Source organism: Desulfosporosinus sp. OT (assembly GCF_000224515.1).
GTDB lineage: Bacteria > Bacillota > Desulfitobacteriia > Desulfitobacteriales > Desulfitobacteriaceae > Desulfosporosinus.
Genome location: NZ_AGAF01000161.1, coordinates 1 through 46,772, shown reverse-complemented (window position 1 = coordinate 46,772; position 46,772 = coordinate 1). Strand labels below are relative to the sequence as shown.

The following is a 46,772-nucleotide window of genomic DNA, read 5'->3' as shown; positions in this document are numbered from 1 at the left end:
TCGGTTTGCTAGCTTTCTGGCATCTTTTATCAACTTCAGCCGTGCCTATACGCGTTATATGAGCGTACTTATATCCTACATAAAACTTTAAATTATTTTATCTGAAATGATTCTTGACAAAGCTAAAATAGAGTGGTAATGTGAAGACATCAGCTGTTAGCACTCATCGAGGGAGAGTGCTAACAAGAAAAATCAACAAGCGAGTTTGAGTGTGAGATACTTAGGCTAGAGTGCAATCTTAGGAAGGATGGGGAGGCATGTATGCAAATGGATGAACGGAAACGCAAGATACTTCGGGCGATTGTTCTGGATTATATTGCTACTGCTGAACCGATTGGTTCGCGAACGATTGCACGTAAATTTGATCTGGGTGTATCTCCTGCGACGATTCGTAATGAGATGGCTGATTTAGAAGATTTAGGCTTCATCGAACAGCCGTATACTTCTGCGGGGCGAATTCCTTCGGATGCGGGGTATCGATATTTTGTGGATTGTTTGATGGATCCGCAAGTGCTTAGTGAAGAGGAGAAGGAGACGATTGAGCGGGAAAGTACGAAAAGAATCCATGAGATTCAAGAGGTTATTTCCCATACCAGCAGATTGTTGTCTGAACTTACCAACTTAACGAGCCTTGTGCTCGGGCCGCAAAAAGGAAAAAGCACGTTTGGCAAGATGCATTTTCTGCCTTATCAGCCGGGTCAGGTTATTATGGTAATTGTTAAGGAAAACGGTGCTATTGAAAACCATATTATCGATGTTGGAGAAAATATTACGGTTGAGGATCTCCAACATGTCGCTGGGGTTTTCAACCAAAAGATGCGTGGGTATTCTTTAGGTCAAGTCAAACGTAGTTTGCTGCATGAGATCTATGGTGAATTGTCCAGGCAGAGGCAATTGATTGACAATACTATGGATATGTTAAGGGAAATTTTGAGCGATAACGAGGAAGAGGAACGCATTTATCTGGGCGGAACTCTCAATATGCTAAATCAGCCTGAATTTCGAGATTTAGGTAAAGTTAAGACCTTATTCAAAGTGTTTGAAGAAAATGAGCCTTTGAAAAAACTGCTGCATCCTCATCATGAGGGATTAAACGTTACCATTGGTGGAGAAAATACATTGAAAGAATTCCGAGATTGTAGCGTAATATCTGCAACTTATAAAGTGAATGGACTAACCATTGGGGCAGTGGGGGTACTGGGACCGACTCGTATGGACTACGCCAAAGTAATTGCGATTGTAGACTTTATGACACGTAGCTTAGCGGAAGTTTTGGCAAGGGGAAAACCCCGGGGATATTAACGCGTTGATTGGGCTTTATAGCTCATTCTAATATAGATATTTCTATTTAAGTACGAGAGGTGATTGTGGATGGCACAACGGAGAGAAGAAGCTCTCAAAGACCAGGAACCGAGGATTAACAAGGATCAGAGGGAGGATACAGAGGGTGATCCCGAAAGATCCATCCTAGAAGAAAGCATGGATGACAATGATATGACTCTCCCAGAGAAAATTCTGACGCTAGAAGCGGAGCTTGCTCAGGCCAAAGCTAAAGCAGAAGAGCATTATGACCATTTGCTGCGCTTGCAGGCAGATTTCGATAATTATCGAAAACGGACCCAAAAGGAAAAAGTCGATCTTATTAATTATGCATCCGAACGCATTGTGGGGGATCTACTTCCTATTCTGGACAATTTTGAACGGGCAGCCAATGCGGCCAAAGTCAATCCAGACATTACAGCTTTTTCGCAGGGAGTGGATATGATCTTCCGCCAATTGCAAACTGCGCTCAGCAAGGAGGGCCTAAAAGCGATGGAAGCCGTGGGCCAACCTTTTGATCCAAACCTTCATGAAGCGGTGCTCAGGGTGGCTTCCGAAGAACATCCTGAAAATACTGTCGTAGAAGAACTACAAAAAGGGTATTACCTTAAAGAAAAAGTTTTGCGTCCTTGTATGGTTAAAGTTTCTAACTAGTTAATTTAAGGAGGAAGATTATAATGGGAAAAATTATTGGTATTGACTTAGGTACAACAAACTCTTGCGTATCCGTTATGGAAGGCGGGGAAGCGGTTGTCATCCCAAATGCGGAAGGAAACCGAACAACTCCATCGGTAGTAGGTTTTTCAAAAACTGGTGAGCGGTTAGTCGGTCAGGTTGCCAAACGTCAATCTGTTTCTAATCCTGATAAAACAGTCATTTCTATTAAACGTCATATGGGTAGTGACTATAAAGTTAAAATTGACGATAAGTCCTATAGCCCCCAAGAAATTTCAGCGATGGTTCTCCAAAAACTTAAAACAGATGCCGAGGCCTACATTGGTCAACCGGTTACCCAAGCAGTTATTACGGTTCCAGCCTATTTCACGGACGCTCAGCGTCAAGCCACTAAGGACGCCGGAGCAATTTCCGGACTTGAAGTACTTCGTATTATTAATGAGCCCACGGCTGCAGCCCTTGCCTATGGTCTCGACAAAAAAGATGATTCAACAGTTTTGGTCTTTGACTTAGGGGGCGGTACCTTTGATGTTTCGATCCTTGAATTAAGCCAAGGCATGGTTGAAGTGAAAGCTACGAGTGGTAATAACCATTTGGGCGGCGACGATTTCGATCAACGTCTGATTGACTATATGGTGGCTGAATACAAGAAAAGTAATGGTGCGGACCTCTCGAAGGACCGCGTTGCCCTGCAACGTTTAAAAGAAGCAGCGGAAAAAGCTAAGATTGAACTTTCCGGTGTTACGAACTCAAATGTAAATCTTCCATTTATTACCATGACAGAGCAAGGACCACAACATTTGGATATGAATATTTCTCGGGCCAAATTTGAAGACATTACCTCAGATTTGGTAGAATCAACCATTGGACCTACACGCCAAGCAATTGAAGATGCCAAACTTTCTTGGGATAAAATTGACCAAATCATTCTAGTCGGCGGATCGACCCGTATTCCTGCCGTCGTTGAAGCTATCCGGAAATTAAGCGGAAAAGACCCTCACAAAGGAGTTAACCCGGATGAAGTAGTTGCCATGGGTGCAGCGATTCAAGGTGGCGTACTCAGTGGTGAAGTAAAGGATATGATCTTGCTGGATGTTACCCCGCTTTCCTTGGGTATTGAAACCCTTGGTGGAGTATTTACCCGGATCATCGATCGCAACTCTACTATCCCTACCACTAAATCTCAGACGTTCTCAACGGCTGCAGATAATCAAACATCCGTCGACATTCATGTTCTCCAAGGTGAGCGTGAAATGGCGAGTTATAATAAGACGCTTGGACGTTTCCAACTCACAGGAATTCCTCCCGCACCACGCGGCATTCCCCAAATTGAGGTAAAATTCGATATTGATGCCAATGGTATTGTCCATGTTTCCGCAAAAGATGTGGCCACAGGAAATGAACAAAAAGTGACAATTACCTCTTCTACAGGTCTATCCAAAGACGATATTGAAAAAATGAAACAAGATGCTGAAGCTCATGCTGAAGAAGACAAGAAACTAAGAGAGCTGATTGATGCTAGGAATCAAGCGGATTCGATTGTTTATCAAACAGAGAAAACTTTGAAAGACTTCGAAGGCAAGGGTGATGCAGCTGAAGTTGACAGTATCAAAAAAGCATTAGAAGATGTAAAGACAGCATCTACCGCTGAAAACATTGAAGAGATTAATGCGAAAATGGAGGCGCTGAACAAGGTGCTCCATCCTTACATCGAAAAAATGTACCAACAACAAGCTGCTCAAGACCCGAACGCTGGAGGCCAAGCCGGAGCGGAAGAGGTTAAGAAAGACGACGATGTCGTGGATGCTGAATTCACTGAGGTAGAAAAGGATAAGTAAAGGTATATCTCGAATCCTGTTCCGTCGCAGCTGAACCGCTGACGAGCGGGTACCTCGAAATTTAAGCACGATGGACACGATTTTGCTTGATGGATTGGTTTTAAGTTTCATTCTCCTGTCTAGGTGCGGCGAGGATGTGTATTAGAGATAAGTTTTGAGGGTGCAAAGGTTTAAAGCCTTTGTGCCCCGCTTTATTTGAGTTTTTTGACAGATACATAAAATTCCTTAATATTGGAGATTTCCTTGAACTTGGAGTCGAAGGATCATATAATACTAGAGGACTTTAAAATGTTAGAGTGGTTGGACAAGTAGGAGTGATGGAGGAAAACATGAAACGCGATAATTATGAGGTGCTGGGTGTCGAGCGATCAGCCAGTGAACAAGAAATTAAAAAAGCTTATAGGACGTTAGCTCGTCAATATCATCCAGATGTGAATCCAGGAGATAAGGCGGCGGAAGAAAAGTTTAAAGAAGCTGCTGATGCGTATGATGTTTTAAGTGATCCGGAGAAAAGAGCGCGTTATGACCAATTTGGTCATGCAGGAACAGATCCTAATCAAGGATTTGGAGATGCTGGAGGCTTCGGTGACATTTTTGATATGTTTTTTGGCGGCGGCGGTGGACAACGGCGCGGTGGCCCTCAACGGGGCGCTGATCTGCGGTATGCCATGCCCTTGACCTTTGAAGAAGCGGTGTTTGGCGTCGAAAAAGAAATCCAGATTCCACGGGACGAAACTTGTACAGATTGTCAAGGTTCTGGGGCAGCACCTGGAACTCATCCGACGACGTGTTCTCAGTGTCATGGCAGCGGGCAAGTTAAAGTGACTCAACGCACGCCTTTTGGTCAGATTCAAACGGCTCGCACGTGTCCAACGTGTCATGGGGAAGGGCGTACTGTTAGTAGTCCGTGTTCGACGTGCAGTGGACAAGGGAAAGTCCGCAAGGTTCGAACAATTAAGATTAGTGTTCCGCAAGGTTCAGAGGATGGTTTAAACCTAAGGCTCAGTGGAGACGGTGAATCTGGTGCTAAGGGAGGGCCTCCGGGAGACCTTTATATTGTTTTACAGGTTAAACGGCATAAATTCTTTGAACGTGATGGAAATGACATTTACTGTGAAGTACCTATCACCTTTATCCAAGCGGCCTTGGGCGCGGAAGTCGATGTTCCGACCTTAGATGGTGTGGTTAAGATGAAAGTTCCCGAAGGGACGCAAACATCCACCGTTTTTCGGCTTAAAGGGCATGGCGTGCCGCATCGCCGAGGCAGTGGTCGTGGTGACCAGCATGTTCGGGTTATATTAACAACACCGACCAAGCTAAACGATAAACAAAAACAACTCTTACGTGAATTCGGGGAAGCAACTCCGGATCATCAACAAATGGGTAAGAAATCCTTGTTTGAGAAGTTCAAAGAAAACCTCCGCGATGCGATGGGGTAAAAAGGAGCATAATGTATGGATTGGCGTGAAGTGGCGGTAACAGTTTCAACTGAGGGAGAAGAAACTGTTGCCGATCTTTTTTATCAGTTAGGGTGTCCCGGTGTCAGTGTGGAAGACCCAGAACTTTTACGGAGTTATGTGGAATCTGGGAAGTGGGATTACCATGATTTTGGAGAAGTAGAATTCACCGGAACGTCTGTGGTTAAAGGTTACTTTCCGGAAGATGCAGAACTAACGGACAAGCTTGAGTCGATAGATTTAGGAATTCGTGAACTGATACAACGCTTTCCGCACTGGGTTGTTCAAGCCAAAGGCATCTCGTTAAAAGAGGAAGATTGGGCAACAGCTTGGAAGGCCTATTTCAAGCCAATCCGTATTGGGAAAAAAATTCTGATTAAGCCAACGTGGGAGCAGGTAGAGCCGCTGGCAGGAGACATTGTTTTGGAACTTGATCCTGGCATGGCTTTTGGTACAGGGACTCATGCTACAACGACGCTGTGTTTAGAAGAATTGGAAAAGATAGTAAAGCCTGGCCAAATTGTCTTCGACCTAGGGACTGGGTCTGGAATTCTCGCGATTGCGGCAGCTAAACTTGGCGCTAAAGTGGATGCCGTGGATCTTGATGCTGTGGCGGTAAAGGTGGCTCAGGAAAATGTCGACCTAAATCGTGTGAGTGACCAGGTTAAAGTTTTGCGTGGAGATTTAGGGACTGTACTCAAGGGGCAGGCTGATATAGTGATTGCCAATATTATTGCTGATGTTATTTTAATGCTACTCCCGGATTTAAAACGTATATTGCACCCAAAGGGTGAATTTTTGGCTTCGGGCATTATTGAACATCGCGCCATTGACGTGGAAGATGGATTAAAGGAAGCTGGATTCGAAATACTAGAACGTGTTGAAGATTCCGGTTGGATTTTATTTCGGGCGAGGTGGGCAAATAATGAATCGGTTTAAGATTACAGAACTTGGAAAAGAAGCCTTTTGGTTGCGTGATTCGGAACGCGATCACCTTGTTAAGGTGCTGCGGCTTTCTCCAGGAGATGTGATTGTCGGATTTGATAATACCGGGATGGAGTATACCGCTGTCATTCTTAAGATTGAGGACAAAAGTGTAACTTGTGGAATTCTCAGTACGGATCATCCCGATGTAGAGGCTCATACCTCCGTTTATATTGTAGCAGGACTGTCTAAAGGTGAAAAAATGGAATGGGTGATTCAAAAAGGGACTGAGCTAGGCATGGTAGGGCTCGTTCCCTTGCGAGCCAAACGGTCTGTCATGCATTTGGAGGGAAGTAAAGCACACGAGCGGGTCGTTCGTTGGCAAAAGATTGCTTCAGAAGCAGCGAAACAGTCGCATAGGGTTCAAGAACCACAAATATTAGAAGTCAGCGATTGGAAGGATCTGAAGGAGAATTTACCACTGGACACCCAGTGGCTTATTCCTTATGAAGAAGAGAAGACTCAGCGTTTAGCTTCTGTGCTTGATACGCTAGACAGTGAACGTCCTATTGCCATACTTATTGGCCCTGAGGGTGGTTTTGATGAGGCTGAGGTGGCTTTGGCCCAAGAAAAGCTTGGGGCCCAGAGCGTTTCGTTGGGACCTCGAATTTTGCGGACAGAGACTGCTGCTCTGGCTGCCCTGACGATGGTTTTAGCTCATTATGGGGATCTCGGCTAGAGGACTTGTATGCACAGCGCTCGGTGCCTACGACGCAGAGCAAACTAACCGTTCAGGCTCCTGGCTCTGGGGAGCGGCAGCGCACGTCCTTGTGCGCTGCCCCGTGTCTCGGGTCGGTCGCTTGAGCGGAAGTTTGCTGGGCTGCTTACGTAGAGACGTCGCGCTTGTGTCATACTGCGTCCCGGGCTAGGGACGGGGAGAGACGTTTGTCTTGCTTTGGAGATGGTCGAGTATTCGTTTTTGGTAAAGTTAAGGGTTATCCATTTGAGGTAAAATTACCGGTAGGGCTCCCAGTTGAGGGTGTTATTTTAGCAGATCAAATTAAAAATCTGGATTGGTTAAGTCAATCAGCACAATTGGTTTATAAAGTACCTGAGATTATAATGCAGGAAGTTTTGTTGAAGGTGGAAACGCTTTTAAAGGACTGACCTGTTAGTTGTTTTGAAAAAGGGTGGATTATATATGCCTTTAAAGGGTGAGCAGGTTAGAACGCACCCGGCTACATCGGATATGCAAAGTCCGATATTCGAACCACGAACTACTAACATCAAACCACGAGTATGTTTCGTTACCCTGGGCTGTAAAGTAAATCAAACTGAGAGCGAAGCGATGGCCCAACTTTTTCGGGAGGCGAAGTATCAGGTGGTTGAGTCCTCGGAAGAGGCGGATGTTGTCGTTGTAAATACTTGTACAGTGACGAATACAGGAGATAGTAAATCCCGTCAGGTTATTCGTCGTATGATTAAGGCGCATCCTGGGAGCGTTGTTGTGGTTATGGGCTGTTACGCGCAAACGGAGCCGGGAGAGGTTCTGAATATTGAAGGCGTTGATCTGGTGCTGGGAACGCAGGATCGGATGCAGGTCTTAGATTGGATTGAACGAGTTAAAGCTGAGCGTAAACCTTTGAATGCTGTGCGCGGGATTTGGGAAGCGGAGGAATTTGAAGAGCTTCCTCAACTTAGCGAGGAGCATCGGACCCGAGTGTTTCTCAAGATTCAAGAAGGATGTAATCAGTTCTGTACTTACTGTATTATTCCTTATGCACGTGGCCCATTACGCAGTCGTTTGCCAGAAAATGCAATAGCTGAGGCTCGACGGTTGGTTGAGGCGGGTTATCCGGAGATTGTCTTGACTGGTATTCATACTGGGTATTATGGACAGGATTTAGGGGCAGAATGGAATTTAGCTCGTTTGGTACGGGAGTTGGTCAAAATTCCTGGACTGCATCGTTTGCGCTTAAGTTCGATTGAACCGATGGAATATACGCCTGAGCTGATTGAAAGCATTGCTTCGTCACATAAGGTTTGTCCTCATGTACATATGCCTCTTCAGAGCGGAAGTGATCAGGTGTTAGCCCGTATGCGGCGTCCCTATTCGTTGCATGAATATCGAGATTTGCTTGAAAAACTACATCATCAGATACCGGATCTGGCTGTCACAACGGATATCATTGTCGGCTTTCCAGGGGAAACAGAGGAGGATCATGCTTCTACTTTAGAGTTTGTGAAATCTTGTGGTTTTTCCGCAATTCATGTGTTTCCCTATTCGAAACGAAAAGGAACGCCTGCGGCAGACTATCCGGATCAAGTTTCGAAGAAGCTAAAAGAACAACGGGTTAAGGATCTCATGGCGGTTGCTCGCGTTAGTCAAGAAGCATTTGTTCGTGGTTTTGTTGGAAAGCCTGTGGAAGTGTTGATTGAATGGATTGATCCAAAAGGTTGTGCCCTAGGGCATACGCCACATTATATTCAGGTTAAAATACCTCCTCGTGACGATGGACAGGTTTGGGTTGCGCGGCAGCTTGTTACGGTTATTTTAGAAGAGGGTCATCTCTTGATTTGATGGTAAAAGTGTAAAAAATTGACTAAAATGCTTGGTAATAAAAAGCGTTGTGTCGAATAAGATAAGGGAGGAAATAAAAATGCCTATGTCTGATTGTATTTTTTGTAAAATTGCCCGACGGGAAATTCCCAGTGAAATCGTCTATGAAGATGATGAGATAATCGCTTTTAAAGATATTCAGCCGCTGGCTCCCGTGCACTTGGTCGTTATTCCAAAGAGCCATTTGCGTAGTCTTAATGATGTCACGTCTGAATATGAAGCATTAATGGGTCATCTGTTAGGTGTGATCCGTCGCTTGGCAAGTGAGTTTGGGGTTGCAGAGTCTGGTTATAGGGTAGTAACGAATACGGGAACTGACGGAGGCCAAGTTGTCGGACACCTTCATTTTCATTTGCTTGGGGGTCAGGCTCTTAACGCAAAGATTGGGTGATTGGGACGAAAGTCAAACGGGCAGTCTGTTATGGCTTTAAAGTCAACTTGACTCAACCAACTTCATCCAGTATAATAGTAAAGGTATAATTGTGATGATCCAGTGGAGGGAGGGATAAGACAATGAGTGAAGTCAAAGTTGGTAAAAACGAATCCCTTGATGCCGCACTCCGCCGGTTCAAGCGTACTTGTCAAAAGGCAGGGGTTAGTGCAGAGGCTCGTAAACATGAGGCATATGAGAAACCAAGTGTGAAGAGAAAGAAAAAATCTGAAGCTGCACGTAAACGCAAGTTCAAGTAAGGAGTGTCTCGAATTGACCCTGAAAGATCGCCTCGTTGAGGATATGAAGGTTGCCATGAAGGCCAAAGAGGAGGGGAAGGTTAGACTTTCCGTCATCCGAATGGCCAGGGCTGCCATAAAGAATGCTGAGATTGACAAGAAAATTGAATTTAACGATGATCAAGTCATCGAAGTATTAGCACGTGAAATGAAACAGCGTCGAGATTCGCTTGAAGAGTTCAAAAAAGCGGATCGCCCCGAAATGGTTAAGGCTCTGGAAGAGGAAATGGTCGTTCTAATGGATTACCTTCCTCAACAGCTTTCCGAAGGGGAAATTCGTCAGCTTGTTCAAGAAACAATCGGCATAGTAGGGGCTCAAGGCCCCAAAGACCTCGGGAAAGTTATGGGTGCACTATCACCTAAGACGAAAGGCCGTGCAGATGGCAAACTTGTTAATCAAGTTGTACGGGAGATTCTCGGGGCATAACCCATTAGTTTTAAAGAAAAACCCAGTTGAGGAATACAACTGGGTTTTTTGCTGTAAAAAAACAATTTAATTAAAGGCTTGGACTATTCTGGCTCTTCCCCTCATAAAATTGCATACAGAGGGGAGGAGTCAATTTTTATGTTCAAAAAGTTAAAAAGGAACGTCGGAGACGTTTTGGATTTTCCAGCGGATGTGGTGGGCGAAGGTCCGAAAATTACGATAACTGGGCGACAACAGGTTTTGGTTGAAAATTATATTAGCATTATTACCTTCACTGAGGAAGAAATTCGTTTGGAAACAACGGAGGGGGATGTGTGTTTTCAGGGAAAGGGGTTAGTGCTGAAGGTTTTATTATCCACAGAACTACGGATTGAAGGGGAGATCTTTTCTTTATCATTTATCAGTCAGAAAGTATAGGCTGACCGGGTTCTAACGATGAGCATCCTTGTTCGAGTATTGGCCAGCGTTATCAGTGCAACTAGGACAATTGGCGCCTGAAGGTCAGGAGCAAGGCGATGATATGAACACTCATGCTGCTGATGCGGCACAATTGGAAGGATGATAATAGCTATATTCAGGATAGAGGAGAGGAGATACAGTAATGTTTGAATGGTTACGGATATTTTGGCAGGGACGGATTTTTTTCCTCGCGAGGGGAGACCAGCTTTCACGTTTCCTGAATCAAGTGTTAAAAGACGGTGTGATTCTTCACCATATTCAAAAATCAGAGCGAGGGATGCGGGCACAAATTAAGTTAGCGGATTTTCGGCGCTTGCGAAAGGCTGCTCACAGAACTCATACGAGGGTTCATATCATAGCAAAATATGGTTGGCCTTTTATTGCCAAACGTTGGTGGCACAGAAAGGGCCTGTTGACAGGGATCGTCGTGATTGCCATGGTATTAACAGTCTTATCGCAACTTGTGTTGTCCATTTCTGTGTCGGGCAACAAGAATGTTAAGTCTTCAGAGGTTTTAGAGAGGGCAGAAAAATTAGGGCTTAGAACTTGGACTTACTCAAAAAATTTAGATTTGAATCAGATTGCCAAAGTGCTTCAAGAACAATTGCCGGATGCGGCTTGGATTGGTGTGGAACGCAGTGGAACAAGCGTTAAGATTAAAATATCAGAGAAAATACGTCCATCCATTCCTAAAGAAGCGGGTAATCTGGTTGCTAGCCATGCAGGGCTTGTCAAAGAAATAATGGTAATTCAAGGAACTCCTATGGTTCATGAAGGAGAAATCGTCAGGGCTGGTCAAGTTCTAATTACGCAGGCGCCAAATCCGGGCCTGCCAAGTACGCCGATTGCTCAGAATTCTGAAGCGAACAAGTCGAATAGTTCTAAGCCAGTTCCCCAAGCCTCTGCAGCCAGAGGGTTTGTACGGGCACGAGTGTGGTATAGTGCCGAAGCACAAATTCCTTTAGTAGAGGATAAAATCGAGGAAAGCGGAAGAGTTGCTGCAGGATGGGGTATAAAATTTGGCTCTCGCGTCATAATGGTAACAACACCGGATTCTCCGTTTGAGCAAACTGAAAAAGAAGTGCTCGTTCAATACGTACAGCCCTGGAGGAATTGGCGTTTCCCTGTCGAAGGTATAAGAGTAAACTATAAAGAACTCCATAATGTGCACCTTGAACGGTCTGTTGCCGAAGCACGTCAATTGGCTGAAGAAAAGGCTCGGATTGAAGTCCAGAAGGAGATCGCGCCTGGAGTTGTGATTGTGGAAGAAAATGTGAAGGTTCTTTCGAGTAATTCTAAGACAGAACGGGTTAGAGTTGAGGTGGAAACCTACGAAGATTTGGCGGTATATGCCAATCCTTGAGAAAATAGACCGGTTATGCAGTTTATAGAGCGTGCTGAAAAGGTAAGGCACTGATGAAGTAAGGATGATGGTATTGAAGTTTAGAAGGGTTAGAAAGATTTGGGAGGGGTTATCCAGCCGTTTGGATTTGCTTAGACATCACACCAACTGGCTACGTGCTATCGTTGGGGTGATGTATTTTCTGTTGTTTGCGGTTCTTTTATCTTTAGGCTTATTTGTTTCTAAACTCCATTTGGAAGTAGGGGAACCTAGTCCTCAGCTCATCACTGCGCCGTGGAGCAAGGACATTGAAGATACAGAGAAATATTCTAAAGACCTGGAAGCTGCTGCGAAAGCTATTCAACCAGTGTATAAGCCTGATGATGAATATTTGACCGAGCTAACCAATGATCTGGGGAAAGCGTTCAATACCTTGAGTACTACGGCGACGACCGCAGGGGACACGAATGAACTTGTCAGCAAATTAAAGCAAACGAAGCCGTTTGCTGTCTTATCAGATGAGGTGTTGGCTTCGCTGCTAAAGGCCTCTCCAGAGGTTTTAAGTGCAGTTAAACAGATTGGTGGAGACATTATCTTAAGCGATGCGCGCAATGTCAATTCCGGGGCGCGGACCGAGGTGGATGTGGGGTCACTGCGCGAAAAAATTGTTTTGGACGTTCATCAATCAGCACTCCAGGATGATGCCAAAGCGTTTTTTGAGGCCTTTGTGGAACAAGAAGTTACACAGCCGACCTTGATTGTAGATGAGCAAACTACGGAAAAATTGCGTGCTGCGGCACGAGCTCTTGTGAAACGGGATGTCCTCTACTTCAAGACAAACCAAAAGATTATTGGTCCGGGAGAGATTGTTGATGAAAAGGTTTTCCACGTCTTGGTTGAATATGGGCTGATCAATAGTCTTAATACCTGGAAGATGGCGTCGGGGATTGCGTTGATGGTCCTCATTGGAATGGGAATCATTGTAGCCTATTTGTACCAATATAAACGGGATATACTGCGTTTAACCAACCGCAGTGTTCTAATTGGGCTGACGATGATCTTGGTGCTCGCAATGGGGCGCGGAGTAATTTCCTTGAATTTAGGGGGACCTGAATACAATGCCTTGGCGGGTGTGCTCATTCCAGTGGCTTGGGCAACCATGACGGTTGCGATTTTAGTTGATGTCGATGTCGCTTTACTTGTCTCAGTGGTCTTAGCATTTTTTGTGGCTGTTTTAGTGGACCCTACTCTTTCAACCTCAACTGGCCTGCAAACAGGTTTAGTGGCCCTTTTTGGCGGGTTTGTCGGGGTGTATAGTGTCTCTCATTTGAGCCAACGTTCTGATTTGGCGCGAGCTGGGTTATTTGTGTCTGCGATGAATGTTTTGGTGGTCAGTGGGATTGCCTTAACCACCGGAATGCGCTTAATGGTTTGGGTTGTTGGTCTGATCTTGGGAATTGTCAACGGGGTAGCGTCTTCGTTCTTGACGGTGGGAGCGTTGCATTGGTTTGAGTCGGGGTTCCGTATTACTTCCTCTGTTCGGCTTTTGGAATTATCCAATCCCAATCGTCCGTTGCTGAAGCGTTTATTGATGGAGGCGCCAGGGACATACCATCATAGCATTTTAGTGGGCAATTTGGCTGAAGCCGCGGCAGAGGCCGTTCATGCGGATGCCACCTTGGTAAGGGTGGGTTCGATGTACCATGATATCGGAAAATTAAAACGCCCTTACTTTTTTATTGAGAATCAATTTACTCAAGATAACCCGCATGATAAGATTGCCCCGACTTTGAGCTCGTTGATTATTACCTCCCATGTCAAGGATGGGTTGGAGATGGCTAAGGATAATAAACTCCCACAGCAGATCCAAGATATTATCGCTCAGCATCATGGGGACGGTTTAGTCAGCTTCTTTTATCATAAAGCTCTTGAAGAAAATGATGAGATTCCTGAGGAGGCTTTTCATTATGAAGGGCCTAAACCTCAGACCAAGGAGGCAGCTCTTGTGGCCTTGGCTGACAATGTAGAAGCGGCGGTGCGGTCTATGAAACAACCCACGCCAGGACGTGTCGAAGGGTTTGTTCGGAAAATTGTTAAAGATAAGCTGAATGATGGACAGTTGGATCAATGTGATTTAACGTTTCAAGACTTAGATCGCATTGCGATGGCCTTTGTGCGTGTTCTGACCGGTATTTTCCATTCCCGCGTCGAATATCCGGACTTGCCGGCAAACGGAAATGGAATGCTCTCTAAGAAGTCTGTGAGCGAGACCAGCGAAGAAAATGATGAAGGTGTTCCCCAGGATGATCAAAATCCCCCAGTGAGTGATAAATCTTAAAGCTTTGGGTAGAACTGATATAGTTAAGTTTCGGGTGACTAGTTTATGTTGGAAGGGAGGGAAGGGTGGCCCAAATCTGGTGTAAAGGGATGGGGTTTACCCGTAAGCGCATGATCCTGGATATTTCTTGGGAGGAAGAGTCTATTTCACTTGACCAGCGCGAGCCGCTTAGCGCAATGCTGAGTCAGGCCATTGAAGAGGCTATCCGTCTTTCGGATGGGCCGGAAGAGGCGGAGGTGAGCCTAATGCTGGTTGATGACCAGCGCATCCATACCTTGAATCTCGAATATCGTGGGGTGGATCGCCCGACGGATGTTCTTTCGTTTGCTTTGCAAGAGGAATTGGATGAGGAACCTGATTCGGAGTTCGAGGACGATATGCTCGGTGATATCGTAATCTCTGCTGAAAGGGCCAGGGAACAAGCTAAAGAATACGGCCATTCTTTCGAACGGGAAATTGTGTACCTGGCTGTTCATGGGACGCTTCATTTGTTAGGTTATGATCATGAAGAAGAGCCGGATAAACAAGAAATGCGTAGCAAAGAAGAAGAAGTGATGGCTTTATTGAGGTTAGAAAGAGTGTAGCTATTAAGCTCTCTATAGCGAAGTGAGGGCGAAGGAGGAGCTTACCTTCAACTGAAGCAGAGCATGGAACTCTTACATAGAAAAGTGGAAGTTTGGAAGTGGATAAAACGGAGCGGATGGGGAAATATCAGAAACCAGGGTTTTGGCGTAGTCTTAACCAAGCTTGGCGAGGGTTGATATACACTTGGAAAACGCAAGGTCACTTTCAGTTTCATGTCGTTGCAGGAATTTGCGTCGTATGCTGTGCTTGGTGGAGCGAGGTTTCTCGTTTTGAATGGTTAATTCTTATTTTCGCAATTGGTAGTGTTATTGGCGCAGAAGCCATGAATTCTGCTCTAGAAATTGTGGTGGATTTGGTGCAACCAAACTTTCATCCTCTAGCGGGAATGGCAAAAGACGTGGCAGCTGGCGCAGTTTTGGTTGCAGTAATTCAAGCTGTGGTGATAGGGGTGATTGTCTTTCTACCACGGCTGTTAAGCTTCGTGAGTTATCTTTTAGGATAGACAGACGAGAATATCCACATTTTTTTCAAATCTTATGAGACAATTGGTTTAATAAACTTTGTATATTTTAAGGAGCAGTTTTGAACTTGAATCAGAAGAATCAATTTCTTAAGACAGAAACACTCGAAACACAGGTCCTGCAAGAACTTATTGACCAGGCTCAGGCGGCATACCGACAAGCATACGTTCCCTATTCTCACTACCCTGTTGGGGCAGCCGCACTGTTTTCGTCGGGTGTGATTTATGGTGGGTGCAACGTTGAAAATGCTAGTTACGGTTTAACAGTTTGTGCAGAGCGAAATGCTATTTTTCAAGCTGTGGCTCATGGAGAACGGGAACTGAAAGGAATCGCCATCGCTGTGCCGACAGATGTGTTTCCTTCTCCTTGTGGTGCATGTCGTCAAGTGATACGAGAGTTTGCTGTGGATTGCCCGGTAATTTTGATAAATGGCGAGGGGAAAACGAAGGTTACGAGGTTGAAGACGCTCTTGCCGGATGCGTTTGGGCCGGAGTTTGTGAGCGACTTGTAAGACACAGCGCTCGGTGCTTACGACGCAGAGCAAACTAACCGTTTAAGCTCCTGGCTCTGGGGAGCGGGGTTCATCCTTCGGCGATAGCATTATTTTAAAGAACCCGCCTACGGCGATAATCTCCACTGGAGACTATCGTGCCAAAAGCGCCATCCGACGACCCACGAAAACACTGTTTTCGCACGGATTACCCTTCTAACAGACACTGTCTTCGCACGGATTACCCTTCTTCCAGGATGGCGAGAAGGGACCTTGTGCGCTGCCCCGTCTTTGGGGTCGGTCGCTTGAACGGAAGTTTGCAGGTCTGCTAACGTAAAGACCTCGTGCTCGTGTCATACTGCGTCCCGGGCTTGGGGGACGGAGAGATGATTAGTCTTGTTTTGGAGAATTTGAGCATGCATGTTGGGTGACGGGAACTCCTGGGAGACGGCACATTTCATGTGCACCGTCTAAGAAAGCGGGAGGAGGGACGGTTCTCGGTTGCATGCTTACGTAAAGACGTCGTGCTTGTGTCATACTGTTTCCCGGGCTTGGGGGACGGAGAGGCGATTAGTCTTGCTTTGGAGAATTTGAGCATGCATGTTGGGTGACGGGAACTCCTGGGAGACGGCACATTTCATATGCACCGTCTGAAGGAAGCGGGAGAAGTGCTGGTTTCTTGATATACGCAAGAAAGAGCGTTCCTGCTTGCACTGTCTTGCACTAAATTCGAGTTATAGAAGTTTGCACTGAATAGACGTCGTCACTAAAGGTTATGGTAATAAATAATACAAAAGAAATTAAAGTATTTTAAGATAGGGAAGTGACTTCACCGTTGGTTTCAACAAAATCAAATGAATTCCGTTCAGGCTTTGTATCTGTCATAGGAAGACCGAATGCAGGGAAATCCACCTTGCTTAATCATTTGTTAGGTCAGAAGGTTCTGATCATGTCTGATAAGCCTCAGACCACCCGTAATCGCATCCAGTGTATTCTAACGGAGGAACGGGGGCAGATTATCTTTCTGGATACACCCGGAATCCATAAACCCAAACATAAGTTAGGGGAATATATGGTCGGTAAAGCCAAGGAATCCATGCGTGAAGTGGATGTTATTCTTTATATGGTGGACCTTTCGGCTGAATATGGTCCTGGCGAAGAGTTTATTATTGAAATGCTCAAGCAGACTCGGGTCCCGTGCGTATTGGTCTTGAACAAAGTTGACCTTTTGGCGTCGAAAGAGCAGTTGATGCGTAAAATTCAGCAGTTTTCTGCCCTTGTGGATTTTAAAGCTATTGTTCCTGTATCCGCAAAAACAGGGGAAAATACTGACGAACTGTTAAAGGTTATTTTTAATCAACTTTCTAAGGGTCCTATGTATTATCCGGAAGATGAAGTTACCGATCAGCCGGAACGTTTTATTATGGCAGAGCTGGTGCGCGAAAAAGTGCTGCAGTTGACGCACGATGAAATTCCGCATTCGATTGCGGTAGTGATCGAAGAGGTAGCTGAGAAGAAGACTTTGGTTAAAGTACGGGCTTTGATTGTGGTTGAGCGTGACTCTCAGAAAGGGATTGTGATCGGGGCCGGAGGTAAGCAACTCAAGGAGATTGGCAGATTGGCTCGTATGGATATTGAGGCTTTATTAGGCAGCCCTGTGTTTTTAGAACTTTGGGTTAAGGTGAAAAAGGACTGGCGCAATCGGATGGATAGTTTGCGAAATTACGGGTATGGAAAGGAACGGGATTAGTATGCTGAATCTTGCAGGAATGACAGATCACACGTTGTTGAAACCGCAAGCTGCAGAAAAAGATATTGTGACGCTTTGTCATGAGGCTCAACAGCATAAGTTTGCGACCGTCTGTGTCAACCCGACGTATGTGCAGACAGCGGCGAAGCTTTTGCGCGGAACAGGAATTGGTGTTGCTGCCGTAGTAGGCTTCCCGTTAGGGGCGACGTTTACGGAAGTTAAAGTTCAGGAAGTCTTTATGGTCAAGGCGCACGGTGGCAAAGAAGTGGATATGGTTATCAATGTTGGATGGGCAAAATCAGGAGATTGGGAAGCCGTTGAGCGTGATATTACGCAAGTGGTTGCAGCGGCTCATGGTTGTGGATTGCTCATAAAAGTTATTATTGAAACCAGTTTGCTTACAGAAGATGAGAAACGAACTGTGGCTGAGATTGTCAAACGCTCAGGAGCAGATTATATTAAGACTTCTACTGGCTTTGCCGGGGGCGGAGCGACCGTCCAGGATGTACGTAATCTTAAAGCGTGGGTCGGGGAAAATGTTAGGGTTAAGGCTTCGGGCGGAATAAGGACCAGGGAGTTTGCCGTTGAGCTTATCCAAGCTGGGGCGGAACGACTGGGGACCAGCGCGATACTTAGCTGATAGGTTTTATGTATAGAGAGACAATAGATAACGCAAAATAGAGGGGTGAGAGCGTGGCCGTTTACCATGCGGACGCGTTAGTGATCCGCAGTCGGGAATTTGGGGAGTCGGATCGGGTGCTCACTCTTTTTTCTCGTGAGCTGGGAAAGCTGCAGGCTGTGGCAAAAGGGGTGCGTAAACCTAAGAGTCGTCAGAGGGCTGGGGTTCAGTTGTTTACCTATGGGGATTTTCTAATCCACCGCGGGAAAACTTTGGATACGGTTAGTCAGTGCAGTCCGAGGGAAAGCTTCCCTTATCTTTGGAGTGATCTGGATCGCTCGTTTGCGGCTACGGGTATCGTTGAACTTTTGGACATTTCAACGGTTGTGGCACAGCCCAACCCGGAACTTTTTGCTCTTACGTTGACTTGTTTGTTTCTACTGGAACAATTTAACTCTTCTCTTGTGCTCAGCGCTTACGCTTTGCGGTTAATGATGTTGTTGGGATATCGCCCGCATTTAGGGGAATGTCCTGAGTGTGGGGTTAAGATTAGTGGTGATCGTTTATTTTTCAGTCCGGAGGCCGGTGGGACGCTTTGTGGTCAGTGTCGAGAGACGTATTCAGGACGATGGATTCGAGCTGGTAGTATTGCGTTCATGCGTCAATTAATTCGGGCGGAAATCACTAAACTTGATCGCCTGCGTTGGAATGCTTGGATGCAACAAGAAATTTTGGAGACACTACGGCTTTATCTAGAGTATAAATTTGAGAGGCCGCTCAAGTCTTGGCGAATGGGAAGCTTAACTCGGGATGACGTGGGGCAGCACACGAACGGAAAGGAAGGGAACGAATTTGAGTGAAGCGTTGTGGACAGAACTTGAAAAGCTGGATGTATTACGCGAACGAATGGGAATTGGCTATGAAGAGGCTCGGGTGGCTTTAAGCATGGCTCAGGGTGATGTAGTGAAGGCTTTGGACAACTTCGAGAAGGGTCGCGGTAAGGGGAAACCCGGGTGGGACTTTGTCGATCGAGGGCAGGGAATTTGGAGTTGTGTCAAAGATAAGCTGGGAAGCTTTAATAACACCACGGTTAGTCTGAAAAAACATAATGATACGATCGTAAGTCTTTCAGCTCCAGTGGGTTTGGCATTGGTGTATACGATCTGGCGGAGGCCAGGTTTACGGATGCTTGCTCTGGCTGGTGCAGTTGGGGCAGCAATTAATCATTATGAGCTTGAAGTGGCTTCTGGAGACAAGTCTTCGTATGATGATGATGCTTTTAATTTTTCTTCGGATAGGGCAGATGCAGGATTATAGTATTTGACACAATTCGCTCCTGGGAATATAATAGTTTAAATCTATACCTTTTTATGATGCGATGATGGGAGAAAAGTCCGCGAAACCTCTTTATTAGCGAGTTCGGGTGGGTGTGAGCCGAATAGGAGAAGCGGATGGGGCAGCTCTGAGCAGGATAAACGAAGGGGACCCTGCTGGGGTCAAACAGGGTGGAACCGCGGGAACAAGCTCTCGTCCCTGTAGCTTATATGCTACGGGGGTGAGCGCTTTTTTATTTGTTGAAAATTGAACTGGAGATCCTGAAGGAAAGTGATATACGGTAGGGAACTAATACTTGTTGGGGAACTACGACTATTGAGCAGTCCGCTTTGAAGAAACCTGGAAAAAGACAATGTTTTGAGTAATTTAAATTAATACTAAGGAGGTAAAACTATGCAGTTTCAAGATATTATACTTACTCTCAATCAGTTTTGGGGAGAACAAGGGTGTATTATTGCCCAACCTTATGACGTGGAAAAAGGGGCTGGGACGATGAACCCCGCGACGTTTCTACGCGCCCTGGGACCGGAGCCGTGGAATGTGGCCTATGTTGAGCCGTCACGCCGACCCACAGATGGCAGATATGGGGAAAATCCCAATCGTTTACAGCATTATTTCCAATACCAAGTCATTCTGAAACCTTCGCCTGACAATGTTCAGGAACTTTACCTGCAGAGCTTGGAACGGCTAGGGATTAACCCTAAGGAGCACGATATTCGTTTCGTCGAAGACAACTGGGAGTCTCCGACCTTGGGGGCTTGGGGGCTTGGCTGGGAAGTCTGGTTAGACGGTATGGAAGTGACTCAGTTTACGTATTTTCAACAGTGTGGGGGGATTGACTGCAAACCAGTTTGTTGTGAAATCACGTATGGACTGGAACGACTGACTACGTATATTCAAAATAAAGACAGTGTTTATGATATCGCCTGGGTCGGAGACATTACGTATGGTGATATCTATCTGCAAAATGAAATCGATTACTCGCATTACAATTTTGAAGTTGCGGATATTGAGGCCTTGCAGACCTGGTTTGATATGTATGAACGTGAGGCCAAGCGGGTTGTAGAAAAAGGATTGGTGCTCCCTGCCTATGATTACGTGTTGAAATGCTCCCATACCTTTAATTTGCTTGATGCTCGCGGGGCAATCAGTGTCACAGAGCGCACAAATTATATTGCACGGGTGCGTGCGCTAGCTCGTCTTTGTGCTCAGGCTTATGTAGAGCAACGGGAGAGACTGGGTTACCCTCTGATCAAAACAAATTCAGTGAAGGAAGTGGAGTAAGATGGCGAACGATTTTTTGCTTGAAATAGGAACAGAAGAAATCCCAGCTAAATTTTCGCCGGGGGCGATGGCTCAGTTGGAGGAACAAGCACGCAAACGTTTAGCTGAACTGCGCTTGGCCTATTCGGAAATGAAAATCTTCGCTACCCCTCGCCGCCTGGCCCTTTTGGTATCGGGGCTTGGGGAAAAACAAGAGGATTTATTGATGGAAGTCAAAGGCCCCGCTGTGAAAGCGGCCTATGATGCAAATGGGGTCTCTACAAAAGCTGCTCAGGGCTTTGCTCGAGGGCAAGGTGTAAAAGTTGAAGACCTTTTTGTCCAAGAGGTCAATGGGGTACCGTATGTGTTTGCTCGTAAATCGGAAATAGGGCTGGAGACTTCGACCTTATTGCCCCAATTCGCCAGCGAGCTCATTAATGCCTTGCATTTTCCAAAACCTATGCGCTGGGGAGACTTAGATTTTCGTTTCGCTCGTCCGATTCGTTGGATCGTTGCTCTTTACGGAACAGAAGTTGTGTCGCTTGAGCTCGTCGGGCTTAAGTCAGGACGTGTCTCGCGCGGGCACCGAACGCTGACGACAGAACTTATTTCCCTAGCCCAACCGTCTGATTATTGCGAAGCCTTACGTAAAGCCTTTGTTATCGTTGACCCTGAGGAGCGCAAGAGTGCGATTCAAGCGCAAATTAAAGTTCTGGCAGAGAACGTCGGTGGCGAAGTGCCTGAAGATAAGGAGCTCTTGGGCGAAGTCATCCATCTTGTGGAATATCCGACTGCGTTATTGGGCGCAGTAGCCCCTCGCTACATGCACCTGCCTGAGGCGGTAATTACAACCCCGATGCGGGAGCATCAACGATACTTTCCGGTGCGTGCTAAAGACGGAAAACTCTTGCCCAATTTTATTACAGTACGCAACGGGGATGCCTTCGCTTTAGATACAGTGAAAGCCGGAAATGAAAAAGTGTTGAAAGCTCGTTTGGAAGATGCGGCCTTTTATTATCGTGAGGATCAAAAGGTTCCATTGTCGGAGTTAGTTGCCAAATTAGGGAAGATTGTGTACCACGAGAAATTGGGTACTGTCGAGCAAAGGGTAGAACGTTTGCGCGGCTTGTCTCGGTTCATTGCTGAGAAGCTGAATTTCGAGGGAACTTTGCAAGAAGAAATTGATCGAACTGCTTTTTTGGCGAAAGCCGATCTTGTAACCTTGATGGTCAGTGATTTTCCAGAACTGCAAGGCATTATGGGGGCGGACTACGCTAAAGCCAGTGGAGAGACACCGCAGGTCTGTCAGGGGATACTCGAACACTATCAGCCCCGTTTTGCAGGCGATGGATTACCAGCATCAGATCCCGGTCGTGTAGTCAGTATTGCGGATAAACTTGATGCAATTGTTGGCGCGTTCAGCATTGGAATCCAGCCCACCGGTTCTCAGGACCCTTATGCCTTAAGACGTCAAGCACAAGGGATTGTGGCGATCCTCTTAGATTCTAAATGGGAGATTTCTCTCACCGAACTTTTGCGTGAGTCTTATCGCCTGCTCACTGAGCAGGGGACATCTCCATTGCCGATCGAGGACATCTTGCCCTTGCTCCAGGATTTCTTTCAACAACGCCTGCGTTTTGTGCTACAGGAACAAGGACTGCGTTATGATACAGTGGAAGCGGCCTTGGCGATCGGAAGCGATGACATTAATCGTGCAGCGAAACGAGCCCAAGTGCTTTCCGAAAGAAGGAATGAAGAAACCTTTACTCCCTTTCTCCAAGCTTATATCCGTTGCTTCAATTTAACTAAAAAAGAAGTGCCTCAAGCGATAGACTCATCTTTGTTGGTTGATGCGACTGAAATAGCTTTGGAGAATGCAATATCTTTGCGTATAGAGCGTTTTGAACAGACTCGGTCGAGAGGGAATTATGTGATGGCCTATTATTTAGCAGAGGAGCTGGTCTCCTACATTGAAGCCCTCTTCCAGGCGGTTATGATTATGGTAGAAGATGAAGCTTTGAAACGGAACCGACTGGCTTTACTGGGACAGTGTGTGATAATGCTGGGATGTTTAGGCGATTTAAGTGTTTTGTCGTAAAAAAATATGTTAACTATCTATTCAATAAACAACATTATGTGGTATAATCTGTCCTGTAAAGCACGATTAGTATGTCACATTAGGTTTGTAAGAAACATTAAGAGGTGAAATGGGTTGGAATGGACGGAACGTCAACAGCGAATTGTGGAGATAGTCAAAGCCTCAGGTTCCATCACTGGTGAAAAGATTGCGGCAAAGCTGGATTTGACGCGAGCCACTCTCCGCCCGGATTTAACCATTTTGACGATGTCTGGGGTCTTAGAGGCCCGGCCACGTGTCGGATATTCTTACCGTGAAAATAGCGGACCTTCCCCGATCATGGAACGGATGCTTCAGTTGCGGGTTTGTGCGTTTAAGTCTATGCCAGTCACCATAGCAGAAACTGCAAGTATCTATGAAGCGACGGTTACGATGTTCACGCAAAATGTAGGGAGCCTTACGGTTGTCGGACCGGATCGCATTCTTTTAGGAATGATTTCACGCAAAGATATTATGAAAGCCTCTTTAGGTAAAAGCGACCTGCAACAAGTTCCTGTCGGTGTCATTATGACGCGTATGCCGAACATCTATATGACGACCCCGGATGAACCGGTCTTGAGTGCGGCCAAGAAATTGGTCCACCATCAAGTCGATAGTTTGCCCGTGGTGGAAGGGTATGTGGACGAAAACGGGGATGAATGTTATGAGGTTGTTGGGCGGTTTACCAAGACGAATGTCACGAAGCTCTTTGTCGAAATTGCAAATGCGAGGATGTGATTCCCTTCCAGAGGGTGGGGATCAGAGGCCGGAGATCAGACTAGTGAATCCGGAAATTAGGAAACGGGAGACCGAGGACTGAAGCAATCCGGAGCTCGGAGATCAGAAGCCAGAGGTCAGAATATGGTATCCTGGAGACGGAGGACTGAAGTCAGGATGGACTTCGAATAAATTCGGAGGTGTGGACGTGACGACCCAAATGCCGGTGATTTATGTCATTTCGGATGCACTTGGAGAGACAGCGGAGTTTGTAAGCCGGGCAGCGGCGGCACAGTTTATTGGTGTCAAGACTCGGATTCGTCGAGTTCCCTACGTACGGGATCAATCGCATCTAGAAGATATTATGGAAGAAGCTCTGGCTGAACAAGCTATTTTGGTTTATACCCTTGTACTTAAAGACCTGAGAGATTATTTGGAGAGCAAAGCTCTTGAGAAGGGTCTTAAAACCGTTGATATATTGGGTCCACTGATTGGCGCTCTTTCAGGCCAAACTGGTATGGAACCCACCCATACGCCGAATATTATCCATCGTTTGGATGAACAGTATTTCCGTAAAGTGGAGGCCATTGAATTTGCTGTTAAATATGACGACGGTAAAGATTCCCGGGGGGTTCTGTATGCCGATGTTGTTCTTATTGGCGTCTCTCGGACATCGAAAACTCCACTCAGTATGTACTTAGCCCATAAAGGACTCAAAGCCGCGAATATCCCATTGGTCCCTGAAGTCAATCCTCCCGAGGAGCTTTTTAATATTTCTCCGCGGAAAGTGGTTGGTTTAATATTACGCCCTGAATTGCTCAACCAGATCCGAACAGAGCGCTTAAAAACCTTAGGGTTGGGAGCGAGCTCGGATTACGCCAACTTGGAGCGCATCATGCAAGAGCTGGAGTATGCGCGGGGTATTATGAGACGTATTGGTTGTCCGATTATCGACGCCACGGGCAAAGCGGTCGAAGAGACTGCGAGCATCGTGTTAGAAATATTATTTAAGGGGGAGCGAAATGACTAAGAAGTATGTTTACTTATTCCAAGAAGGTAAGGCTTCTATGCGCGACTTGTTGGGGGGAAAAGGGGCCAATTTGTGCGAAATGACCAATATTGGTTTGCCGGTGCCACCAGGATTCACCATTACGACGGAAGCATGCAATGAGTATTACAGCAATGGTGAAAATGTTCCCGATGGGACTTGGGATCAAGTATGGCCCGCCTTGGCTGAGATTGAAAAGGCTACTGGCAAACTGTTTGGAGATAAGAAAAATCCGTTGCTTGTTTCAGTCCGATCTGGGGCGAAGTTCTCAATGCCGGGCATGATGGATACTGTTCTTAATTTAGGTTTAAATGATGATACCGTGGGAGCAGTTGTGGAGAATACCCAGAACGAGCGTTTTGCGTGGGATTGTTACCGCCGTTTTATCCAAATGTTTGGAGATGTTGTCTTAGAGGTTGAACATTACAATTTTGAACAGATTTTGGAGACAGCTAAAGAGAAGCAAGGGGTTCATTTTGACTCCGAACTTTCGGCAGAAAGTCTTAAATGGATGGTAAGTGAGTATAAGAAAAAAATTGAACGTAAAACAGGCAAGCCGTTTCCTATGGATCCTCGAGTTCAGTTAGAACTCGCGGTTTTGGCAGTTTTCCGTTCTTGGAATAATGACCGGGCGAATGTTTACCGGAAAATCAATAATATTCCTCATGATATTGGGACAGCCGTGAACGTCCAGTCCATGGTCTTTGGAAATATGGGTTCTGACTCAGGAACCGGGGTAGCTTTCACTCGCAGCCCATCGACTGGCGAAAAGGCTCTTTACGGGGAATATCTGATGAATGCTCAAGGGGAAGATGTGGTGGCTGGCATCCGGACACCACAGCCGATTGCTACTTTGGCTCAGGAAAATGCAGAGATCTACCAACAGTTTGCGGATATTTGCCAACGCCTGGAATCTCATTATCGGGATATGCAAGATATTGAATTCACCATTGAACGCGGTAAACTCTATATGCTGCAAACTCGCAATGGCAAACGGACGGCTTCGGCAGCAATTCGGGTGGCGGTGGAACTTTTCCGCGAGGGTGTAATCACTAAAGAAGAAGCGATTATGCGAATCGAACCGGAACAATTAGACCACTTATTACATCGTCGCATGGATGATGCTGCCAAAGTTCAAGTTCTGGCCAAAGGGCTCCCCGCTTCACCTGGTGCTGCCTCCGGAAAAATTGTCTTTAGTGCAGAAGAGGCAGAACGCCAAGGGGAACTCGGAGAAAAGATAATATTAGTTCGAACAGAAACTACACCGGATGATATCCGTGGTATTTTGGCTGCCAAAGGGATCTTAACGAGTCGGGGCGGTATGACAAGTCATGCAGCTGTTGTTTCCCGTCATATGGGCAAGCCAGCTGTCTGCGGGTGTGATGCCTTAAAGATCGACTATAGCTTGGGTCTCTTTAGTATTGACGGAGTAGAGTATCCGCAAGGCACAATCATCTCTATCGACGGATCAACCGGTCGAGTGATCAAGGGCGAAGTGGCAATGGTGGATCCGGAACTGAGTGCAGATTTTAAAGAGTTCCTGGATTGGGCCGATGAGATTTCCAGACTCAAAGTAATGGCTAATGCCGATACCCCAACTGAAGCGACGAACGCCAGGGATTACGGAGCCGTTGGGATCGGGTTAACTCGGACCGAGCACATGTTTATGGACCCGGAACGGATTCCGATTGTTCAACAAATGATTCTTGCTCAAACTCTCGAAGAGCGCGAAGTGGCCCTGGAAAAACTCTTACCAATGCAAGAAGAGGACTTCTATGGTATTTTGAAGTCGATGCAAGGACTGCCTGTGACCATTCGCTTACTGGATCCTCCTCTCCACGAGTTTCTCCCGCACTCTGAAGAGTTGATTGTCGAGATTACGAAGCTGAAAATTACTAAAGAGGACTCTGATTCTTTACGTGAAAAAGAGAGTTTATTACGCAAAGTTCGGGCGCTTTCTGAACTTAACCCAATGCTGGGTCACCGTGGTTGCCGTCTGGGCGTATCCTACCCTGAAATTACAGTTATGCAAGCCCGGGCTATTTTCCAAGCCAGTGCTCGTCTTGTCAAAGAAGGCTACGACATCCATCCGGAGGTCATGATCCCGCTCATCTTTGGCGTAGAAGAATTCCTGATGATGCGCAAGCTTGTGGATGACACTGCGGCAGATGTTATGCGCGAACAGAGCGTTCATATCCACTATAAAGTGGGAACAATGATTGAAGTGCCACGTGCTGCCCTTACAGCCGATGAAATTGGAAAAGTAGCAGACTTCTTCTCCTTCGGAACGAATGACTTGACTCAAATGACAATGGGCTTGTCCCGTGATGACGCCCAAGGTACGTTCCTCCCAACCTATCTGGAAAAGAAAGTCATTAGCTCAGACCCATTTGTAGTGCTCGATCGCAATGGGGTTGGTAAGCTCGTCGACATGGCTGTGAAACTTGGTCGGAGCTCAAACCCAGCTCTCGGCTTAGGGATTTGTGGAGAGCACGGTGGAGAACCAAACTCCGTGGAATTCTGCCATATCGTTGGCTTGGATTATGTCTCTTGCTCCCCGTTCCGCGTGCCTATCGCACGGTTGGCTGCCGCTCAGGCAGCTGTAAGCAACAAAGACCAATCGAAGTAAGGCATAAATAGCATTGGTGAAGCATGCAAAGTCTTATATACTAGGGCTTTGCATGCCCCATAAAAAATCAGAACAAGGGTGCTGTCACTTAATACGATTAAGTGACAGCACCCTTGTTTTGTAGGAAAGCTTAAAATAGTCAAAATCTCTGCTATCCCTTTGTGATTTGAGGAGATAGTACTTTATTTTTTGTGTAACTTTTTAATATACAAACAGTCTATAATTGTGAAAGAGGTTTACCGGTAACCAGTGAAAGGAAAGATTCATGTTGGATGCTGAATTTTCTGCTTTATATAAGAAATACAAAAATCCCATATTTTCTTATATATTTTATCTTGCCGGAGATAGGCCGGCAGCTGAGGAAATATGCCAGGATGTTTTCTTAAAGGTATACTTAAATATTGCCAGATTTGAGAACAGGTCTAGCTTTAAGACTTGGATTTATAGAATAGCCAAGAATGCATATCTTGACTATATTCGAGCCCAAAAAAGGAAAGTGGCGATTGAAAGTATCGAACTTTTTGCTAAGGAATTAGAGGATAAGGGGATGAGCCCGGAAGAATATGCAGTTAATACTGCAACCAAGGAGCTTATTGAAAAAACCTTAAATAAGATGAGTCAAAAATATCGGATGCTTTTAATCCTTCGGGATATTCAAAATCTATCCTATAAAGAAATAAGCGATATTACGGAAATGGAGTTAAACACTGTTAAAGTGGGTGTTTATAGAGGAAGAAGAGAGTTTCAGAGAATTTATGAAGAAATGGAGGAACTCTAATGGCCTGTTTATATATAGAAAAAATAAAAGACTATTTAGAAGAAGAACTCCCCCAAAAGGAGATGGATACCATGGAAAAACATTTAGAGAGCTGCGCGGAATGTCAGGAAGAATTAGATAAATATCTTGATAATAAGCTGAGTTTAGAAATAACGCCATTGGATGTGGAAGACGAAGTCTTAGTTAGTAGAATAAAGGCCCGGATAAAAGGAATGAGACGAATTACCCTATATGGTTTGTTGGGATTTATCATAGGGTCGTTTTCCAGGTTTTATACCAGGGATGGTTTTCTCTTAACAAAAGCAATTATGGCTTTGCCTTATAAATTAGCGGAGTTTGCTCTGGGTATTTTTTTCGCGGGAAATGGCTTATCATTTGGAGGAAGGACGGATTATTTTTATCAAGGGGCGATGGGCTTTTTCCCCTACCACCCTGTCCTTGAATGTTTGGCAACTACCGTAACACCGGCTATCATTGCATCATTTATTGCTGTAGTTATTGGTTATTTCTTGAGTGATAAACGGGTTTTCCGCCGCAAAAATATTATTAAGTTCCTTGCAATCTGGTCAATTATTTTTTTGGTATGGACAGGTATTCTTTACGGCACATATAACTATGCCCTAGGCAAAATTGAGAACCTTGAGGGGATTAAAGCCATGACTGTATATATAGCAGAAAAAAATAGCACCTCTTGGTTGGTAAGAATTGACAAAGATGCTTTAAGAGATGAAAAATATTCTAAGCTAGTGACTATAATCTCAAAAGCGAAGGAAATTGAAAGAAAGATCTATCCTCAGGAGAAAGATGGTTACGAAATGTTGGTAGACTTTTCCGGAGGAGGAACAATTCCCATTTACTTGGACAGGGTTAGTGGTGAAATGATTGTGAGAAATGGCAGTGCTTATCGGATTTCACCTGAAAAGCTGGAATATATCAATGAAGTATTAGGAGGTGGGAAAAAATGACTAAAGTTTTACGGGATAAAATTATCACAGTATTGGGGGCAGGTTTTTTAGGGTATTACTTGAGTTTTTCCCTCTTGCACAGTCTTATTCGAAACAATCTATTGAAAATATTACCGCCAATTAACGATCGCCACCTTCCGGATATTTATGTAAATATTATGGGAGCAGCAATATTTGCCATATTGGCTTATCTATTATTTAAGGTTGTGTTGGAAAAAAGGAGCTTTAAGCTTCATAAAAAAAGCTACTTAATAGCAATTTCTTTGTTGGTTATAGTGCCCTTGGTGATTGCAGGTATCTTTAGAGTACATGCTGTAAGTTTGGTGAACAAGGCAGAAGGTACTACCCCTAAGGAAATCACAATCAAAACAGATAGGGAAGGCGATTCGCTTATGTTTGCTGCTAGTACATCATCAGCGAGTGGTGTAGCCAAATCCATTTCCGTCACAGAGTCTTTATTAGATGATTTTGGGAAAGGAATCCGGGAAATGGAATTAAAAGAGGTAGTTAGCGGCGAAGAACAAAGAATGGATTCTTCCTATCTGACAATGTGGATTCGTTATGAGATAGATGGTAATTGGTACTCAAAAATATTAAGGTATGGCCAGGGTATATTTGAGGAACATGTTGCAGGAGGAAGAATAGCTTACTATAGTAATCATGAGCTTGAGAATTTATTAAAAGAAGCATTTGAGGAATCAGCCGATATTAATAATTATGACCAGGCTAGAGTTATAAATTCTATGACAATAAATAGGGAAAATGGGGCTGAAGAAAAGAAAAGGTTTTTGGCTCCTGAGGATTTTCAAATATTAGTTGATTCTTTAAGGCCTGAGAATTTAATCCATCAGGATACAGAAGGAGTTAAACGGATAAAAGAGGCTTTAAAGGAATGGGTTCCCCAGGAGGAAACAAATATTTATGGTATAGAGCTTTGGCAAGCGGGTTCCAGTGAAAATACGGGTCAAAACTTTATGGTTTATGATAAACGAACCCGGACTTTGATGTTTGAGGGTGCGTATTATCAAGTAGATTTGGATGATATAGTGGCATAGTGTAGAGCGAGAATTTATTCAACAACAGAATGACATTTTTCAGTGTGCTTGATCAGAGATCTTTTCGATTTTACGCAAGGAATGGGACGGTAAGTCGATGTTCAGCTTTAGCTGTACGAGTTCATAACGCAGAAAAAATGTGAGGTGGAATGCATCTATAACCCGTTAATATCAATGGTTATAAGATGTGTTCCATAATAGTGAAAATAGTGATTGGTCCTTTATGATAGTGGTAGCCTAAGCGGCTGTAATCAACAAAGACCAATAAGTTAGAACAATAAAATTTATAAAGCCTTGTGTGTCAAACTTAAAGAACAAAAATATGAGTTCAAAAAGGAAGGGTATTGTCTTTAAGGTATAAAGGCAGTACCCTGTTTTTATATTGTTCAACCTTCTCCATTTAGCCAGATTGAAGATCAAACAGCTGTATAAAATGATAGCAAGGTACTCCAAAACAGAATGCCTTGCTATTTTTAGTTCATTAAATAGGGGGAAGACTGTGAAATTACTTTGTTCATACTATCCAAGAGTTTTACTTGAATCGTATTTTTCTTGTTACCTTCATTAGGCATGACAGCCTTCAGGGTTGTTGGACCTACATAGGCGGTTTTAGCTTCTTTCCCGTTAATATACACTTTGTCATTTGTTACGAAATCCGTGCCTTGGATGATTACACTTCCATCGGAAAACTCGGCACTTAAGATTTGCGGTAAGGCGTCACCCTGAATATAGTGGTCATTCGTTGAAGGCTTGTGGTCAGGCTCAAGTTGATAGGTGTATTCATTTCCGAAAAGTAAATCATACTGTAAGTCTTTATACTGGCTTAATTGGTCCTCAGTCATTTTCTCGTTAGTTTGATAGGGCGGGTTGATAACTGCGTCAGAACCACCTTTCATAAGATTCGAAAGATAATCGGTCATAGCGCTGCCGGGTTTTTGAGCCATCTGCAAAGCAAATGCACCCATGAAATTAGCTGACATACGCAAATCGTGATTAACAGTTGTTGAAAAGTTGTTCCAGGTTACAAACGGAACACTGTGCAAATTGAGATAATCTTGATAAGAATTTCCGTCAGTGATAAATCCTGCGTCTTTGTACACGTCATAATTGTCACCAAGGAGGGGCAAGTGGTCCCCATAAAAGACTACCATTGTCGGTTGGTTGGTTTTTTGCAGACCTTCAATGAGTTGTTGAAGTGATTTATCGACATCGTGTATTGTGTTGGCATAATTGTCCAAAATTGCTTGAGTTTCGGGTGTCAGGTTCGTGCCCGTTGCTTTAATTGTATTACTGGGATCTTCCTGCGCGGAGTACGGCCCGTGGCCTTCCATGGAAACGGCATAAATAAAATCAGGGTTGCTAGTTTCGTTAAGCTCGTTTAGGAGTTGGTTGGTTAGTTCGCTATCACTAATATACGTTCCGTGATACTGAGGGTTATCTAAAAATTCCTTGCTTATAAATTTATCAAATCCTAATTCTTTGTAGACGTTATTTCTTCCATAGAACCAGTTGTCGTAAGTGTGAATCGCAGATGTTGCGTAACCCTGTTTTTCTAAGATTGCGGGTAGGGCTTCAATTGGTCGATTGATATACTGTGAATAAGCAATTGAACCGTTAGGTAAGAATTGTGTCGAGAACCCTGTCAAGGCTTCAAATTCTGTGTTCGCCGTGCCTCCGCCGTAAACGGCCGACAACATTGTCCCGCTCGTTTGACTTTTTTGCAACAAATGAAAGAAAGGAATAGGGTCTTCACTGAAAGTTACGTTTTTCATAAGGGTAGGGTCCCAGAAGGCTTCACTCATTACAAAAATGATATTAGGTTTAAAGTCAGAATTAGTAGAGTAAGTTGCTTTATTGCTTTGGACAATCTGGTTAATTGTCTCTGACTGGTAATCTGCTGGTTTGTTGACTTTTTGATTTTTGGCGTCGAGAAGGAACCCGAGAATCATGCCGTTTTGGTCGTAGTTTAGCGCTTGGCTATAATTAATCAGTTGAATAGAAAAGGCACTTTGAATTGGCCCGAAAAAGTTATAAACTGAGAAAAGCAGGAGGGCCAATACGGAAAATACGGCAATTTTCTGTGGCGGTTTATTTTTTTCCCTGGGAATAACCTTTAAAATAAACAAGGATAAGCAAAGAAATGTAAACAGTATAACCCCAATGGTCGTATAAATCCCTTTGAAGTTTCCGGCGATCTCAACAGCTTCTTTGGTCAAAAAGAAATCAGAAGGTACAAGGGGAGAACCTTTGATTAACAACTTTTGTCGGCTAATATAACCTAGGACTGAAAAACCCGCGATAATTAAGCTAGAGATTGTAAGATAAGCTCTCCTTGGTAAAACAAAAAAGATGTTAATAGAAGCAAACAGGATAATATAGGTGAGTATAAATTCTTCTGGGTATCCTTTAATCCAGGCGATTACACCGGAAAAGTCGCCAGTATAAAATACTTCTAACGCCCATAAAGCAATGAAGGGGACTATCAGCATGAGAGTGATAACGGATTCTAACTTTGAGTAGATTGTTGGGACTATTTTAGTTTTTTTATCTGTTCGAAATAGTGATAAACGCATCTCAAAGCCTCCAAATAAGATTTTCCAAATAAATCTATTGTAACAAATGGTTGAAGCGATTTCTTGGCTTTGGTTTTAAGAAGTTGTAAAGAGTTTCTGATTTTTATGTGAACTCTGCAAAAAGTGATGGAGGGAGGTAACAACATTGAACTTGAATTTGGTAAAACATATACATTTGTACATTTGTGGTTCAAGATATCTATCATATATTTCACCCAAATCACAGAAATATATTCTAGGATACTAAGATGGGCAGTTCTCTTAGGTCTAATAAATTAGTACTATAAAAATGGCTAGGAGAAATGGGTACTGACTTAAATGATTTTAAGTCAGTACCCCTATTTTTAGTACAAGATGATCACAACAATGGGCAATCTGTGATTTATATCTTATTGGAATCAAGGGTCACGGTGTGTCGACCCTTGATTTTTCTGGAACAACACGAGACTTGAAATATACTAAAGGCTCTTTGAGCCTTTTTAAATTGCAATATAAACGGTTTCCAAACGTTCTTAATATTTTCTTTATTGACAAAAGCTTTTTTTACTTACATAAACGTGACAGGTAAGATTCAGATATTAAACTAAAAGAGTTGCTAGTTCTCTCAACAAACATTTTGTAAGAAAGGAGCATCACTCTTAATCCTCAAAATTTGTAGCTAATGATTCCTGATTATTATCTTAAAGAACGTTTTACCCATTAAGAAATTAGTTTTACATTTTTTACAAATCATTTAGTTTGTTCAACTTGTAAGTAATGTGTTTTCCTTGAGAGGAAAACTCGTAGAATACACCATCATTAAATTTTACCAAACTCTTAGTTGATTGCGCAAGTAAGTGCGAAAGTTCACAATAACAAGTGAAAATATTCACTTGTGTAACAATTCTAAAATTTTCTAAATAATGTTATCAATTAATTGTAGAGAGCAATAAAACAGTTTCAGTTGAGAGTTCAATAGCAATTTTGCAAATAGAGTTTACTAAAAAAGGTGGTAAAACACATGGCAAGCAAAGCAGGACAAGCAAAAAAATTGTCCAGACGTTCTTTCCTTAAATTTGTTGGAGGAGCAAGTTTAGTTGGTGTCTCGCTAAACTTGGCTGGTTGTGGCGAACCGATTACAGCTGAAAAAGCCGTCGGCGGAAGTGGTTGGATGCCTGCCCAATACAATGCACCAGGCAACTGGCCCACCAACGTTCGCGGTCGCGTTCCAATTGATCCAGAAAACCCTGCAATTATCAGAGATGACGAAAAGTGTATTCTTTGCGGTCAATGTATTGAGGTCTGTGAGAAGATTCAATCGGTGTATGGAAATTACGAACTGCCGATTAAAAACGAAATTGTTTGTGTAAATTGTGGACAGTGTACGCAATGGTGTCCTTCGGGAGCAATTACAGAACGGGATGATACTGATAAAGTATTCAAAGCTCTCGCAGATCCAAATATCACCGTTGTAGTACAGACTGCGCCATCAACTCGTATTGGTCTTGGTGAAGAATTTGGCATGCCTGTCGGAACTAATGTTCAGGGCAAACAAGTTGCAGCCTTGAGAAAATTAGGCTTTGATGTAGTTTTTGATACCAATTTCACAGCTGACCTGACAATTATGGAAGAAGGCACAGAACTTGTTAAACGTGTTACAGGCGAATTGAAAAAGCCTACCCCACAGCTCACGTCATGTTGCCCGGGTTGGGTTAAGTTTGTCGAATATTTTTATCCTGATCTTATTCCTAATTTATCATCAGCCAAGTCTCCTCAGCAGATGGAAGGGACTTTAATGAAAACCTATTATGCTGAAAAGAAGAATGTAGACCCCAAAAAGATCTTTTCGGTAGCCATCATGCCTTGTACAGCAAAGAAATTTGAATGTCAACGTCCTGAAATGGTTTCAGCCAGTAAAGAGTTAAAAGACAGCAAGGTTACACCTGATGTGGATGTCGTTCTTACAACAAGAGAACTTGCCCGAATGATCAAGCGAGCTGGGATCAATTTTGCTGCTCTTCCTGACGACCAGTATGATCAGCTGATGGGTTCAGGAACAGGGGCAGGAGCAATTTTCGGTACCACCGGTGGTGTTATGGAAGCTGCAGCTCGATCTGCTTATTACTTAATAACCGGACAACAGCCACCTTCAGCACTTTGGGATTTAACACCTGTAAGAGGAATGCAGGGTGTTAAAGAAGCGGCAGTTAATATTCCCGGTGTTGGCTCTGTAAAAGTTGCCGTAATTTCTGGTCTGACCAATGCCAGACTGGTTATGGATCAGATTAGATCAGGTAATGCCCCGTGGGTCTTTATTGAAGTCATGGCATGTCCCGGAGGCTGCGAATATGGTGGCGGACAACCTCGTGCATCTTCTCCTCCTTCAGACGATGTTCGCAATAGGCGTGCCGCATCATTATATAAAATTGATGCTAATGCAAAACTGCGCAATAGTCACGATAATCCCCAAATCAAACAAGTCTATGCTGATTTCTTAACCGCTCCGATGAGTAAAAAAGCAGAAGAACTGCTGCATACCAATTATATTTCCAGGGCTGAAGAGTTTGTTACTAAAAAGTCCAAGAGCAAATTAAATTAAGTTTAGGAGGTGGAAAGATATGTCAAAAGGAGTGCTCGTAGATATTCCGAAATGTATAGGTTGTGAAAGCTGTTCGGTAGCTTGCAAATTGTGGAATGAACTTGAATGGGATCCACAGGAAAAGACCAAGACGCCTACGGACAGGGCAAAGGAACCAAACAACGGCTTATGGCCTGAAGAATGGACATCAATAAATCGTTATGCCCTCAAGAAGAACGGCACAGCCGTCGGGAGATATGTCAAAACCCAATGTATGCACTGTGAAGATCCTGCGTGTGTATCAGCATGTTTCTCCAAGGCAATACAGAAGCTCCCCCAGGGACCGGTCATCTATGATCAGAAACTGTGCGTAGGTTGCCGTTACTGCATGATGGCCTGTCCATTTGATATATTGAGATACGAATGGAAGAAATCCATTCCTGGAGTAAGGAAATGCCAGATGTGTCCAACAAGAGTCGCCAATAACCAGGAAACAGCATGTACCTCTGTGTGCCCGACAGGAGCAATTACTTTTGGGGACAGAGACGAGCTGTTGGCAGAAGCAAAAAAGAGAATCAGAAGCAATGGTTATGTAGACAGAGTATTTGGAGAGAAAGAAGCGGGTGGAACATCCTGGCTGTATATCTCGGATACGCCATTTGAACAGATGAAATTCAGAACGGATGTAACAACTAAGTCGTTGCCTTCTTACACAGAAGGATATATGAAAATGACACCATTTATTGGAGGCGCTTGGGCGACCATATTAGCCGGATTATATGTATTTAACAATAAAAACAAGGAACCTCTAGAATAATACAGCAAAAAATGTAGGGAGGGAAATATATGGAACTTGTTACTACATTCGTAAATCAAGCAGGAGCGAAATTGAACAGCGTACGATGGAGGTTTAGAATGACCCCCATGAGATTGGTATTTATGGCCATTGCAGCGGTGGCCATAGCTATAATCCTGGTGCGTTTTGTATTAGGCCTGGGAGCAACAACCAACCTGAACGACCAGTGGCCATGGGGACTATGGATTGCCTTTGACGTACTGTTAGGGGTAGCCCTGGCAGGAGGCGGATATGGAACATGCCTTATAGTATATGTACTACGCCGGGATAAATTTTATCCGATCGCAAGAAGTACAATGTTGACATCATTATTAGGTTATATTGTTGTTGTACTTGGGCTATTAATTGAAGTAGGACAATGGTTCAACTTCTGGAGACCCTATGTATCATGGGGACATGCCAGCGTATTGTTTGAAGTTTTCTGGTGCGTTTCATGTTATACAGTGATTCAGATCTTGGAATTCTGCGAAGTAGCAACCGAGAAAGTATTTAAAGGCTTCCACAAATACCTTAAGAAAGCAATGCCGGTACTGCTGATCGTCGGCATTACCCTGCCAACACTGCATCAATCATCATTGGGCGAATTGTTTTACCTAATGGTAGGCAAAGAGAATATTCTTTGGTGGTCGGTATTTCTGCCGCCGTTCTTCTTGTTATCCTCATTTTTTGTCGGGGCAGGCATGATTGTTATAGAAAGCAGTCTTGCCGGGAAGGCACTTGATCATAAAGTAGATAACTCTGTCTTAAGAGGGTTGGTCAGAATATCTGGCGGAGCAATGCTTTTGTATTTGATCTTAAAGATCGTTGATATAGCAGTAAAAGGAACCCTTAGCAACGTTTTTGCCTTTGATCTGCCCAGTATCATGTTTCTGATCGAACTGGTTTTTGGTGTAATAATACCAATCATCATTGCCTTCAGTTCCTTATCCGGTACCCGCAAAGGCTTGCTCTGGTTTGGAATCCTTGATGTAGCCGGTGTAATTCTCAACAGGTTTAATGTTGTGTTCACAGGATTGGGTAAATACCTGAACCAACACGGCGGACATTATTCGCCTGCTTGGACAGAGATTGTAGTCAGCTTAGGATTAGTATCAATAGCTTGTTTAGCATACCTGTTCATAGCTGAAAACTTCAATATTATGGGTCATCATGGATCAGAATCAGTCGAAGGTGTAATGATTGATGGTATTGATTACGCATCCACAGCGAAGTAGGCGCTTTAGCTTCTACCAAAAGTCAAACCATTGATTTTACAGGTGTTTTAACTCGTTTAAAAGTGTATCAGATTCTGATTCTTGATCTTTTGTCATACTGTCAGAAAGTATAAACTTTCGTTATATACTTTCTAAGCATAAGTGCAACTAAGGCGGGCGCCTTCGCTGAAGCTGCAAGAAGGCTAATTCGTACAAAGACAGTGTCTGCAAGAAGGGTTAATCCGTGCGAAGACAGTGTCTTCGTGGGCGCCAGCCAAGTTTTCTTTATCCACTCTATCCTTCTGATAAAATCAGAGGGATAGAGTGGATGAAATGATCAATAAGTATTTTGCCAAATTGGTAAGATATATACCTATAGCGCAGGGCAAGTATTTCTGCCTGTGCTTTTTGTTTTTGCAAAAATGAGGTGTCTTTATGATTTTTAATTGTCAAATTGTATATAATCATAATAATTGTCTCAACAACAAAAAAGCATTTGTTAATCTTTGTCGGTTATGTATCGACTCCTGTCCCCATCAAGCCATTTCCGTATATGGTGAACTTAATGCCAAACGTTGCACAGAATGCGGGATTTGTATGGCTGTTTGTCCGAGTGATGGATTCGTCTATCGCAACATTGATAAGCTCTACGAGTATATTAAAGATTCAGAAATTATTACTTTGAGCTGCCCACAAGCGATTCCGGAAGGCTATGAAATTCCTTGTCTGGGGATTCTCGACCGGGATTTATGGGTGACTCTCATGTTGTATGCCCGGGAGAAGGAATTGACGATATACACCGGAGTGTGTGCAAATTGTCCGGATAAAAAAGCTTGTGGAATGAGTGTACAGATTTTTAAAGAAGTGCATAACGCCTGGAAGGATCATCCGCCAGTACGGATTAAAGTTGCAGCTGATGATGGGAACAGTATATCAGCGATTGGGGAAACGGTGTCGGTTCAAACCCAGAACGAGGAAAAGGGCTGGCGGGACATCGGTCGTGAGAAACTCGAAGCAATGTTAGCGGGGAACACTTCCGGTGAAACATATCTTATTCCGAAGACACGACAATTTTTGGCGGAAACCTGGAAATCCCAGAGATCGGGGATTGAGGTACTTCCTATACCGGCCTTAAATGTGAGCGAAAGTTGTACAAATTGCGGTGAATGTCCAGAAATTTGTCCGCAAGGAGCTTTGACGAAAAAGGAAAATAAGGAACAGTTGACCTTGATTTATGAACCAGTAAAATGCGTCCGCTGTCAAAGATGTGTTAGTATATGCCGCTCTAAAGCTTTAAGTATGGAAAGTAAATTATTAGCTTATCGTTTACTAGTAGGTAAGGTACTTTTGCACCAAAGAAAAAGACGGTTTTGCTCTGGGTGTGGCAAGCAAGTGTTTGATAACTTAGAGCCACCATTGTGTATGGCTTGTGCGATAGGTGATTATAATGAACAGTTATCTTCCCAATAAAATTGACTTCTTATTCCATTGATCTCTTCTCAAATGCATCAAACTATCTCCTTGAGATCCGTCATATCTAATTCAATTAAAAGCGAGCACAATTCCAAATTGTGCTCGCTTTTAATTTGAGAGTAAATAAATAAATATATTGAAGAGAGTCTCGAAGATGAATTGACATTAGACGCGCTTTCACAGAGGTGCTACATATAGAGCGAGAATGTTTCAGGTTCAGCTTTGAAAGAGGAAATAGTAGCTGTTCCTTTAGTAAAGTATAGAACTGCGAAAATTCCATCATCAATATTGTACATAGTCTTTAAGGGTGGAATAGTCTCAAGGGCAAGTTCTTTAACTTCACGTCGGTCATCATGGGCAACTTCTCCAGTAATACGAATCCATTGTCCTTTTTTATTCATACCAGAGATTTCGACCTTGGGATTTTCTAACATTTGCTTAAAGCAATTTTTTGTATTGTTGGTGACAATGTATAACTTACCTTCATACTCAAAAACAGCGCCAAATGGTCTAACTCTTGGTTGATCTCCGTCAACAGTTGCTAAGTAAAAGGTACCACTTTCTTTTAAGAATTCTAAGGCTTTTTTCATAATTATTGTTCCTCCCTTAAAATTATATGTTAAAATTTAATTACACAACAATAATATCATGTACGTATATATAAACAAGTACGATCTTTATGTGAGGTAAGTATCTTAATAGATACTGTGGAAGGAGATAGTTATGGAGAAAACGGATAGTCTTTTCGGAAAATGCCCGTATTTTACAGCCCAAAAAGTATTTTCAGGGAAATGGTCAATTTTGATTATGTATCATCTAAATCATGGAGCGCTACGGTTTGGCGAATTACAAAGAAGATTGGATACTATTACACAGGCTACGTTAACCAAACAATTAAGGATGCTAGAATATTTTGGGTTGGTTAGTCGATATGTATATTCGGAAATTCCCCCCAAGGTAGAGTATTCACTAACTGATTTAGGAAAGGCATTTAATCCAGTATTAGAACAGTTCAAAATTTGGGGAGACAAGTATGTTCAATCACTTAAAAATGAGCAGCTCATTACACCAAAAGAGATACGTGACTTATCAAATGATTGAGTAGGCCATACAAGTAGTGTTCCCTAATATTAGGGTAAATCGATTTTCAACAATTCCAGAATTTTATACGATAAATGCAAATGAAGAAATGTATTACTATTATTGATATCGATATCCATAATGGATTCGATTTTCTCAAGCCGGTAGAACATTGTGTTCCGGTGAATATTGGAGGCTTTGGCAGATTCGGTGATGTTTTTAGAATGAATAATAAAGGTATACAGGCTTCGAGTATAGTCTGTATTATTCTCGCCATCGTATTCAATTAGTTTCAAAAGAGATGGATGACAATTTTTTCTTAGATTTTCAACCCCGGAAGATTCTGCAAAGTGATAGATGGCATAGTCCTCATAGGGATAAAAATACGCTTCCTTATTAACCAGTATGCCCAATCTTAAAGCGTCTAAAGATTGGAAATAATGCTCCTGAACTTCTTCCAAATTATGAAAACAACGGCTCATACCGGCATATAAATGGTAGGTTTTCAAAAATGTCTTTAATTTTTTAACCTCGGATTTATAAAACTGGCCGTGATCATCATAACTAATGATTAAAACAATCTTATCATCTAAAATGACGGCCTTGCTGTTGGGTATCTGATTTTCAAGTTCATTTCTCAAATAAGCCAACGATATTTTCGCATTGTCGAAACGACTGATATCTAGCGTGAGAGTGTAAAGATTTTTGCTGAAGCGGATATTTAAAACCTTAATCCGTTCCTGAATGATTTTCTCATCCTTAGTCTTTCCAGTCAAAAGCTCTTCAATAAAGTTTTCATGCATTACTCCTCGTGAATAGTGGATGAATTTATTTTTTTGCAGCTCAATTGCTATAGCCTTAGATAAGAGGACAGCAAGTTCAAGATCTATATCTTGAAAGGGCTTTTCATGAGCAATAATCGATAAAAGAGCAATTTGTTTGCCGCCGATTACGACTTTACTCATAATCCGGGGATATTTTGAATACGGGTCTGTCCATAAAAAAGGAAATTCGCTCTGGTTAACGAGCAGGCTGAGTTTGTTCGAGGTGTAATAATTTACGGAACTTAATGATGCATAACCCGAAGTGACGTATTCATTCCATACAGGGTCATCCTTGATTTCAGTATTCGAGAAGGCAAGCGTTTTTAAACTTGTATCGATCAGCAAGACTGGGTTCCCAAACATTGCATACCCTAGTTCAACTAAGTGTTGCAAGCCGCTTTCCCCTGCGAGAGCATCGAGGAGTTGAAGTGAGTTTTGGGCGAGAAATTGACTGTTACTCAAATTAGTCGTAGATTGTTCCAATTAAATACCTCCCTGCAGCGGAATCGTGCAATGTGAACAAAATCTTCCGGATTATTTCAGATGTATATACAAAGGCTTACAGGTTAAAAAATCGAAATATTAAATATATTAGTTATATTCACTCTAACTAAACATTTTTAGAGTGATTTGTCAAAAACATTATAAACTTCATCTAAGGTGAAATGCAAAAAGGAAAAGAGGCGACATTGATTGATCATAATCGGCGAAAAAATCAACGGTGCTATACCTTCTGTAGCTAAGGCAATAAAAGAAATCGATGCGGACTTTATCCGTAATCTTGCTAAAATTCAGGTCGCTGCCGGAGCACACTTTATTGATGTCTGCGCATCGACTGACGTCAACATCGAAGTCGGGACTCTGAAATGGCTGATCGATCTGGTCCAGGAAGTCACAGATACACCGATCTGCATCGATAGCCCCCGTGCCCAGGCTATTGCCGAAGCGATTCCGTTCTGCAAACGGCCGGGACTCATCAATTCCGTATCCGGTGAAGGGGATAAAATTGATGTCATCTTCCCTGCCATCGCAGATACCAAGTGGGAATGTGTTGCCCTTTTATGCGATGACAGTGGTATTTCTAAAACTGCCGAGAAACGGCTCGAAGTATTTGCCAACATCATGAAAAGGGCCAAAGAATTTGATATTGCCCCGTCACGCCTGCACATCGATCCGCTGGTCGAAATGATCTGTACCTCGGAAGACGGCATCAATATGATTGTCGACGTTGTCAAAGAAATCAAAGCACAGTATCCGGAGCTTCATGTGACAGGCGGTCTGAGTAATGTTTCCTTTAATCTTCCAGCCCGAAGACTCGTTAATCAGGCGTTTACTGTATTGATGATGAATGCAGGAATGGACAGCGGGATTCTCGACCCTACCAACCAAGATTTGCTCGGCATGATCTACTCCACGGAAGCGCTGTTAGGCAGAGACGAATACTGCATGGAATACATTGGAGCCTATAGGGATAGTTTATTTGGTCAAAAAAATAGATAATAAATAAATCACAGATTAAGGAGGGCTAAACAATGTCTAAAATCCAAGAAGTAAAAACTATGGTCGAAGCAGGAAAAGCCAAGCTCGTTCCGGGTTTGGTCCAGGAAGCATTGGATGAAGGAAACGCAGCAGGGGATATTCTTCAGGCCATGATTGCTTCTATGGGGGTTGTTGGGGACAAATTCTCCAAAGGTGAAGCTTATGTTCCTGAAATGCTTATGTCGGCTAAAGCCATGTCTAAAGGCGTCGACGTACTCAAACCATTGCTTACCGGCGAGAGTTCATCGTCTTTGGGAACCTGTGTTATCGGGACAGTTCAGGGCGACCTCCATGACATCGGCAAAAACCTCGTTGCCATGATGCTGGAAAGTGCTGGATTTAATGTGGTGGACCTGGGTGTTGACGTATCCGCTGATAAATTCCTTGAGGCGATTAAACAAAACCAAAACGTAAACTTAGTAGCCTGTTCAGGACTTTTGACAACCACGATGCCGTCGATGAGGGAGACAGTTCAAACACTTAAAGCCAGCGGCTTAACAGGATTCAAGGTAATCGTCGGCGGGGCACCTGTAACCCAAGAGATGGCCGATGAAATCGGCGCCGACGGTTTTGCTTCCGATGCCGGAAGTGCTGCTGTCAAAGCTAAAGAATTAGTCAAAGCTTGAAACATGTTTGAGATATAGGAGGGCGAGGTTTATGTTAACAAAAAGACAGAACCTGTTGGAAACCATCAGAGGCGGAAATCCCGATCGATTTGTTAAGCAGTATGAGTTTATGCATATGATCATGGAAGTTCCCACGGGATTAGAGATGAAATATGGGCAGACTTGGAAAGATCAGTGGGGCATTACCTGGAAGTGGCCGGAAGGTCAAATCGGCATGTTTCCCGTGCATGATGATGAACACAAGGTCTTAAAAGATATCACTGAGTGGAAGAAATACGTGAAAGTACCCCCGATTGATACATCGGATGAAGCATGGGCTCCGGCTATAGCTCACGCCAACGCTGTGGATCGTAATGAAGAATTTGTCACACCCTTTATTGCCCCCGGCGTCTTTGAGATGACCCATCACCTGATGAGCATGGAAGATGCCTTAATGGCTTTATATGAAGAACCAGAGGCTATGCATGAGTTCATTGATTGTCTTACTGAGCGTGAGTTAGCCTTTGCTAAAGTATTGATTGATAAAATCCACCCGGATTGTCTTTTCCATCACGATGATTGGGGAGGCCAAACAAACTCGTTTATTTCTCCCAGTATGTTCGAGGAGTTCTTCTTGCCAGCTTATAAAAAAATCTACGGTTTCTATAAAGCGAATGGGGTTGAGCTCATCGTCCACCATAGTGATTCCTATGCGGCTAATCTGGTGCCCTATATGCTCGAAATGGGAATCGATATCTGGCAGGGTGTCATGACCACGAACAACACGCCGGAGCTTATTAAACAATATGGTGGAAAAATTAGCTTCATGGGTGATATTGACAGTGGTGTTGTTGATTTTCCGGCATGGACACCTGAAATAGCTGCCCGAGAAGTCGAGAGAGCTTGTAAAAATTGCGGGAAGTTATATTTCATCCCTTGTTTAACCATGGGAGGGGGTTGGAGTGCTTTTCCAGGTGTTTACGATAAAGTCAGTGAAGAGATCGACAAAATGAGTAAAGCAATGTTTTGATCATGCTGTCTTTGATTCTTGTGAAAATGGCTAGTCAAAGTCAGGGCAAACGAGTTGCCAAATAACGTTGGGTCAAATGGTAGAGAGAGCCTTTCAGTGGCTCTCTCTTTTGAAAAATGGATCGATTTACATCTACCTTAAAGGGGCAATCATTATGGAAAAGGTACAAAACGATTTAGTAAAAGAGGCCCTTGAATTAAACGCGACTCACGCCGCGCTGGTTGAAGTGACTAAAATTCCGTTTAACGAAGACTTTAGAAAACTATGTGAACAAAATTCCTGTGGATCATACAATAAAAACTGGATGTGTCCTCCTGCGGTTGGGCCAATTAGTGATTTGATTAAGCGAGTTTCGGGCTTTAAACAGGGCCTTTTGCTTCAGACGGTTCACCGGCTGGAAGATTCCTATGATTGGGAAGGTATGCTCGAGGGACAGGCCAATCATGAAAAAGTATTTAGGAAACTTCTCGAGCACGTAGAGAAGAGAGATATCTTTAGTCAGATTCTGCCCTTAAGCGCAGGTCCTTGCATGCATTGTGCAAAATGTGCCTATCTCACAGGAAAAGAGTGCTTTTTTCCCGACAAAGCAATATCATCGGTTGAAGCCTATGGAATTGACGTAACCGCCTTGCTGAAAGGCTGCGGGATACCCTATTCTAATGGTCAAAATACGGTTTCCTATGTGGGATTGATCTTGTTAATGTGAGCTTTACCGCCTCTTCATGTGATGAGTTCACTCTTGTGGGCGAAGCTACCTTCCTCTGAGGTCTATAGTTTCTTTTGAGTGGATAGCGATGTGAATATTAAGAAGTGAATAATCTAATCGATTAAATTATCAGGAGGGCGTCATGGAGATAAAAATACTCCCCAATCAAGTGATTACTGCCCACAGGGATGAAATGTTAATGGACGCCTTAGTTCGCCAGGGTCTTTCTGTTCAGAATGTTTGTAATGGTAAGGGAACTTGTGGCAAATGCAGGGTCCGAATCATCGAAAGGCTTCCCTCTCCCACTGAACGTGATCGTAAACATCTGAATGAGTCTGAACTTTCGGCTGGAATCCGCCTCGCCTGTGCAGTGGTTCCAGAACAAGGAATGACCATTGAACTTGATTTTGTGGATAATTTGGATCGGAAAGAAGCTGCACTTTTGGGAATGAAGGTTACCACCTTAGATCCTGGGGTGGAGAAGGTCTTCCTTACTCTCAGCAAGCCGACCTTGGCTGACGAACGGGGAGACTGGGATCGTACGCTGGATGAACTGATCAAGGTTACAGGTCAAAATCTCGTTGGTTCCAGTTTGAAGGTTATCGGTAAGGCCACTGAAGTTATCCGTGCTGACAACTATTCAGTGACCGCTACGGTTACAGATCAGGAGATTCTTGATCTTGAAGCAGGGGATACCAGGTCAAGCTTGTTTGGGGCTGCCGTGGATATTGGAACAACAAGTGTAGCGGTTGCCTTAGTGGATCTTTTACGGGGGACTGTTTTGAAGGTGGTATCAACCGAAAACGAACAAACGGCTTATGGGGCGGATGTCATTTCCCGTATTTCCTTTGCTAATGAAAGCAAGCACAACGCTGCCTTATTGCAAGATGCAATTCGGAAAACCATCAATCGCTTGCTTAATGAGCTCAACCAGGCAACAAACGTAAGCCTTAGGGAAATTGTTAAAATGACCATTGTTGGCAATACAACAATGCATCATCTTTTCATCGGGTTAGACGTAGCCCATCTGGCAGTTGCTCCCTTTGTTTCTGTCTGCAATCGTCCGTTAGAAGTTTTAGCCCATGAGCTGAGCTTGGATTTAAATCCTCAAGCTAAGGTATTCTTATTTCCTAATATCGGAAGCTTTGTGGGGGGAGATACTTTAGGAGCTGTTATTGGAGCCCCAGAAGTTTTAGAACCGGGGAACCATCTTTTAATTGATCTCGGCACCAATTGTGAGTTGTTCTTGAAAACAAACAATACCATGTTGGCTTGTTCAACTGCGGCCGGTCCAGCTTTTGAGGGAGCAGGCATTACCAATGGCATGAGGGCAAGAAAGGGTGCTATAGAAAGCATTAGACTCTCTGAACAAGGGGTAAGTAGTCAGGTCATCGGCGGTCAGACCCCGATAGGAATTTGCGGTTCCGGCTTGATTGAAGGAATTGACGAGATGAGACGGACTGGGGTAATCAATGTTCAAGGAAGGATTGGGGACCCGGATGGAATTTCAACCCTTGTGCTAGAGCTGCAACGTCGAATTCGGGGGACTGAAAAAGGCAATGAGTTTGTCCTGGCCTATGGCTCGGACTCAGGGCGGGATATTACCCTCACTCAGAAGGACATTGCAGCCTTTCAATATGCTAAAGGGGCTGTGTGCGCAGGGATTAAAACGCTGGTGGAAATGGCAGAATTAGCGGTATCAGACCTGGATTCAGTGATTTTATCCGGTACCTTTGCTACGTATCTTAAAGCTGAAAATATCTTGAATATCGGTCTTGTTCCCAATATTTCGCCGGAAAGAATAAAGGCCGTTGGAAATGCAGCCCATATGGGTGCTATTCGGGCCCTTCTTGATCAGCATCAGTTAGCCTTCGCGGAAGACTTATACGGGAAGATACGCCATATCGAGCTGGGGGGCAGTGCTACTTTTTCTGATTATTTCATGGAAAGTATGTACCTCGAACGCCTGGAGGAGGAACGTAATGACGGAAACTAGCAAACTTGATAGAGCTAAGCACGGTGGACAGAAATATCTGGGCGAGAAAGGACTCCTTGCTTTGATAGGCTTCCTCAGCGCTTTTATCCCTCTGTCCACTGATTTATACCTCCCTGCCCTACCACGCATGGCAGATAACTTCCATGTTTCAGTCGGCCTAATTAACCTTACGTTGACGCTCTTCTTTATTTTTTATGCTGCAGCTACCTTGCTTTGGGGCCCTCTGAGTGATAAGTATGGCCGCAGGCCCATTTTAATCATCGGCTTGATTCTCTATACAACGGCCAGCGTCTTTTGTGCTTTATCCACAAATGTTTACCAGCTTATTGGTTTTCGGGTT

The 46,772-nt window shown here is 43.8% G+C and carries 45 protein-coding genes; 42 read left to right on the top strand and 3 right to left on the bottom strand.

Annotated features, from left to right (window positions below):
- Positions 1-261: 261 nt before the first annotated feature.
- From hrcA to DOT_RS14575, 31 genes are all read left to right on the top strand, one after another.
- On the top strand, positions 262-1,302 hold the full coding sequence (hrcA, locus tag DOT_RS14715) for a heat-inducible transcriptional repressor HrcA (protein WP_009620277.1): 1,041 nt from the start codon (positions 262-264) through the stop codon (positions 1,300-1,302).
- Between the two features lie 69 nt (positions 1,303-1,371).
- Positions 1,372-1,974, top strand: a complete 603-nt coding sequence (gene grpE / locus DOT_RS14710; protein ID WP_009620276.1) for a nucleotide exchange factor GrpE — start codon at positions 1,372-1,374, stop codon at positions 1,972-1,974.
- A 23-nt stretch (positions 1,975-1,997) separates the two neighbouring features.
- A complete protein-coding gene (gene dnaK, locus DOT_RS14705) occupies positions 1,998-3,833 on the top strand; it encodes a molecular chaperone DnaK (RefSeq protein WP_009620275.1) in 1,836 nt (611 codons plus the stop codon).
- A gap of 329 nt (positions 3,834-4,162) precedes the next feature.
- A complete protein-coding gene (gene dnaJ / locus DOT_RS14700) occupies positions 4,163-5,272 on the top strand; it encodes a molecular chaperone DnaJ (RefSeq protein WP_040412299.1) in 1,110 nt (369 codons plus the stop codon).
- A gap of 15 nt (positions 5,273-5,287) precedes the next feature.
- Positions 5,288-6,229: a 50S ribosomal protein L11 methyltransferase gene (prmA, locus tag DOT_RS14695; protein WP_009620273.1), complete on the top strand. Its 942-nt coding sequence runs from the start codon at positions 5,288-5,290 to the stop codon at positions 6,227-6,229.
- Positions 6,216-6,953 (top strand): 16S rRNA (uracil(1498)-N(3))-methyltransferase, encoded by a 738-nt coding sequence (locus DOT_RS14690; protein ID WP_009620272.1) that lies wholly within the window; start codon positions 6,216-6,218, stop codon positions 6,951-6,953. The genes prmA and DOT_RS14690 overlap by 14 nt, the downstream gene beginning before the upstream one ends.
- A complete protein-coding gene (locus DOT_RS30515) occupies positions 6,937-7,143 on the top strand; it encodes a hypothetical protein (protein WP_157998464.1) in 207 nt (68 codons plus the stop codon). The genes DOT_RS14690 and DOT_RS30515 overlap by 17 nt, the downstream gene beginning before the upstream one ends.
- Positions 7,144-7,159: 16 nt before the next feature.
- Positions 7,160-7,381: a hypothetical protein gene (locus DOT_RS14685; protein WP_009620271.1), complete on the top strand. Its 222-nt coding sequence runs from the start codon at positions 7,160-7,162 to the stop codon at positions 7,379-7,381.
- Positions 7,382-7,463: 82 nt separating this feature from the next.
- On the top strand, positions 7,464-8,795 hold the full coding sequence (gene mtaB / locus DOT_RS14680) for a tRNA (N(6)-L-threonylcarbamoyladenosine(37)-C(2))-methylthiotransferase MtaB (RefSeq protein WP_050809889.1): 1,332 nt from the start codon (positions 7,464-7,466) through the stop codon (positions 8,793-8,795).
- 85 nt (positions 8,796-8,880) lie between these two features.
- Positions 8,881-9,225: a histidine triad nucleotide-binding protein gene (locus DOT_RS14675; RefSeq protein ID WP_009620269.1), complete on the top strand. Its 345-nt coding sequence runs from the start codon at positions 8,881-8,883 to the stop codon at positions 9,223-9,225.
- A 122-nt stretch (positions 9,226-9,347) separates the two neighbouring features.
- Positions 9,348-9,524, top strand: coding sequence for a 30S ribosomal protein S21 (gene rpsU, locus DOT_RS14670; protein ID WP_009620268.1), 177 nt, complete (start codon positions 9,348-9,350; stop codon positions 9,522-9,524).
- Positions 9,525-9,537: 13 nt separating this feature from the next.
- On the top strand, positions 9,538-9,990 hold the full coding sequence (locus DOT_RS14665) for a GatB/YqeY domain-containing protein (protein ID WP_009620267.1): 453 nt from the start codon (positions 9,538-9,540) through the stop codon (positions 9,988-9,990).
- 138 nt (positions 9,991-10,128) lie between these two features.
- Positions 10,129-10,407 carry a YabP/YqfC family sporulation protein gene (locus DOT_RS14660; protein WP_009620266.1) on the top strand — a complete coding sequence of 93 codons (279 nt, stop codon included), beginning with the start codon at positions 10,129-10,131 and terminating at the stop codon, positions 10,405-10,407.
- Between the two features lie 184 nt (positions 10,408-10,591).
- Positions 10,592-11,812 (top strand): sporulation protein YqfD, encoded by a 1,221-nt coding sequence (gene yqfD / locus DOT_RS14655; RefSeq protein ID WP_009620262.1) that lies wholly within the window; start codon positions 10,592-10,594, stop codon positions 11,810-11,812.
- Between the two features lie 64 nt (positions 11,813-11,876).
- On the top strand, positions 11,877-14,129 hold the full coding sequence (locus DOT_RS14650; RefSeq protein ID WP_083824122.1) for an HDIG domain-containing metalloprotein: 2,253 nt from the start codon (positions 11,877-11,879) through the stop codon (positions 14,127-14,129).
- A gap of 110 nt (positions 14,130-14,239) precedes the next feature.
- A complete protein-coding gene (ybeY, locus tag DOT_RS14645; RefSeq protein ID WP_009620258.1) occupies positions 14,240-14,713 on the top strand; it encodes an rRNA maturation RNase YbeY in 474 nt (157 codons plus the stop codon).
- Between the two features lie 116 nt (positions 14,714-14,829).
- Positions 14,830-15,216: a diacylglycerol kinase family protein gene (locus DOT_RS14640; RefSeq protein ID WP_040412310.1), complete on the top strand. Its 387-nt coding sequence runs from the start codon at positions 14,830-14,832 to the stop codon at positions 15,214-15,216.
- Positions 15,217-15,302: 86 nt separating this feature from the next.
- Positions 15,303-15,746, top strand: coding sequence for a cytidine deaminase (locus DOT_RS14635; protein WP_009620254.1), 444 nt, complete (start codon positions 15,303-15,305; stop codon positions 15,744-15,746).
- A gap of 814 nt (positions 15,747-16,560) precedes the next feature.
- Positions 16,561-17,475 (top strand): GTPase Era, encoded by a 915-nt coding sequence (era, locus tag DOT_RS14630; protein ID WP_009620252.1) that lies wholly within the window; start codon positions 16,561-16,563, stop codon positions 17,473-17,475.
- Complete coding sequence (gene deoC, locus DOT_RS14625) at positions 17,471-18,115, top strand: deoxyribose-phosphate aldolase (protein ID WP_192807817.1); 645 nt, start codon at positions 17,471-17,473, stop codon at positions 18,113-18,115. Before era ends, deoC begins: the two co-directional genes overlap by 5 nt.
- A 53-nt stretch (positions 18,116-18,168) precedes the next feature.
- The gene (gene recO, locus DOT_RS14620; protein WP_009620248.1) at positions 18,169-18,954 is read left to right on the top strand and encodes a DNA repair protein RecO; all 786 of its coding nucleotides are present in this window, start codon (positions 18,169-18,171) and stop codon (positions 18,952-18,954) included.
- A complete protein-coding gene (locus tag DOT_RS14615) occupies positions 18,947-19,411 on the top strand; it encodes a DUF4342 domain-containing protein (protein WP_009620246.1) in 465 nt (154 codons plus the stop codon). The genes recO and DOT_RS14615 overlap by 8 nt, the downstream gene beginning before the upstream one ends.
- Before the next feature lie 112 nt (positions 19,412-19,523).
- On the top strand, positions 19,524-19,679 hold the full coding sequence (locus DOT_RS31415; RefSeq protein ID WP_207637046.1) for a hypothetical protein: 156 nt from the start codon (positions 19,524-19,526) through the stop codon (positions 19,677-19,679).
- A 143-nt stretch (positions 19,680-19,822) separates the two neighbouring features.
- Entirely contained in the window at positions 19,823-20,713 is an 891-nt protein-coding gene (glyQ, locus tag DOT_RS14610; protein WP_009620242.1) for a glycine--tRNA ligase subunit alpha, read from the top strand.
- Position 20,714: 1 nt separating this feature from the next.
- Positions 20,715-22,790, top strand: coding sequence for a glycine--tRNA ligase subunit beta (gene glyS, locus DOT_RS14605; protein WP_009620239.1), 2,076 nt, complete (start codon positions 20,715-20,717; stop codon positions 22,788-22,790).
- Between the two features lie 114 nt (positions 22,791-22,904).
- The gene (locus DOT_RS14600; protein ID WP_009620236.1) at positions 22,905-23,546 is read left to right on the top strand and encodes a helix-turn-helix transcriptional regulator; all 642 of its coding nucleotides are present in this window, start codon (positions 22,905-22,907) and stop codon (positions 23,544-23,546) included.
- A 187-nt stretch (positions 23,547-23,733) separates the two neighbouring features.
- Positions 23,734-24,555 carry a pyruvate, water dikinase regulatory protein gene (locus DOT_RS14595; protein ID WP_009620234.1) on the top strand — a complete coding sequence of 274 codons (822 nt, stop codon included), beginning with the start codon at positions 23,734-23,736 and terminating at the stop codon, positions 24,553-24,555.
- Positions 24,548-27,202: a pyruvate, phosphate dikinase gene (gene ppdK / locus DOT_RS14590; protein WP_009620232.1), complete on the top strand. Its 2,655-nt coding sequence runs from the start codon at positions 24,548-24,550 to the stop codon at positions 27,200-27,202. The genes DOT_RS14595 and ppdK overlap by 8 nt, the downstream gene beginning before the upstream one ends.
- A gap of 265 nt (positions 27,203-27,467) precedes the next feature.
- Positions 27,468-27,980, top strand: a complete 513-nt coding sequence (locus DOT_RS14585) for an RNA polymerase sigma factor (protein WP_009620228.1) — start codon at positions 27,468-27,470, stop codon at positions 27,978-27,980.
- Positions 27,980-28,945 (top strand): zf-HC2 domain-containing protein, encoded by a 966-nt coding sequence (locus DOT_RS14580; protein WP_009620227.1) that lies wholly within the window; start codon positions 27,980-27,982, stop codon positions 28,943-28,945. Before DOT_RS14585 ends, DOT_RS14580 begins: the two co-directional genes overlap by 1 nt.
- Positions 28,942-30,000, top strand: a complete 1,059-nt coding sequence (locus DOT_RS14575; RefSeq protein WP_009620225.1) for a hypothetical protein — start codon at positions 28,942-28,944, stop codon at positions 29,998-30,000. Before DOT_RS14580 ends, DOT_RS14575 begins: the two co-directional genes overlap by 4 nt.
- Before the next feature lie 473 nt (positions 30,001-30,473).
- Here DOT_RS14575 and DOT_RS14570 read toward each other — a convergent pair whose 3' ends face one another.
- Positions 30,474-32,573, bottom strand: coding sequence for an LTA synthase family protein (locus tag DOT_RS14570; RefSeq protein WP_139024214.1), 2,100 nt, complete (start codon positions 32,571-32,573; stop codon positions 30,474-30,476).
- Positions 32,574-33,573: 1,000 nt separating this feature from the next.
- Here DOT_RS14570 and DOT_RS14565 point away from each other — a divergent pair.
- From DOT_RS14565 to DOT_RS14550, 4 genes are all read left to right on the top strand, one after another.
- Positions 33,574-35,151 (top strand): [FeFe] hydrogenase, group A, encoded by a 1,578-nt coding sequence (locus DOT_RS14565; protein WP_009620217.1) that lies wholly within the window; start codon positions 33,574-33,576, stop codon positions 35,149-35,151.
- Positions 35,152-35,170: 19 nt separating this feature from the next.
- Positions 35,171-35,947, top strand: coding sequence for a 4Fe-4S dicluster domain-containing protein (locus DOT_RS14560; protein WP_009620215.1), 777 nt, complete (start codon positions 35,171-35,173; stop codon positions 35,945-35,947).
- 29 nt (positions 35,948-35,976) lie between these two features.
- Positions 35,977-37,200 (top strand): NrfD/PsrC family molybdoenzyme membrane anchor subunit, encoded by a 1,224-nt coding sequence (nrfD, locus tag DOT_RS14555; RefSeq protein WP_009620213.1) that lies wholly within the window; start codon positions 35,977-35,979, stop codon positions 37,198-37,200.
- A 414-nt stretch (positions 37,201-37,614) separates the two neighbouring features.
- Positions 37,615-38,649 carry a 4Fe-4S binding protein gene (locus tag DOT_RS14550; RefSeq protein WP_009620210.1) on the top strand — a complete coding sequence of 345 codons (1,035 nt, stop codon included), beginning with the start codon at positions 37,615-37,617 and terminating at the stop codon, positions 38,647-38,649.
- A 191-nt stretch (positions 38,650-38,840) separates the two neighbouring features.
- On the opposite strand, the gene DOT_RS14545 is transcribed toward DOT_RS14550, so the two are convergent.
- A complete protein-coding gene (locus DOT_RS14545) occupies positions 38,841-39,242 on the bottom strand; it encodes a pyridoxamine 5'-phosphate oxidase family protein (protein ID WP_009620208.1) in 402 nt (133 codons plus the stop codon).
- Between the two features lie 133 nt (positions 39,243-39,375).
- Between DOT_RS14545 and DOT_RS14540 the strand changes: the two genes are divergently transcribed.
- Positions 39,376-39,753: a helix-turn-helix domain-containing protein gene (locus DOT_RS14540; RefSeq protein ID WP_009620207.1), complete on the top strand. Its 378-nt coding sequence runs from the start codon at positions 39,376-39,378 to the stop codon at positions 39,751-39,753.
- Positions 39,754-39,782: 29 nt separating this feature from the next.
- Here the strand turns inward: DOT_RS14540 and DOT_RS14535 are convergent, their stop codons facing one another.
- Positions 39,783-41,039: a helix-turn-helix domain-containing protein gene (locus tag DOT_RS14535; RefSeq protein ID WP_009620206.1), complete on the bottom strand. Its 1,257-nt coding sequence runs from the start codon at positions 41,037-41,039 to the stop codon at positions 39,783-39,785.
- A 210-nt stretch (positions 41,040-41,249) separates the two neighbouring features.
- Here DOT_RS14535 and DOT_RS14530 point away from each other — a divergent pair, with 210 nt between their 5' ends.
- The 6 genes from DOT_RS14530 to DOT_RS14505 form a co-directional block, all read left to right on the top strand.
- On the top strand, positions 41,250-42,056 hold the full coding sequence (locus DOT_RS14530) for a methyltetrahydrofolate cobalamin methyltransferase (protein WP_009620199.1): 807 nt from the start codon (positions 41,250-41,252) through the stop codon (positions 42,054-42,056).
- Between the two features lie 32 nt (positions 42,057-42,088).
- Entirely contained in the window at positions 42,089-42,721 is a 633-nt protein-coding gene (locus tag DOT_RS14525) for a corrinoid protein (RefSeq protein ID WP_009620197.1), read from the top strand.
- Between the two features lie 31 nt (positions 42,722-42,752).
- The gene (locus tag DOT_RS14520) at positions 42,753-43,730 is read left to right on the top strand and encodes a uroporphyrinogen decarboxylase family protein (protein WP_009620195.1); all 978 of its coding nucleotides are present in this window, start codon (positions 42,753-42,755) and stop codon (positions 43,728-43,730) included.
- 154 nt (positions 43,731-43,884) lie between these two features.
- Positions 43,885-44,436 carry a DUF2284 domain-containing protein gene (locus DOT_RS14515; RefSeq protein ID WP_009620194.1) on the top strand — a complete coding sequence of 184 codons (552 nt, stop codon included), beginning with the start codon at positions 43,885-43,887 and terminating at the stop codon, positions 44,434-44,436.
- A gap of 142 nt (positions 44,437-44,578) precedes the next feature.
- Positions 44,579-46,432, top strand: a complete 1,854-nt coding sequence (locus DOT_RS14510) for an ASKHA domain-containing protein (RefSeq protein ID WP_009620193.1) — start codon at positions 44,579-44,581, stop codon at positions 46,430-46,432.
- A partial coding sequence (locus tag DOT_RS14505) for an MFS transporter (protein ID WP_009620191.1) occupies positions 46,419-46,772 on the top strand: 354 nt, incomplete at its 3' end. The genes DOT_RS14510 and DOT_RS14505, both read left to right, overlap by 14 nt.

Bases quoted from the DNA above. Each gene is read 5' to 3' on its own strand.
- hrcA (WP_009620277.1), top strand. From the start codon at position 262: ATGCAAATGGATGAACGGAAACGCAAGATACTTCGGGCGATTGTTCTG.
- grpE (WP_009620276.1), top strand. From the start codon at position 1,372: ATGGCACAACGGAGAGAAGAAGCTCTCAAAGACCAGGAACCGAGGATT.
- dnaK (WP_009620275.1), top strand. From the start codon at position 1,998: ATGGGAAAAATTATTGGTATTGACTTAGGTACAACAAACTCTTGCGTA.
- dnaJ (WP_040412299.1), top strand. From the start codon at position 4,163: ATGAAACGCGATAATTATGAGGTGCTGGGTGTCGAGCGATCAGCCAGT.
- prmA (WP_009620273.1), top strand. From the start codon at position 5,288: ATGGATTGGCGTGAAGTGGCGGTAACAGTTTCAACTGAGGGAGAAGAA.
- DOT_RS14690 (WP_009620272.1), top strand. From the start codon at position 6,216: ATGAATCGGTTTAAGATTACAGAACTTGGAAAAGAAGCCTTTTGGTTG.
- DOT_RS30515 (WP_157998464.1), top strand. From the start codon at position 6,937: ATGGGGATCTCGGCTAGAGGACTTGTATGCACAGCGCTCGGTGCCTAC.
- mtaB (WP_050809889.1), top strand. From the start codon at position 7,464: ATGCAAAGTCCGATATTCGAACCACGAACTACTAACATCAAACCACGA.
- DOT_RS14675 (WP_009620269.1), top strand. From the start codon at position 8,881: ATGTCTGATTGTATTTTTTGTAAAATTGCCCGACGGGAAATTCCCAGT.
- rpsU (WP_009620268.1), top strand. From the start codon at position 9,348: ATGAGTGAAGTCAAAGTTGGTAAAAACGAATCCCTTGATGCCGCACTC.
- DOT_RS14660 (WP_009620266.1), top strand. From the start codon at position 10,129: ATGTTCAAAAAGTTAAAAAGGAACGTCGGAGACGTTTTGGATTTTCCA.
- yqfD (WP_009620262.1), top strand. From the start codon at position 10,592: ATGTTTGAATGGTTACGGATATTTTGGCAGGGACGGATTTTTTTCCTC.
- DOT_RS14650 (WP_083824122.1), top strand. From the start codon at position 11,877: ATGATGGTATTGAAGTTTAGAAGGGTTAGAAAGATTTGGGAGGGGTTA.
- ybeY (WP_009620258.1), top strand. From the start codon at position 14,240: ATGATCCTGGATATTTCTTGGGAGGAAGAGTCTATTTCACTTGACCAG.
- DOT_RS14640 (WP_040412310.1), top strand. From the start codon at position 14,830: ATGGGGAAATATCAGAAACCAGGGTTTTGGCGTAGTCTTAACCAAGCT.
- glyQ (WP_009620242.1), top strand. From the start codon at position 19,823: ATGCAGTTTCAAGATATTATACTTACTCTCAATCAGTTTTGGGGAGAA.
- glyS (WP_009620239.1), top strand. From the start codon at position 20,715: ATGGCGAACGATTTTTTGCTTGAAATAGGAACAGAAGAAATCCCAGCT.
- ppdK (WP_009620232.1), top strand. From the start codon at position 24,548: ATGACTAAGAAGTATGTTTACTTATTCCAAGAAGGTAAGGCTTCTATG.
- DOT_RS14585 (WP_009620228.1), top strand. From the start codon at position 27,468: ATGTTGGATGCTGAATTTTCTGCTTTATATAAGAAATACAAAAATCCC.
- DOT_RS14580 (WP_009620227.1), top strand. From the start codon at position 27,980: ATGGCCTGTTTATATATAGAAAAAATAAAAGACTATTTAGAAGAAGAA.
- DOT_RS14575 (WP_009620225.1), top strand. From the start codon at position 28,942: ATGACTAAAGTTTTACGGGATAAAATTATCACAGTATTGGGGGCAGGT.
- DOT_RS14570 (WP_139024214.1), bottom strand. From the start codon at position 32,573: ATGCGTTTATCACTATTTCGAACAGATAAAAAAACTAAAATAGTCCCA.
- DOT_RS14565 (WP_009620217.1), top strand. From the start codon at position 33,574: ATGGCAAGCAAAGCAGGACAAGCAAAAAAATTGTCCAGACGTTCTTTC.
- DOT_RS14560 (WP_009620215.1), top strand. From the start codon at position 35,171: ATGTCAAAAGGAGTGCTCGTAGATATTCCGAAATGTATAGGTTGTGAA.
- nrfD (WP_009620213.1), top strand. From the start codon at position 35,977: ATGGAACTTGTTACTACATTCGTAAATCAAGCAGGAGCGAAATTGAAC.
- DOT_RS14550 (WP_009620210.1), top strand. From the start codon at position 37,615: ATGATTTTTAATTGTCAAATTGTATATAATCATAATAATTGTCTCAAC.
- DOT_RS14545 (WP_009620208.1), bottom strand. From the start codon at position 39,242: ATGAAAAAAGCCTTAGAATTCTTAAAAGAAAGTGGTACCTTTTACTTA.
- DOT_RS14540 (WP_009620207.1), top strand. From the start codon at position 39,376: ATGGAGAAAACGGATAGTCTTTTCGGAAAATGCCCGTATTTTACAGCC.
- DOT_RS14525 (WP_009620197.1), top strand. From the start codon at position 42,089: ATGTCTAAAATCCAAGAAGTAAAAACTATGGTCGAAGCAGGAAAAGCC.
- DOT_RS14520 (WP_009620195.1), top strand. From the start codon at position 42,753: ATGTTAACAAAAAGACAGAACCTGTTGGAAACCATCAGAGGCGGAAAT.
- DOT_RS14515 (WP_009620194.1), top strand. From the start codon at position 43,885: ATGGAAAAGGTACAAAACGATTTAGTAAAAGAGGCCCTTGAATTAAAC.
- DOT_RS14510 (WP_009620193.1), top strand. From the start codon at position 44,579: ATGGAGATAAAAATACTCCCCAATCAAGTGATTACTGCCCACAGGGAT.